This window comes from Runella sp. (assembly GCF_965279615.1).
Classification (GTDB): Bacteria; Bacteroidota; Bacteroidia; order Cytophagales; family Spirosomataceae; genus Runella.
Genome location: NZ_OZ257252.1, coordinates 1,960,699 through 2,018,369, shown reverse-complemented (window position 1 = coordinate 2,018,369; position 57,671 = coordinate 1,960,699). Strand labels below are relative to the sequence as shown.

51 protein-coding genes and 1 tRNA gene (2 of these 52 only partly in view) are annotated in these 57,671 nt (G+C 43.9%); 25 read left to right on the top strand and 27 right to left on the bottom strand.

The features are described from left to right. The 4 genes from ACQY73_RS08960 to ACQY73_RS08945 all read left to right on the top strand — a co-directional run. On the top strand, positions 1-507 hold the 3' portion of the coding sequence (locus ACQY73_RS08960) for an MBL fold metallo-hydrolase (RefSeq protein ID WP_428664407.1). The gene continues 255 nt to the left of window position 1, outside the view; 507 of the gene's 762 nt are visible here — the last part of the coding sequence; its start codon lies beyond the left edge, outside the window; it ends in the stop codon at positions 505-507. 156 nt (positions 508-663) lie between these two features. Then, positions 664-737 (top strand) — tRNA-Arg (locus tag ACQY73_RS08955). A 50-nt stretch (positions 738-787) separates the two neighbouring features. Next, a complete protein-coding gene (locus ACQY73_RS08950; protein ID WP_428664404.1) occupies positions 788-1,153 on the top strand; it encodes an Arm DNA-binding domain-containing protein in 366 nt (121 codons plus the stop codon). Next, the gene (locus tag ACQY73_RS08945; protein WP_428664402.1) at positions 1,150-1,884 is read left to right on the top strand and encodes a site-specific integrase; all 735 of its coding nucleotides are present in this window, start codon (positions 1,150-1,152) and stop codon (positions 1,882-1,884) included. The genes ACQY73_RS08950 and ACQY73_RS08945 overlap by 4 nt, the downstream gene beginning before the upstream one ends. On the opposite strand, the gene ACQY73_RS08940 is transcribed toward ACQY73_RS08945, so the two are convergent. Together ACQY73_RS08940 and ACQY73_RS08935 are read right to left on the bottom strand one after the other, a co-directional pair. Next, positions 1,856-2,152 carry a hypothetical protein gene (locus tag ACQY73_RS08940; RefSeq protein WP_428664399.1) on the bottom strand — a complete coding sequence of 99 codons (297 nt, stop codon included), beginning with the start codon at positions 2,150-2,152 and terminating at the stop codon, positions 1,856-1,858. The two genes, ACQY73_RS08945 and ACQY73_RS08940, sit on opposite strands and share 29 nt — an antisense overlap. A 72-nt stretch (positions 2,153-2,224) precedes the next feature. Then, positions 2,225-2,470, bottom strand: coding sequence for a hypothetical protein (locus tag ACQY73_RS08935; RefSeq protein WP_428664396.1), 246 nt, complete (start codon positions 2,468-2,470; stop codon positions 2,225-2,227). Positions 2,471-2,911: 441 nt separating this feature from the next. Here ACQY73_RS08935 and ACQY73_RS08930 point away from each other — a divergent pair, with 441 nt between their 5' ends. Together ACQY73_RS08930 and ACQY73_RS08925 are read left to right on the top strand one after the other, a co-directional pair. After that, positions 2,912-3,343, top strand: a complete 432-nt coding sequence (locus ACQY73_RS08930) for a hypothetical protein (protein ID WP_428664394.1) — start codon at positions 2,912-2,914, stop codon at positions 3,341-3,343. A 1-nt stretch (position 3,344) separates the two neighbouring features. Further along, positions 3,345-4,034, top strand: coding sequence for a caspase family protein (locus ACQY73_RS08925; protein WP_428664392.1), 690 nt, complete (start codon positions 3,345-3,347; stop codon positions 4,032-4,034). A gap of 166 nt (positions 4,035-4,200) precedes the next feature. On the opposite strand, the gene ACQY73_RS08920 is transcribed toward ACQY73_RS08925, so the two are convergent. Next, positions 4,201-4,794, bottom strand: a complete 594-nt coding sequence (locus ACQY73_RS08920) for a recombinase family protein (RefSeq protein WP_428664389.1) — start codon at positions 4,792-4,794, stop codon at positions 4,201-4,203. Between the two features lie 188 nt (positions 4,795-4,982). Here ACQY73_RS08920 and ACQY73_RS08915 point away from each other — a divergent pair, with 188 nt between their 5' ends. Both ACQY73_RS08915 and ACQY73_RS08910 read left to right on the top strand, forming a co-directional pair. Beyond that, the gene (locus tag ACQY73_RS08915) at positions 4,983-6,098 is read left to right on the top strand and encodes a DUF3800 domain-containing protein (protein ID WP_428664387.1); all 1,116 of its coding nucleotides are present in this window, start codon (positions 4,983-4,985) and stop codon (positions 6,096-6,098) included. 311 nt (positions 6,099-6,409) lie between these two features. Then, entirely contained in the window at positions 6,410-7,261 is an 852-nt protein-coding gene (locus ACQY73_RS08910; RefSeq protein ID WP_428664385.1) for a PQQ-binding-like beta-propeller repeat protein, read from the top strand. An 82-nt stretch (positions 7,262-7,343) separates the two neighbouring features. On the opposite strand, the gene ACQY73_RS08905 is transcribed toward ACQY73_RS08910, so the two are convergent. From ACQY73_RS08905 to ACQY73_RS08870, 8 genes are all read right to left on the bottom strand, one after another. Further along, the gene (locus ACQY73_RS08905; protein ID WP_428664383.1) at positions 7,344-8,558 is read right to left on the bottom strand and encodes a PQQ-dependent sugar dehydrogenase; all 1,215 of its coding nucleotides are present in this window, start codon (positions 8,556-8,558) and stop codon (positions 7,344-7,346) included. 226 nt (positions 8,559-8,784) lie between these two features. Further along, positions 8,785-9,792, bottom strand: a complete 1,008-nt coding sequence (locus ACQY73_RS08900) for a 3-coathanger stack domain-containing protein (RefSeq protein ID WP_428664380.1) — start codon at positions 9,790-9,792, stop codon at positions 8,785-8,787. A 233-nt stretch (positions 9,793-10,025) separates the two neighbouring features. Beyond that, positions 10,026-10,868, bottom strand: a complete 843-nt coding sequence (locus tag ACQY73_RS08895) for an alpha/beta fold hydrolase (protein WP_428664377.1) — start codon at positions 10,866-10,868, stop codon at positions 10,026-10,028. Between the two features lie 134 nt (positions 10,869-11,002). Further along, positions 11,003-11,590: an NAD(P)H-dependent oxidoreductase gene (locus ACQY73_RS08890; RefSeq protein WP_428664375.1), complete on the bottom strand. Its 588-nt coding sequence runs from the start codon at positions 11,588-11,590 to the stop codon at positions 11,003-11,005. A 75-nt stretch (positions 11,591-11,665) separates the two neighbouring features. Then, on the bottom strand, positions 11,666-12,256 hold the full coding sequence (locus ACQY73_RS08885) for a Crp/Fnr family transcriptional regulator (protein WP_428664372.1): 591 nt from the start codon (positions 12,254-12,256) through the stop codon (positions 11,666-11,668). A 53-nt stretch (positions 12,257-12,309) separates the two neighbouring features. Beyond that, positions 12,310-13,860 (bottom strand): FAD-dependent monooxygenase, encoded by a 1,551-nt coding sequence (locus tag ACQY73_RS08880; RefSeq protein ID WP_428664369.1) that lies wholly within the window; start codon positions 13,858-13,860, stop codon positions 12,310-12,312. 41 nt (positions 13,861-13,901) lie between these two features. Then, the gene (locus tag ACQY73_RS08875; RefSeq protein ID WP_428664366.1) at positions 13,902-14,828 is read right to left on the bottom strand and encodes a helix-turn-helix domain-containing protein; all 927 of its coding nucleotides are present in this window, start codon (positions 14,826-14,828) and stop codon (positions 13,902-13,904) included. A gap of 285 nt (positions 14,829-15,113) precedes the next feature. After that, positions 15,114-16,391 carry an MFS transporter gene (locus ACQY73_RS08870; RefSeq protein WP_428664363.1) on the bottom strand — a complete coding sequence of 426 codons (1,278 nt, stop codon included), beginning with the start codon at positions 16,389-16,391 and terminating at the stop codon, positions 15,114-15,116. 326 nt (positions 16,392-16,717) lie between these two features. Here ACQY73_RS08870 and ACQY73_RS08865 point away from each other — a divergent pair, with 326 nt between their 5' ends. From ACQY73_RS08865 to ACQY73_RS08835, 7 genes are all read left to right on the top strand, one after another. Further along, positions 16,718-17,095, top strand: a complete 378-nt coding sequence (locus tag ACQY73_RS08865; RefSeq protein ID WP_428664360.1) for a hypothetical protein — start codon at positions 16,718-16,720, stop codon at positions 17,093-17,095. A gap of 113 nt (positions 17,096-17,208) precedes the next feature. After that, on the top strand, positions 17,209-17,715 hold the full coding sequence (locus ACQY73_RS08860; protein ID WP_428664357.1) for a hypothetical protein: 507 nt from the start codon (positions 17,209-17,211) through the stop codon (positions 17,713-17,715). A 365-nt stretch (positions 17,716-18,080) separates the two neighbouring features. Next, entirely contained in the window at positions 18,081-19,055 is a 975-nt protein-coding gene (locus ACQY73_RS08855; RefSeq protein WP_428664354.1) for a YitT family protein, read from the top strand. 183 nt (positions 19,056-19,238) lie between these two features. Further along, positions 19,239-20,366 (top strand): flavin-containing monooxygenase, encoded by a 1,128-nt coding sequence (locus ACQY73_RS08850; protein ID WP_428664351.1) that lies wholly within the window; start codon positions 19,239-19,241, stop codon positions 20,364-20,366. Positions 20,367-20,390: 24 nt separating this feature from the next. Then, entirely contained in the window at positions 20,391-20,990 is a 600-nt protein-coding gene (locus tag ACQY73_RS08845) for a Crp/Fnr family transcriptional regulator (protein ID WP_428664348.1), read from the top strand. Between the two features lie 69 nt (positions 20,991-21,059). Next, a complete protein-coding gene (locus ACQY73_RS08840; RefSeq protein WP_428664345.1) occupies positions 21,060-21,905 on the top strand; it encodes an acyl-CoA thioester hydrolase/BAAT C-terminal domain-containing protein in 846 nt (281 codons plus the stop codon). Between the two features lie 237 nt (positions 21,906-22,142). Next, positions 22,143-22,532: a hypothetical protein gene (locus ACQY73_RS08835; protein WP_428664342.1), complete on the top strand. Its 390-nt coding sequence runs from the start codon at positions 22,143-22,145 to the stop codon at positions 22,530-22,532. Here the strand turns inward: ACQY73_RS08835 and ACQY73_RS08830 are convergent. Then, complete coding sequence (locus ACQY73_RS08830) at positions 22,488-22,748, bottom strand: hypothetical protein (protein ID WP_428664339.1); 261 nt, start codon at positions 22,746-22,748, stop codon at positions 22,488-22,490. The genes ACQY73_RS08835 and ACQY73_RS08830 overlap by 45 nt on opposite strands. Positions 22,749-23,510: 762 nt before the next feature. Further along, positions 23,511-23,783 (bottom strand): hypothetical protein, encoded by a 273-nt coding sequence (locus tag ACQY73_RS08825; RefSeq protein WP_428664337.1) that lies wholly within the window; start codon positions 23,781-23,783, stop codon positions 23,511-23,513. A 612-nt stretch (positions 23,784-24,395) separates the two neighbouring features. On the opposite strand from ACQY73_RS08825, the gene ACQY73_RS08820 reads away from it, so the two are divergent. Continuing rightward, positions 24,396-24,617, top strand: a complete 222-nt coding sequence (locus tag ACQY73_RS08820) for a hypothetical protein (RefSeq protein ID WP_428664334.1) — start codon at positions 24,396-24,398, stop codon at positions 24,615-24,617. Positions 24,618-24,623: 6 nt separating this feature from the next. On the opposite strand, the gene ACQY73_RS08815 is transcribed toward ACQY73_RS08820, so the two are convergent. The 11 genes from ACQY73_RS08815 to ACQY73_RS08765 all read right to left on the bottom strand — a co-directional run bounded on the left by ACQY73_RS08815 (position 24,624) and on the right by ACQY73_RS08765 (position 38,261). After that, positions 24,624-24,854, bottom strand: coding sequence for a hypothetical protein (locus ACQY73_RS08815; RefSeq protein ID WP_428664332.1), 231 nt, complete (start codon positions 24,852-24,854; stop codon positions 24,624-24,626). A 440-nt stretch (positions 24,855-25,294) separates the two neighbouring features. Then, positions 25,295-25,657, bottom strand: coding sequence for a DUF4180 domain-containing protein (locus ACQY73_RS08810; RefSeq protein WP_428664329.1), 363 nt, complete (start codon positions 25,655-25,657; stop codon positions 25,295-25,297). Positions 25,658-26,219: 562 nt separating this feature from the next. Then, positions 26,220-27,092 carry an AraC family transcriptional regulator gene (locus ACQY73_RS08805; RefSeq protein ID WP_428664326.1) on the bottom strand — a complete coding sequence of 291 codons (873 nt, stop codon included), beginning with the start codon at positions 27,090-27,092 and terminating at the stop codon, positions 26,220-26,222. Positions 27,093-27,201: 109 nt separating this feature from the next. Continuing rightward, entirely contained in the window at positions 27,202-28,857 is a 1,656-nt protein-coding gene (locus ACQY73_RS08800; RefSeq protein ID WP_428664323.1) for a RagB/SusD family nutrient uptake outer membrane protein, read from the bottom strand. 11 nt (positions 28,858-28,868) lie between these two features. Continuing rightward, positions 28,869-31,937 carry a SusC/RagA family TonB-linked outer membrane protein gene (locus tag ACQY73_RS08795; RefSeq protein ID WP_428664321.1) on the bottom strand — a complete coding sequence of 1,023 codons (3,069 nt, stop codon included), beginning with the start codon at positions 31,935-31,937 and terminating at the stop codon, positions 28,869-28,871. Positions 31,938-31,962: 25 nt separating this feature from the next. Beyond that, positions 31,963-33,504: an ADP-ribosylglycohydrolase family protein gene (locus tag ACQY73_RS08790; protein ID WP_428664318.1), complete on the bottom strand. Its 1,542-nt coding sequence runs from the start codon at positions 33,502-33,504 to the stop codon at positions 31,963-31,965. Between the two features lie 277 nt (positions 33,505-33,781). Further along, positions 33,782-34,264: a ribose 5-phosphate isomerase B gene (rpiB, locus tag ACQY73_RS08785; RefSeq protein WP_428664315.1), complete on the bottom strand. Its 483-nt coding sequence runs from the start codon at positions 34,262-34,264 to the stop codon at positions 33,782-33,784. A 34-nt stretch (positions 34,265-34,298) separates the two neighbouring features. Then, on the bottom strand, positions 34,299-35,147 hold the full coding sequence (locus ACQY73_RS08780; RefSeq protein WP_428664312.1) for a TIM barrel protein: 849 nt from the start codon (positions 35,145-35,147) through the stop codon (positions 34,299-34,301). A 12-nt stretch (positions 35,148-35,159) separates the two neighbouring features. Further along, positions 35,160-36,431, bottom strand: a complete 1,272-nt coding sequence (locus ACQY73_RS08775) for an MFS transporter (protein WP_428664309.1) — start codon at positions 36,429-36,431, stop codon at positions 35,160-35,162. A 124-nt stretch (positions 36,432-36,555) separates the two neighbouring features. Next, a complete protein-coding gene (locus ACQY73_RS08770) occupies positions 36,556-37,344 on the bottom strand; it encodes a gluconate 5-dehydrogenase (protein WP_428664306.1) in 789 nt (262 codons plus the stop codon). A 272-nt stretch (positions 37,345-37,616) separates the two neighbouring features. Next, positions 37,617-38,261 carry a MarR family winged helix-turn-helix transcriptional regulator gene (locus ACQY73_RS08765; protein ID WP_428664303.1) on the bottom strand — a complete coding sequence of 215 codons (645 nt, stop codon included), beginning with the start codon at positions 38,259-38,261 and terminating at the stop codon, positions 37,617-37,619. Positions 38,262-38,396: 135 nt separating this feature from the next. Here ACQY73_RS08765 and ACQY73_RS08760 point away from each other — a divergent pair, with 135 nt between their 5' ends. Then, positions 38,397-38,762 carry a DoxX family protein gene (locus ACQY73_RS08760; RefSeq protein WP_428664301.1) on the top strand — a complete coding sequence of 122 codons (366 nt, stop codon included), beginning with the start codon at positions 38,397-38,399 and terminating at the stop codon, positions 38,760-38,762. Continuing rightward, on the top strand, positions 38,759-39,394 hold the full coding sequence (locus tag ACQY73_RS08755; RefSeq protein WP_428664298.1) for an NAD(P)-dependent oxidoreductase: 636 nt from the start codon (positions 38,759-38,761) through the stop codon (positions 39,392-39,394). Before ACQY73_RS08760 ends, ACQY73_RS08755 begins: the two co-directional genes overlap by 4 nt. Before the next feature lie 129 nt (positions 39,395-39,523). Here ACQY73_RS08755 and ACQY73_RS08750 read toward each other — a convergent pair whose 3' ends face one another. Then, positions 39,524-40,567 carry a tail fiber domain-containing protein gene (locus ACQY73_RS08750; protein WP_428664295.1) on the bottom strand — a complete coding sequence of 348 codons (1,044 nt, stop codon included), beginning with the start codon at positions 40,565-40,567 and terminating at the stop codon, positions 39,524-39,526. 241 nt (positions 40,568-40,808) lie between these two features. On the opposite strand from ACQY73_RS08750, the gene ACQY73_RS08745 reads away from it, so the two are divergent. The 3 genes from ACQY73_RS08745 to ACQY73_RS08735 all read left to right on the top strand — a co-directional run bounded on the left by ACQY73_RS08745 (position 40,809) and on the right by ACQY73_RS08735 (position 45,976). Continuing rightward, a complete protein-coding gene (locus ACQY73_RS08745; protein WP_428664292.1) occupies positions 40,809-41,282 on the top strand; it encodes a MarR family winged helix-turn-helix transcriptional regulator in 474 nt (157 codons plus the stop codon). A gap of 2 nt (positions 41,283-41,284) precedes the next feature. Then, a complete protein-coding gene (locus tag ACQY73_RS08740) occupies positions 41,285-41,791 on the top strand; it encodes a transposase (protein WP_428664289.1) in 507 nt (168 codons plus the stop codon). A 363-nt stretch (positions 41,792-42,154) separates the two neighbouring features. Next, the gene (locus tag ACQY73_RS08735) at positions 42,155-45,976 is read left to right on the top strand and encodes an ATP-binding protein (RefSeq protein ID WP_428664286.1); all 3,822 of its coding nucleotides are present in this window, start codon (positions 42,155-42,157) and stop codon (positions 45,974-45,976) included. Positions 45,977-46,590: 614 nt separating this feature from the next. Here the strand turns inward: ACQY73_RS08735 and ACQY73_RS08730 are convergent. Next, on the bottom strand, positions 46,591-48,813 hold the full coding sequence (locus ACQY73_RS08730; RefSeq protein WP_428664283.1) for a hypothetical protein: 2,223 nt from the start codon (positions 48,811-48,813) through the stop codon (positions 46,591-46,593). A gap of 321 nt (positions 48,814-49,134) precedes the next feature. On the opposite strand from ACQY73_RS08730, the gene ACQY73_RS08725 reads away from it, so the two are divergent. Further along, positions 49,135-52,761: a PAS domain S-box protein gene (locus ACQY73_RS08725; protein ID WP_428664280.1), complete on the top strand. Its 3,627-nt coding sequence runs from the start codon at positions 49,135-49,137 to the stop codon at positions 52,759-52,761. A gap of 74 nt (positions 52,762-52,835) precedes the next feature. Here the strand turns inward: ACQY73_RS08725 and ACQY73_RS08720 are convergent, their stop codons facing one another. Beyond that, a complete protein-coding gene (locus ACQY73_RS08720) occupies positions 52,836-53,471 on the bottom strand; it encodes a pseudouridine synthase (protein ID WP_428664277.1) in 636 nt (211 codons plus the stop codon). 101 nt (positions 53,472-53,572) lie between these two features. On the opposite strand from ACQY73_RS08720, the gene murA reads away from it, so the two are divergent. From murA to ACQY73_RS08705, 3 genes are all read left to right on the top strand, one after another. Continuing rightward, entirely contained in the window at positions 53,573-54,880 is a 1,308-nt protein-coding gene (gene murA, locus ACQY73_RS08715; protein ID WP_428664274.1) for a UDP-N-acetylglucosamine 1-carboxyvinyltransferase, read from the top strand. 280 nt (positions 54,881-55,160) lie between these two features. Beyond that, positions 55,161-56,408 carry an MFS transporter gene (locus ACQY73_RS08710; RefSeq protein WP_428664272.1) on the top strand — a complete coding sequence of 416 codons (1,248 nt, stop codon included), beginning with the start codon at positions 55,161-55,163 and terminating at the stop codon, positions 56,406-56,408. Between the two features lie 95 nt (positions 56,409-56,503). Beyond that, positions 56,504-57,671 carry the 5' portion of an amidohydrolase family protein gene (locus ACQY73_RS08705; RefSeq protein ID WP_428664269.1) on the top strand. Its footprint extends 257 nt past the window's final position, so only the first 1,168 of its 1,425 coding nucleotides appear in the window; the start codon lies at positions 56,504-56,506; its stop codon lies beyond the right edge, outside the window.

Genomic DNA, 57,671 nt, shown 5'->3' with positions numbered 1-57,671 from the left:
GTTCGCGCGTTTAATTTTCTTCAACAGCGTGATATGCCCGTTTATGGCCGCGCCGAAGTGCTGGAACAACTGCATCGGGAATTTGAGTATGTTTTTGCCGAACATCGTTATCCCGGCATTCCCCGACTGCAACTTCACGAAATTACAAACATGCCTTTTGAGGTCAAAGGCGTCACCTTTGTCCCGATTGATGTATTGCACCACAAGCTTCCTGTATTTGGCTTTCGAGTGGAGAATTTTGCGTATCTCACCGACGTAAATCATATACCCGAATCTGAGCAGGCCAAACTGAAAGGATTGGATATACTGGTGCTGGGAGCACTCCAACGCGATCAGCATATTTCCCATTATTCTTTAGACCAAGCATTGAACATGGTCGAGCGACTGCAACCCAAAATGACCTATTTTACGCATCTCAGTCATAAAATGGGCAAACATTCGGAGGTAGAAAAAGAATTGCCCCCCACTATTCGATTGGGATACGACGGCCTTAGGCTTAAATTGTAGCAGACGTAAAATGTAAGCGCAATTTTTTTTGTATTTAAAGCAATTGATTATCAGTCAGGAAGCAAATTTTTTAGAAATTTTACGTATTCCGCGTTTGGATTTTATATAAAACCAGCTACCTTTGCAGTCCCAAAACAATGGGAACAATAACGAATCGGATGCGTAGCTCAATTGGATAGAGCACCTGACTACGGATCAGGAGGTTTGGGGTTCGAATCCCTACGCGTCCACAACTTAGTAAAGCTAAGTATAACAAACGTATTGAAAAACGCGCTTAAACATGGTTTTAAGCGCGTTTTTTGTTTCTTTGCCCTTTGGGTCACGATACTATTTCTTTACTTTTTCTGTCCGTGATTCTGTCCGTATGAAACTAAACTTTCGGCTGGATTCTTATTATGCTGACAAATCGGGTGAATGTCCCGTCTTTATTGATTGTACTTATGATGGTCAACGGCTGAAAATGTCGGCGGGTCTGAAATGTCTTCCTAAAGATTGGGATGCTAAAAAGATGCGACTTCGTCGGTCGGCTCCTGAGTTCTTGAGTGGTAATAATTTGCTTGATTCGTTAGAATCTCGGATTCGAGCGGTTTATCGTGAATCATTGGCAAACGGATTCCCCAGCCTCGCACATTGCGGGAGCTTATGAAGCCTAAGAAGCAGGAAAAACGGAAAGGATTAATAGAAATGTATTCGAGTTTCCTTAAAACTCGGCGCTCATCAGTCTCTTTAGGAACTCACAAAGCCTATAATATAATAGTGGGTCGTTTGCAAAAATTTGAAGCTGCTCACGGCAAATTATGGATTGATGCTTATGATCAGGTTCCGACCAATTTATTGGAGCGGGTTCGAGATGCGTTTCTTTTTTCTTGTTATACAGGGCTTCGTTATGGAGATTTACACGGATTGACGTCGAATGAAATCAAAAACGAAGCCAGTTATAGTTACATTGAATTAGTACCTAAAAAGTCGCGTTCACGGATGAAAGAGGCTAAGAGCGTGCAAGTTCCTATTCCTGCTTTTGCGCTTGAAATATTGAGGAAATACGATGGCTCTTTACGTTCACTGCCTGTTCTTTCTAATCAAAAGATGAATGAATATTTGAAGCAAGTGGCAGAATTGGCGGGAATAACGGTACAAACGCAAACTGTAGAGTATCAAAAGGGCTTTCCAATAATTAAGTATAAAAAGAAATTTGAACTGATTACGGTACACGTAGCGCGTCATACGTATGCGACTCTTTCATTGGTGATGGGTGTACCGATTGAAGTCATTCAAAAAGTATTAGGCCATTCAGACTTAAAAATGACCATGCGCTATGCCAAGATTGTAGATGCGTATAAGAACGCCGTTATTCTGGGCGTGTGGGATAAGGTGTAATGTTTTTCATTTCACAGTCCATTTCTTCCATGTCAATCAACTGAGCCATTACAGGAAACAGATAATGAGCAAACGTTTCCAGTTCGATGATCTTGCGGTCAATGTTGGTATATTCTTCTGCAAGTTGGTTTTCAGCCGTTGTTTGTGTTAGTTCCTGTTGCATCATTTCAAGCGGTGTTACTTTCAAGCTTTCGTAGCCTTCCTGATAGGTTTTCGTAATCTGGGTACGCTTTTCTATGACTTTTGCTTTTCGCTGCAAACTTGCCATTTCATTTGTCAGAATTTTGTACTTGGCTCGTAGCTGTAGCAACTCTTCTCTAAACTGAAACTCTGCTTGTGCCTATAATGCTTCCAATTTGGCTTTCTTAGTTTGCCTGTCGCGGTCAATTTGGGCCAATGTCCCTGTATTTGTGCTGATAGTTGGCATTCCAAGTGTAATCCCCACATTTGGGAGATAATACCACCATTTCTTTTTGGTTGTTTCAAGGAATTCTTTGCGATCTGCGGCAAACTTACGATTATGCCATTCCTTCAATGAAGCCTCGTACTTTTCCAACTTCTGGAGGTTTTCGTTTACCTGAGCCATTGTACAAAAGCCAGAAAGTAGGGTAATGGTCATTATTGTGGCAAAAACTAAGCGGGGGGGGCGGGGGGTGAACATAATTGTTATTTTGAGTTTACAAGTTTTGGGTAAAAGTGAACAGTTTTTTGTTGGACTTTTTGAAGAATAGTGCTTTTAAAATCAAAGTTAATTGATAAAAATAAATTTCACCTTTGGAATGACCGCTTGATAACTTTTTGCTCAGATACGGATTAGTTTTTATAATATTTACCTTTGACCAAATAGACGCGTTTTTTATCCTTTATGCATGTATTAATGTACTACTCTAGGTTTATAAAAATACAAAATACGCATTGCGGTTTGATATCGGAAGTACATCTATCAAACCTATATTTGTGAATAGACGCATAAAGCTTTCGTATATTCGAGAGTTATGGGCAAGCTTAAATCGACAATCTTCAATCTATGGAATTATCAATAACAACTGCTGCAATTGCTACCATTATTTCTGCTGCAACTTCTGCGACAGTAACCTTGTATATTAACAGAAGTAACAGAATGAAATATTTAGACGACCAGTTGGACTCATTACTCAAAATAGCTTTACAGTATCCATATTTAGAAAACCCCGACTTTATTAAAACATGGAATGAAAATAAGACTTCAGGGAAAGACGAATATTTGAGATATGACCTTTATTGTACTCTACTTTTTAATTTCTTAGCAAGGTTGTCGTCTCATTATAAGTATAACAGAAAAAAGATTGACAACTACGTTGCTGCAAAAGACTGGATACGGCTTCACAAGGAGTATTGGCTAAACCCAGTTAACACATTTGAAAATGTAGATTCTTATGACAAACAATTTAAACAGCTCATAACAGATTATCTAAGCTAATATGAAAAAGAAAATTTTACTTGTAGGCAATAATGACGGTCTTCCTGGAGTTAAAATTGACTTAGAAAATTATAAAAATTATTTCAAAAGTAAGACTGGGGGTGAATGGTATGACTCTGAAATGATCGAGAAATTAAATCCCAAAAAGGATGACTTAATAAATTTAATTGATTCTCTAAAAAATCAAAATCTTGATTATGCAATTGTAATTTTCAGCGGTCATGGTGGAATGAAACGAGAGACAATTTTAGAATTAAATCCAGATGGGGAATTATTCTCAGAATCAAGATTTGAAAATATCTCAAGAAAGCAAGTAACTATTTTAGACTGCTGTAGAGTGTACGCACAAAATTTGTCTGAAAGTATCAGAAGTATGAAGCTTGAGAAATCTTTTAGCGCATACGAAGGAACGAGAGCAAGGTTTGAAAAACGAATTACAGAAGCTTCACCTCAACAAATAAAAATGTACTCATGTGCAAAAGGGGAATGTTCTCATGACACACCGAAGGGCGGAGTTTATTCAAAATATTTATTGGAGACAGCCTTTGCTGATGAATCAGAGTTTATTTATTTTGGTAGAACACACAGTACGGCTTCCGACAAAACGGCGAGAGATTTTAGCGACCAGCACCCTGAAATCATTCAGCCTAAATCTCTGACAACTCAACAATTAATATTTGGAATTAACTAAAAGCCTGCCCACCATATTGCATTGGCAATATGGTGGGGCGACGAATATATCCTCAGTTTTATGTTCGCTAATTATCTTCTGTTTCGGCAGACGAACAACGCCGAGTAGCAGAAGAAACAATGAACTTTTGTAACTTTAATCAGCATTGGACGTTCAATGAATTCCGCTACATCGCCAATGCCTTAACGTTAACTTTTACCCCTTTCGATTCCAACAGTTTATAAAGAGTCGTTTTAGATATGTTAAGTTGCCGTGAGATGCCATTGACGGATAAGGATTTTGATTCGTAGAGGATTTTGGCGGTTTCGGCCTTTGCTTTGATTTCGTCGGATAGTCCTTTTGGTCTGCCACCTGTGCGGCCTACCCGTCGAGCGTTTGCCAGACCTGCGTTAGTACGTTTGCGGATCATGTCGCGTTCAAATTCGGCAAAGGATGCGAAGATGTTAAAAACGAGTTTGCCCGTTGCGCCTGATGTGTCGAAGGATTCTTTCAGGCTTTTGAACTCTGCGCCTTTTTCGGCAAAGAGATTGACGGTTTCAATTAAGTGTTTCAGGGAACGACCCAAGCGGTCAAGTTTCCAAACAATAACAGTATCACCTTCACGGATTTGTTCCAATAATTTGGCAAGTTCGGGGCGGTCGGCTTTCGCACCACTTTCTTTTTCTTTAAAAATTTTTTCGCAACCTGCCTCTTTAAGGGCTTGAAGTTGGAGCCCTAAATTTTGGTCTTGGGTCGAAACGCGTGCGTAGCCGATTTTCATGGTAGAAAGTTCATTAAAATGTTAAAACCCAAATTTAATGAACTAACATTTGTGGACGGGAATTGTGAACCATTTTCCCAAATGAATTTTCAGGAAACAATGTAAAGCCTAATAGTCCACGAAAACGACCGTTTTTTTGAACAAGAATTAATTCAATTTTATAAATAAACCTAAATCTCTATTACCTCATGGAACATTATGATTCTGATGGCGAAGAACTAAAGCCACGAAGAAAAAAACAACTTACAGAAGCAGAGCTTATAAAAATTGCGAAAGAAAAGCAGGATACTTTAAATAGGTTAAGTAGTAGGATTTTTGAAAGCGCACGGGATAAAGTGGCTTATATTCTAAATAACTCCTATGAATCAAGAAACTCTGATATTGATTTGGTTTGGGAGTATTGGAATACTTTTGAAGATGAATACTTTAACGAAGGGAATCTAACGAAAGAAAACTTAAGGAAGCTTACTAGGTATACTTCAATGACAAGAGAGCGGAGAAGGATTCAAAATGATTATAGACTTTTTGAAGCGAATGATGACGTAAAAAAATTGAGAGGAGTACTTGAAGATGAATATAGGCAAACAGCAATTGATGATAGACCAAGTGGTATAGGAAGTTATACTGTTTATATTGACGAAACTGGGAAAACACAGGATTATCTCTCAGTTGGTTCTCTTTGGGTTTTAGAAAAGGAATCGCTAGGCTCACATAGGAAGATTACTGAATGGAAAAGGAATAGTGAAATTGATTTCGAATTCCATTTTAGTAAGTTGACAAGAGAGCGCTTGCAAACTTACAAAGATTTCTTTTCTCTATTTTTAGGCCTTTATCCTGCCATTGGATTTAAAATTATAGTAATTAACAATAAAGGCTTAAAAGATAAAAATGGCGCTATTACTGATCTGACTTATCATTTATTGAGTAGAGGAATTCAGCACGAACATGACAGTAGAAGAGCGCCGTTGCCTAGAAATTTACAAGTTTGGATTGATCAAGATGAAGCAGGAAGTGACCATTTAAAACTTGCCAACATTAGGGAAAGGCTTAAAAATCAAAATACTAATGGTTTGCTTCTTGATAGTTTTGAGGTTGTTTCTTCACAAGACAACCTATTTATACAAATCATAGATTTATTTACAGGGGCAATAAACAGAAAATTACATAGCCCTGACGGTAATCAAATTAAAGATGAATTTGCGGATTTTGTCCTTCAATCTCTGAATTTCGATATGAATAATATACAGGATGATGATAAAAATAATGAGAATGCTGACAACTCAACAGTCTTTAATTTAAGGTAAATTGTAGTAAGTAATTATTGATTTTCTACATAAAAGCGTAATTCTAAGAATTGAATTGCGCTTTTATGTAGTATGATGATATTCATTTTAAACATTTACCCTTCGCGTCTTCTTAAAGAAAAACCTTGCAAAAAGCATCAGGACCATAATAGAGTGTAAGTATCCCTAAACTACAGACAGTTTAAAATCAGATAAATTTAATTAATTTTGAACAGGGTCACTTACACCTGTTATATTTCTAACGAAGCCGCCTTATTGATAGTAAACACGCTTTGGTACCGTCAATAAAAGTTCACTCTAACAATCCTCTAATGAAAAAGACCCCTTTGTTCGCTGCCTTGCTTGGCCTTTTTGGAAGTGTAGTGGTTCCAATTTATGCTCAAACTGTTAGTCTTCAACCGCTCTGGGAATCCGATACCACCCTCCGCACACCTGAATCGGTTTTGTATTATCCTGCACAAAAAGCCCTCTATGTGGCCTGTATCAATGGAAGACCAACCGCAGAAAACAAAGGCAGTTTTATTGCCAAGGTAGGCTTGGACGGAAAAGTGATCAAATTACGCTTTACTGAAAACCTCAATTCCACCAAAGGAATGGGTATTTTAGGTGATAAACTCTATGTGACGGAAATGGCACAGGTCGCGGAGATCTCACTCAGCACCGGAAAAGTGGTGAATCGGTATTCAATACCGGAGGCTAAATTTCTTAATGACATTGCCATAGATACTCGAAAGAATATCATCTATGTGACAGATATGGGAAGTAACAGGGTATGGTCGCTGACCAATGGAAAAGCGGAGTTGGTGGTGGAAGGAGCTCCCCTCCAAAATCCTAACGGTTTATTATTCGACAACAATCAAGTATTGATCGGCAATGGAGACGGTTCGCTGTTGGCGGTGGACCCGGCCACCAAAAATGTAAAAACCCTTGGCAAAGTGACGGGCGGCATTGATGGTATAACGGCATTGGGCCGCCAAGCCTACATGGTCTCGGAATGGGGCGGTAAAGTTTGGCATGTTCGGGCCGATGGGACAACGGAGTTAAAACTGGATACCACTGCCGAGAAAATTAATTCCGCCGATATCGACTATAATTCTGATGCTAAAGTGTTGTATGTGCCCACCTTCAATCACAATACGGTGAAAGCACTCTCATTGAAGTGATTATGTCTGCCTTTTGGATATAGTGTAAACACTATCAGTCCGGAGAGCGATAGTTCTCCGGACTGATAACAACAAAAAGGTATCATTTTTTAAAGATACGGTACAGCCTTCCGCTGTCGGTAATGGCATACAGGGCTCCGTCATTGCCTTGGGTGACGTCCCGAAAACGTTGAAATTCGGAGGATAGTAATCGCTCTTCGCCCACTACTTTGTTGTTTTCGATCACCAACCGAGCGATGTGCATTCCGCTCAAGGCTCCGACGAACAGATTGTTTTTCCATTCAGGAATGGCGTTACTGCTGTAAAAGGTCATGCCGCTGGGCGATACCGACGGGTCCCAATAATACACCGGCTGTTCCAATCCTTCTTTTTGCTGAATACCGTCTCCCACCTTTGACCCCTTGTATTCAATTCCGTAGGTAATGGTAGGCCAACCGTAGTTTTTGCCCGGCTGAATGCGGTTGATCTCATCGCCGCCTCTTGGGCCAAATTCCCCTTCCCACAAGTCACCGGTGACCGGATGGAGCGCCAAGCTTTGTACGTTTCGGTGACCGTAAGAATACAGTTCAGGTCGGGTATCGGCCTTTCCTGCGAAGGGATTCCCCGGAGCAGGTTGACCGTCTGTGGTGATCCGAATCACTTTGCCCAAGCCCGAATTGACCGATTGCGCCTGCGGGCGTGTGACCAGATCAGAACGTTCACCGGTGCTGATGATCAGATTACCGGCTTTGTCAAAAAGGATGCGTCCACCGTAGTGCAATGTTCCTTTATACGCCGGAGTTGCCTGATAAATGACCTTTGCATCTTCAATGGTCTTCTCATCGGCCGACAATTTCCCTTTGGCAACAGCCGTTAGGTTTCCTTCCGACAGTGGTTCGGAGAATACCCAGTAAACCATTCGATTCTTGGCAAATTGGGGGTCTACCCGAACGCCCAGCAGTCCGCCCTGACCCGCCGAGTTCACTTTTGGCAGACCGGTGATCGGGTCACTTACCTTACCGTCGGTGGTCACAATACGCATTGTTCCTTCTTTCTGGGTAATGAGCAGACGACCGTCAGGAAGACTTGTAATTCCCCACGGACTTTGGAGGCCTTCGGTCAGTACTTTTCCTTCATACGGCGTTTTTGTTTTGACTCCGGAGATGCGGGTTTGTCCCGAAAAAGCGGATTTATACTCTGAATTAGGGGCGTTGGTTTCGACCGGCGGAAGATTGCCGGCCTTTTGCGCAACGGCAGAAGAAAAGCCGGCCCCAAATACATACAGGACGGTAGCGGTAATTAATATTCTTTTCACCATGACATTATAATTTTTAAATCAAATATATAGCCTTTACCACATACAGACCAATTTATTTGACTAACAACCGCTGTAGTTCTCTCAATGCAGGTTTTATTAGCTAAAAAAAACGGTTTTCTCTTGGCCCGATTTGGTTTGAAAGCGGAGTAACTTGACCCCGCTTTCCATTGCAAATAACCCACCGCTCATCCTGCGATTATTTTGTGTTTATCGGTTATCTGTCAGATTATGGACATCCTCCGATGACAGCCTGAAAACTCTTGCCTTCATTTGCCGTTGCACTAAAACCCGGCAACAGGGTCACCCACTGACTTGCCTGATACACCACCGTGGCTCCCGATACCTGATTGGTTCCTGTAATTCGGCTACCTGTCTTCAGCACCGTACCTTCTGTAATGGGTTCATTTACCGTCAGTTGATCGGGACCTGTGCTGCCCGTGGTCTGACTTTCATATACACCCATGTCTGTAATACCGATGCCGCTTGAATAAGGGCGAGCATTCCCATCCAGATCTACCATCGGGGCATCCGTGTTAGTGCCCGCATTGATGGCCGTCGAACAGGGTTGTACATGATAATCTCCCAAACCGCCCATCGGTGCCAACCCACTCGAGCCCGCATTGACAAACAACGGATTTTGACTCGAATTGTCCGTGCCCGTATAGCCGCCTTCCACGATACTGTAGGTGATCATGCTTTCCTGTGTAGTCTGCGGCGAAGTATTGCCCCACAACAGGCTGTTTTTTACCGTAGTAACACTGTTAATATTAAAGATTCCTCCCGCGCTGCCGTTACCATTATTGGAAGCAATGGTACAGTTGACCAACATAGGTTGGCTTTGATTGACATACATTCCGCCGCCCAGGCCTTTGTTGGTGACGACCGGCACATTTTCCAACCGGGGCTTGCTGCCGCCGATCACATAAATACCACCGCCAAAATTGGCTTCGTTGCCCCCGATAATCGTTTTGGTAATCCTCAATTGACTGCTATCCATGACCATTATTGCCCCACCTGATGTCGCGCGGTTGTCTGTCAGGGTACAATTGGTAATGAGGCCTTTGCTTTTGTCAATGGCCAAAATGCCGCCCCCCGAACTCAACAGGTTGGGATCATTCAGGTCTGAATTTTGGTTGCCGGTATAAAATTCCGCATAACCGCGCTGAATGGTAAAACCGTCGAGTTGTGTAGCGGCGTTGGTGGCCATCTTGGAGTCTTTTTCCGGCTGATTCATTAGAATGACGCAATGCAACAAGCCACGTACAGACATCTGCCCAAAGCGCCGTCAGGGATAAATAGCTGTTGAAAAACGAGCGCAGCCACGCAGGCGAGAAGCCTCCAAAAGCCTGCTGAAACCGGAAGAAGTGGTAATAATTGTAGAGGAATGTTACGAATTAATCCCCACATACTCTTATGCCTACGCAAGTTGTTTGAAAAACGGCCAATTGGATCCTTAATTGGCCGTTCTTACCGGCTAACCTCGGTCGTAATGTTACTGCCTTGTCCTATCTTGAGCAACAGATTTGCTACTGCATGCGGTTGAGAAAGGAAGGGTGAATGGCCGGTATTGACCTCGTAGGTTGTTTTGATGCCGGCTTCGGCGATCATTCGATTCTGGAGGCCCGGGCTGATCACAATGTCCTGAAGGGTCTTGATATATACTTTTTCTACGGCCCCAAAATGATCATTGGTCAGCGTAACCTTATTGGTAAACGGAATGGCCGGCTCGGCGCGATAGTTGGCAAGTACGCGTTCTTTTTCGGCTTGTGAACCATCGTTTATAAAAAGATAGGTTAAGCTATCGTGCTTCACATCAAGTGCCAACTGATCGGCCGATGGAATCAGCAAAGGGCCAAGTTTGGAGTCCGGATATGAAAAGGCCAAGTCGGTAAGAGCCTGTCCCGAGGCAGGAAGAAAAGCCCCAATATACACCAGCTTACTGATCTTGAAAGGTGCTTTCTCGGCTACATGGGTTATAACCATCCCCCCCATGCTGTGTCCTACCAGAATAACTTTGCCATCTACTTTCGACAGCGCTTCAATCACTTTGTCCCGATAAACATCCAGACTCAGGGTGTGCGGAGGGGTCATGTCGGCACCGTGTCCCGGCAGTTCAACTACGACTACTTTGTTGCCTTGACCGATCAGGTCGGAACGGACGGCATCCCAAACATAAGGGGCTTGCCATGCTCCATGAACCAAAACATACGTTTGCGGATCATTACCGAAAACTTCATCCTCTTTAGAGCAGGATGTAAATGCGGAGAGGGCTACTGCTGCTGACAGCAGCAACGAAACTGTATTTTCCATTTTCTTTTTGAATTGTTAGTATAATGAATGGTATTGCCTACTTTGTATTCGTATTACGGTGTTCGGCTTGTCCGCTTATTTATTTTCATTGACTGAGAGATGTGATGAATAAAATAGTGTTGAAGACGCTTTCATCATTTAAATTGCTTACCCAGTTGCTCCACTTTTCGTAGCCACCCGGTCCGCTGACTGTCGGTTGATTTTCTCATGAATCCAAAAGTGGAAAATCGGATGGGGTCGAAGCCAACGTAACCAAACACGATGTCTTTCAGTATTTGATACTGAGATGCCCGATAAATAAGGTAGAACCACCATTTAGGCGTATCCATCGTTACCAAAAGCCGCATGCTTTTTCCTTTCAAAAGTTTTTCGGGAAATATTTTTCCGGAATGATGTTGGAAGGCAAAGCCGGGCAGAAATACCCTGTCTATAAAGCCTTTGGTGATGGCCGGCATAAAACCCCACCAGTTTGGATAAGCAATCACTACATGGTCGGCCCAGGTAAGGAGTTGTTGTGAAGCAATCAGGTCTTCTTCAAGGGGTATCGCTTCGCCGGTTTTATAACCGTCCGAAAGATTTGCGTTAAAATTCAGTTTTGATACATAGATAATTTTGCAGTTGCCACCTGTACTTTCCGCCCCTTTTTGGTAGGCATCAAGCAATGCGTTGCAGAAAGAATTTTCCGATGGGTGCCCCAGTATGAGTAATATGTTCTTTGCCATTGCAGTTTGTGTTAAATTGATACTGCAAAGGTGGGGCGTAAATGAAGGGCAGACCTGACACAAATGTGTCAAAAACTATGGGTGAGCTAATTTTTGGCGAATTCGGGTAAGTGATTGTCGTTCAATGCCAAGATAGCTGCAAAGGTGGGACAGTGATATTCTGTTGAATAAGGTGGGATGATGTTTGATAAAATCAAGGTAACGCTCTTCAGCGGTTTTAAAGATGAAACTCTCAATACGGGCCTGTTGCCTTTTCAAGATCTCTTCGGCAATTAACCGCCCATAGCGTTCAAAAACGGGAAACGTTTGATATAACCATTGTATGTCTTCATAGGAAAGACAAATCATGGTGGTAGGCTCTAAACATTGAATGGTATAACTGCCGGGTTTTTGGGTAATAAATGCGGGGTAATGGGTGGCATATTCTCCTTCTGAATAAAAACCAACTGTTATTTCATTCCCATCGCGATCAACATAAAAGGAACGAACCAACCCTTTTGCAATAAATCCTATTGCTTTTTGGACTGTACCTGCTTCAATAAAAAGCGCTTTCTTTTGTAGTTCTTTAAGGGTGAGTTTTGAGGCAAACTGAGAAAGTTCATGATCGGTCAGGGTAGGACAAATTGCCTTGAGTGACTCCAAATATAGTTCTGTTCCCGGTTCCATTTTCGGTTTATTTGTCTGATTCCATGAACAAATATATAATTTTCACCTGTCTATCAGCTTTTTTTAATGTTGGTTTCTGAATTACAAACAAACCAACGAGCGACAGCTTTTTGGAACTCGCCGCGATCCGGGTCGTTGTCGGAAGCCCGAGCGATAATCCCATCGGGGCGGATCAGTACGGCGGTTAAGCCTAATTGTTCCTTGGCCCGGCCCAAAACATAGTTGATTCGGTCGCTGTATTCACTCGCCAAAGCTTTAAGTGAAGCATTTTTGTCAAAATCAAGCAGTATACCTTGGCCATCGTGCATTAACTCGCCGATCATTGTACCGTCTTCCAACTCAAAGTTGGGGACGCTGTGGCCTGCCAAAGGGTGGTCGCCACCGAGATCATAGTGTGTAAAAATGCCCCATACTCTTCCGGCAAAGTAAGTGGCACCATCGCGTGTATCCATAAGATCACGGACAATGGCATTCAGTGCGCGGGCATGTGGGTCCGGTCGCATGAGGGCAACTTGAGCGCGTGACCAATCCAACACCTGCGCACCAATTGGGTATCGTTCGGTATAATAACTGTCCAACAAACCTTCCGGCGCTTTCTCTTGGACGATTGCGGCAAGTTTCCATCCAAGGTTCATGGCATCGCCCAGTCCAAGGTTAAGCCCTTGGCCTCCCAACGGCGAATGAATGTGCGCGGCATCGCCGGCCAAAAGGATTCGTCCGTTGCGGTAGCTTGTGGCCTGCCGTGCCCGGTCAGTCCACGTAGTTGCGATATGTAGCGCATTGATAGTCACGTTGGTGTTCGAGACGCGGCGCAGTACTTCCTGTAGGTGGTCGCGCGTGATTGGCTTTTCTGAAGTATGAAATGATCCACCATCAAAATCTTGGATGATTACGTAACCCGGTTGCGATTGGAGGTACATGCCTGTTGGTGTCACGTTTCGGCCCGGACGCAGCTTTTCCGGATCGGCAATGTCAACTTGAGCAGAGTAACCCGTAAATTCCGGGTCTGTACCGGTGAATTCAAAACTGCCTGCCTTGCGAACGACACTACGGCCTCCATCGCAACCCACGAGCCATTTACCTTTAAAAGATTGGTCACCTGACTGAACAGTTACTTCGTCCTCAGTTTGATAAAGGCCGGTAACGGCAAGCCCGCGCTTTATTTCCACACCCAATTCTTCTGCCCGGCGAGACAGCGCAGACTCAATCTCCTCTATTGAAGACAATAAATGGGTGTAGGGTGAACTTAGCAGGCGATACTTCCACTGCAAGGTGTCAATATCACCCTCATAGAATGGAATGCCGGCGAAGTGCCCTGCCTGACGACGTGCCCCCTGAACGGCGTTTGCGTGGGGGTTTTTAAGGCGTTTATGTAGCTCAAGCTCTTTCAGCAATCCACGGCGATAAAGCGCTTCAACAGTAGGCGTGGAGAGTCCCCGTATTCCGAAAGGAGGCTGCTTTAAGGGTGAATGCGGATTCTCTGCCTTTTCCAGAACCAGGACAGAACATTTGGCTAAGGCGAGTTCACAGGCTAACAATAGGCCTACAGGTCCTGCGCCGGAAATGATCACATCGTGAATACAATGATTTTGTGTCGTTTTCATAGAACAATGATTAAAGCACAAAATTCCGGAATATTTCGGCGTTAGGCTTGTACAAACGCGACAAAATCAATGTTTACAGCCTGTTTCTTTGCTTTTCGCGCGAATGCCGCCGGCGTAGTGCCGCTGTAGCGCTTGAATTCTCTGCTTAGGTGAGATTGATCCGTATAACCCAGCTCATGTGCTAAGCCGGCAATATTGGAATCCGGGTTAAGCCATAACCGGTTTCGTACCTGCTCAAAGCGCATCAGGCCTGACACGTCTTTAACCGTATGACCGGAAGATTGCCTGAACTTCCTTTCCAGTGTACGAACCGTCGCATGAGCCGCCGCCGCTACCTGATTGACCGGTAGGGTGCCGTTTGCTTCCCTCATAGCAACTCCCGCTTTGGACAGCATACTGTCAGTAGCGATCCGCGACCCTACATGCAGGAAATACCGGTTTAGCTGAGCCACCGCTTCATCTATCCTATCAGCATGAATGCACTCATCCAAAGTAGATTGAAGTTGAGCAATTGGATGTTCAAATATGCGCACTCTATCTTTACCGGACGGCAACCCGAGCAAATCAAACACGGTCCAGGGAAAGCACCTAATGCCAAGGATTTCCAAACGATTTTTCGTGTAAAAAAGAACAGGTTGATTGAGCAATCCCACCATAAATGGTGATGGCAGTGACTGCAAACCTCCATTGTAAGAGATGCTGCAGGCGCTGCCGAAATAAAAAATAATTTCAGCGTAGCCATCAGGCACCACCTCAAAACTCGATGGTAATTCTCCGAAGTCTCTTCGGGTATACCAAAAGCACTTTATGGAATCCCGCAGTTCTTCAGGGGGCTCAAATTCTTGGGGCTGTATTTTTAGCATAATGGGAATATATTGGATACGGGCAGGAAGAAAAGTAACGCTGCCGATTTGTTCAAAAAAGACAACCAATGGCTGAAAGAACAGTTGGAACCGACTAAGGCCCAATTATTGCCTTCGCCACACTCCCCATTACTGCGTCAGACCCCAAAGGCGAGTTTCTTTCTGCCATCGCAGCAGCGCCTGTCTATAAACTATTTAATGAAAAAGGCCCCGAAACCACCCAAATGCCGGCCGCCGGTGATACCTCTTTGTTGATGAATCATCTGGGTTATTTTATGCACTAAGGAGGGCACACGGTGTTACCGACCGACTGGACGCACATGATCGCCTATATGAAAAAATACCTTTAGCAGATGAAATTAGAGGTTGACTTAATTGCTTTTAGAACTTTTATTCCGGAACAGAAGCAAGGGCCGTCGCAACAGGTTGCGACGGCTTTGTTATGACCAATGTCAATAAAGCAGAAATCAGCACCGCTACTGCCATAAAAATATAAGAGACATTGAACGTACCGGTAAGGCCGTTGAGATAACCCACGAGATAAGACCCGACAAACGACCCCAAAGCTCCCATACTGTTGACCAATCCAATGGCTCCGCCGGCTACATTTTTGGGCAATAACTCGGTAACAAGCGCAAAAAACGGTCCATACGGCGCATACAAAGCCCCCCCCGCTATTACCAGTAAGAAATAGGATAACCCAAAGCTATAGTCTTCCAACAGAAAAGTGCCGAAGAGCGCGGCAGCGGCAATGAGCAGGAAAGGCCAGATAAAACGCTTCCGTTGGAGTGTCTTATCTGCGAAATAGGAAGCCCCGAGCATTCCAACGATGGCCACAATGTAAGGAACGGCCGATAGCCAACCCGTGGTCACAATATCCATGTTTGGTTGTTGTTTTATAATGGAAGGCAGCCACATCACAAACCCATACACCCCGAAACTCCACAAAAAATAATGCAGACACAACAGAATCACCACTTTAGATCGGAACGCCTGTGCGTAATTCTTGATGGGCTTCATGGCCAACTGTTCATGCTGTAAACGTTCTTCAATGGCCGTCTTTTCTTCACCGGTAAGCCAATTGGCTTCTTTGGGAGTTTCGTCGATCAATTTCCACCAGACAAATGCCCACAAAATTCCCGGAATTCCCTGAATGATGAACATCCAACGCCAACCCATGGAATTGATCAAATAGCCTGACAGGATCGACATCCACAGCACCGTAACGGGATTTCCTAAGATCAAAAACGTGTTGGCTCTGGAACGTTCTTCTTTGGTAAACCATTGGCTCAGAAGGATAAGCATAGAAGGCATTACGGCGCTCTCCACCACGCCAAGCATGAATCGGATAACGATCAGCGAACTCACATTGCTTACCATTCCCGTTGCGGCGGCCAGCCCTCCCCACAGAATCAGAGAAATAAAAATTAACTTTTTGGCACTTTTGTGCGATGCATAATGCGCGCCCGGTATCTGGAAAAAGAAATAACCAAGAAAAAAAAGTGATCCAAGCAGAGACGAAACGCCCTTTGTGATACCAAGATCTTCATTCATCCCTCCGGCCGCCGCAAATCCAAAATTGGCCCGGTCGAGGTAGGCCAAACTGTAGGTGATGAAAGCAATCGGAACAATACGATACCATCGCACTTTGGCAAGTTGTGTTTTCATTAGAAAGGGTCGATTTAGGAAAAACAATTAAAACAATAACCTGCCAAACAGGCAAATGCAACTTTACTGCTTCTTTTTTTCAATCTGCTACTATCAGGCGTTTTTACGGTGAAGTATGGATTAAAAAGCCATTGTATTTTTGGGATAAAAGACAGAACAGATACCCGAATACTCGGTATTTTATATTTTCCGAAATCATCTTCGCAACTGCCGAAAACGCAGCCTTTTTTGCTTTTAATCTTCACTTTTTGCCTCATTTTGAGTTGTAAACGTCGCTAAATTGTCATAACTTGCGGATATTCACTTTAAAAACGCTCCTTCGTGCCTTGAAAAAGACATTCAGAATCATAGCGCTGCTGACCATCTCTGCCCTGTATTGCTTCGCCGTAAGCTTATACAGCAGCAATGGGTTGGGGGCAGATTCTGCTTTTTCAAAACTTACCGGTGCCCAAAGCAAACACAGCAGTTCGTTACAACTGTCTAACCTGCTTTGCACTCCGGCACAGGCCACAATATCCATTACGGCGTTTCAAAATACGCCGCCACCACCGCATAAAAACCCGTTCAATGAATTTTCGGCATGGGTCAAAACGGCAGAGCACTTATTCTTCAGTACCTTTTCTCAATACAGTTTCTATTCAAAAAATGTGTTGGTGCGATTACAGCGGACCGACCTTATTTTCCCTTTCCATTACTTCTGGTAATTGCGTTTTTACCCGGGATTCTAATCGTAACACAACAGTTTTTGCACCTACGGCAGCTCATGTCGCATCTGCACTGCTATTGGATTCTATTGTAAAAATTTAAAAACTGAAAAATGGATTTAGGCGCATCGATCGTAGGGATAACGATCATACTCATCTGTATTATCCCCTTTGTATTAATCAGTAGAAACAGCCGTAAAAAAAAGCAACAATTGGTAGAGAAGCTTTCCAACTATGGCGAAAAGAATAAGTATAAAATCAGTCGGTACGATTTATGGCGCAACTCAGCCATAGGCATTGATGACACCGCACTTGGCGTTGTTTTTACAAGAAAAACAAAAGACCAAGAAACGTGGCAACAAATAGACCTGATCGAGATTCAAAAATGTCGACTCATTAATTCAGGCAGAACGGTAAGCCATACCAACGGAAACCATAAAGTTATTGAAAGACTTGAACTGGCATTTACCCATCGGGATAAAAGTAAACCCGAAACAATTTTAGAGTTTTATAACACTGCCTACGACAGCCTGACATTGTCGGGAGAATTGCAGTTGGCAGAAAAGTGGTGTGCCATTTTTAACGACAGGATTGCGGCCGTTGTCCCGCAAAAGCAGTAAACTTTCAAAAGCACTGCGGTTTGGCCGCAGTGTTTTTATAGTTAGTGTTGCTTCCGTGAAAGCACTTATATCGTTCTGTGCTCGGTCGGTCGGGTTGTGAGCAACCCTCTGCACGGTGGTGTGTGTCGGGTTGCTCACAACTCGACCGGCCAAGCAATACTTTTCTGTAAAATCTGCACGGTGGTGTGTGTCGGGTTGCTCACAACCCGACCGGCCAAGCAATACTTTTCTGTAAAATCTGCACGGTGGTGTGTGTCGGGTTGCTCACAACCCGACCGGCCAAGCAATACTTTTCTGTAAAAGCCGAAAACTTTTACTCGACTTCTTAAAATTACAAACTACCATTCGCTAACCACCCAAAAAATATGAATTCGCTTTTGACCAAAATAATTACCCGGACTATTCTTCGTGATAAAAAAAGTACTGACGGGGACCATGAGTATTCAGATTTCATCTTGGCCAAAGGCTTTCGTGAGCTCAAAATTAATGTTGTACGTCTTTTCAAAGACTTTATACTGGTATCGCTCGGCATTGCTTCCGCCGCTTTCGGACTGGAAAGCTTTCTTATTCCCAACAGTTTCATCGACGGTGGCGCTACCGGTATCTCCCTATTGATCACCAAGATAACCGGAGTTCCGTTGTATATTTTACTCGTTGTGATAAATGTGCCTTTTGTTTTTCTGGGCTATATAGTCATCGGCCGACAATTTGCCATCAAAACGGCACTCGCCATTGCAGGATTGGCCGTTTGCGTGGCTTTTGTCCACTTTCCCGAAGTGACTAATGACAACCTGCTGGTAGCGGTTTTCGGCGGGTTCTTTCTGGGAGCGGGTATCGGGCTGTCCGTTAGGGGAGGGGCCGTTATCGACGGTACGGAAGTATTGGCTATTTTTTTAAGCCGAAAATTCGGCACGACCATCGGCGACGTGATCATTATGATCAATATTGTCATTTTCCTTGCCGCCGCTTATTTCCTTTCTATTGAAACAGCCCTGTATTCGATGATCACGTATTTGGCCGCTTCAAAAACGTTGGATTTTGTTATTGAAGGTATTGATGAATACACGGGCGTGACCATCATCTCACTTCACAGCGAAGAGATACGGGAAATGATCATCAATGAAATGGGACGAGGGGTAACCGTCTACAAAGGCAAGCGCGGCTATGGCAAAAGCGGCGCGACCGGAGAGTTTGATATTATTTACACGGTTATTACCCGTTTGGAACTCAATAAATTAAACACAGAAATTCTGACGATTGATCCTAATTCTTTTGTGGTCATGAGCAGTGTAAAAGATACCAAGGGCGGAATGATCAAAAAGAGATCGCTGAAGCATTAAGACGCTTATTGGATCACGGTTTCTTAACAACTTCACATTGCACGGACTATGCGTTAGGGCACAATCAGACAAAAGCTTATCTTTAGTTTTTCAATCGCACCGACTGTTGAGCGTTTGCGTGCGATTGATTGACTGATTCCTGAAAATTTGTCTGTCAATTTCATAACGTATTCCTGTGCTTTAATGATGGAACAAACCGAAACATTGGTGGTGGGTGCAAGTATCTCCGGCTTGGCTTTAGCCGCCTGTTTGCAGAAACAAGGTCTCGAATATAAGATCATTGAAAAGCAACCTGAATTAGCTGCGCCTTGGCGTACTCATTATGAGCGCCTTCACCTTCACACCAACAAAAGAGTTTCAGGTTTGCCCTATAAAAAATGGGGAAGTGCCTTGCCGCGTTACCCAAGCCGCCGGCAGGTAATTGACTATTTGGAGGAATATCAAAAAACATTTAATATCAGCCCGATCTTTACTGCCGAAGCAATATCCATAAGGCGAGAACACGATCATTGGATCACTGAAACCACCAACGGCACCTTTAAATCAAAATACGTTATCATGGCGACCGGCCCGTTTGGTAAACCCAAACCGGTCGATTTTAAAGGAATGGAAACCTTTCCGGGCAGAATCATGCACAGCTATGGGTATAAAACCGGCAAAGATTTTAAAGGACAAAGCGTATTGGTGGTTGGCTTTGGAAATTCAGCCTGTGAAATTGCCATTGATCTGTATGAACAGGGAGCTTCTCCGGCGATGGCCGTTCGCTCTCCTGTAAACATCTTGCCTCGTGATCTCTTGGGTGTCCCGATATTGGAACTGAGTTTATTGATGCGTAGCCTTCCACCGCGTTTAGCTGATACCTTAAATGCCCCTTTAATACGATTCCTGGTTGGGGATATTACCAAATTAGGCCTTAAAAAGATGCCTTACGGGCCGCTTGAAGGGATTCAAAAAGACGGTAAAGCGCCTGTACTTGATATAGGCACTCTAAAACATATCCGACAGGGGCACATAACTGTTTATGGAGGCGTTGACCGCATGAAAGGTAAAACCGTTCATTTTTCAGACGGTAAACAGGCTGATTTTGATGCGGTTGTGGCCGCTATTGGATACTATAGAGATTATGCAGAAATCATTGATGTCGATAAAAGCCGTTTTGAAGACCTGAAAGTACGTGTCGATGAGCAAAAATACTTTGGTAAAGATGGCCTGTACTTTTGTGGATTTTGGATAAGCCCAACGGGACAAATTCGGGAGATAGCCTCAGATGCACAGAAAATTGCGAAAGATATTGCAAAAAAGAATCAATAAGATCGACCACATTTTCCAATACATATGACCCAACTTGCAGCCAATATTTCCTTCGAAAAACAGGAAGCCCTGTTTCAACATTTCCGGCAGTTTATTAAACTCTCTGATTCCTTAAAATATGCATTGGAGAAAAGAATGAACGTAAAAACTTTTAAAAAAGGAGAGTTAGTCTTAAATGCGGATACCGTTTGCACGAAGAGTTACTTTATTCATCACGGAATGCTGCGCACTTACTTTCTGAAAGACGGTAAAGAAATAAGCGAATATTTTTGCGCTGAAAACGAATGGGTTAATTCTCCGAAAAGCTTCATGCAAAGGCAAACGGATATTTATTACATCGACGCCATAGAAAATACGGAAGTGTTCTATCTCCACATAAACGATCTGGGTTATCTTTTTGACAACTTTCCTGAAATGGAACGCTACGCAAGACTGTCTATGGGCAGTATCTTTGGTCATTTGATGGAAAGGATCACTTCGATGCGTTTTACGACGGCAAAAGAGAAATATACCCATTTTTGTGCAACGTATCGGGATATTTACCATCGCATTCCTCTTGGGATGATCGCTTCTTATTTGGGCATTACGCAGGAAACCCTCAGCCGGATCAGGGCTGAAAAGTGATTTTTTGATGTAGATCAAAAATTAGAAATTTTTCATCGTTCATCTTTGCAAAAAGAAAAAATGATGAAAATGACTAAAATTTCGCAACTGTTTACCATTGCTCTGCTTAGCCTGCGACTGTTTTCAAGCCATGCGCAGGATACCTTAAAAACGACCGGTACACAGGCTGTTTTGTATGTAGGGAAAGGAGAAAATCAACCCCTGATTGTGGGACTTGGCGGCTCCGAAGGCGGCAATGCCTGGGCAAGCCCTCATTGGAAAAATACAAGAGATCAGTTTCCTGAAAAAGGATATGCATTTTTGGCCATCGGCTATTTTGGCGTAAAAGGCGCACCTAAGGTATTGGATAAAATTGCCATTGAAGCTATCCACGATGCCATTATTGAAGCTACGAAGCATCCAAGAATCAACAAAATGAAAATTGCAATAGTAGGAGGCTCCAGAGGCGCCGATCTGGCATTGTTGATAGGGAGTTATTACCAAGATATAAAATGTGTGGTGGGATTGATGCCGAGCCATGCCGTTTTCCCCGGACATACCGAGCATCTTTCTTCTTCCTGCTGGACATTCCAAAACAAGGAATTAGCGTTTGTCCCCGTCAATGAAGAAGCTGTGCCTTTTCTAATGAAGCGCGACCTCAGAGGCGCTTTTGAAACCATGCTCAAAGATACTTTAGCTGAGCATAAGGCCTTGATCAAAGTGGAAAACATCAATGGACCTATTCTCTTACTTTCAGCTACCGACGATGAAATTTGTCCTTCTGCTCCAATGTCCGAAAAGATCATAGCGAGGCTGAGAGAAAAACGATTTACATACTTCAATCAACATCTTGCAATCACTGGGAAACACACCGAGCCTTTAAATCATTTTGACCGTGTATTTACCTTCTTAAACACTTATTTTCCCGCGAAATAAAGGATTGCCGTCAGTAGGTTTATCGTAAAGTATGTGCAGAATTTTCTTTAAAAATCACTTGGTTTGAGTAAACAATGGCTTTGGAAGTTATCCTAAAAGTTTTTTTTACACTCCTAATAGGATAAATAAATGTCGTAACACTAACGGATTCTTTTATGGGCAATTTAATGCGTAAATTTACCCTGATAATTTACCCTACTTTAAAAAGGCAATCTTAGATTGCCATACCCTACGATAATGACTCGAACAAGTCTTAATGTTCTCCTGATTGAAGGCAATCAGGATGAAGTATCCATTATGGATAAAATGCTGTCGACCATCGGCAACAGCCTAACGCGAATCAACGCGCACACTCCCGGAGACCTGCTGGCAAATTTGTTTTCGCATCCTTCCGATGTAATTATGTGCCATGCTGCTCAATCCGGCAGCGTGATGAGTGCTTTGCATCAATTGGAGCACCCGCTGCCTGTTATCATTTTAGGAACTTCCGGAGTGCCGCCCCTGCTGGAAAGCTCATCTGAATTCCAAATTGTTCACTTAGCAGCACCTTTTTCGCAAAACGTCATCAAAGCCGTTTTGAAACTATTGGTTTGCTTTAATCCAAAATGCTACCACGTCAACGGTTGAATTTTCATCCTCTGAGTCAGGGGACATTTCCAAGAGACAATGAACATTTTGAAAAGGGGGTGTGTCCGGTTCAAAGATTTGATGAGCAACTGCCTGCTGACGGTTGTTTTCCAATATCCATGTCTTTTTCTTATTTACACGACCGACACGGATGGAGAAACCATAGCGGCCTTCCATTAATTCTGAAACCTGCACCCATATCTCCTTTTTTGTCATAACGTGTTGTAAATTAGAGTTTTTTGAAGAAAAGACATGGTCAGGAATGATATAGTTTCAAGTTGTGAATTTATTTTTGTTTCTGCTAACTTTTAAATGATCCGGTAAAACATGCTGAAAGGGTTGTTACTATTCAACTTTCAGCATGTTTTTAGGGTGTAAAAAAACATACTTTCCTTCACATCTCGGCTTTTAAAGCGCTGAAATGGGACAACTGCACCATTCGTGTTTTTCCTTACACTAATATAGTATACAATTTCCGTGCCTTTTTTACGTCGTTCAAATGATTTTTAGAAAGAAAAAAGATTTAAATCAGGAAGTTACCGGTAGAAGACCCTTTCGATATTAAACATAAAGTGATCATTGATCAGGCAAGAAACTCAAATTCAGGCTGAGACTCAGAATATTTCATTTGATTAACCGGATAGTCATGCCTCTGTAATGTGTCCATATTTCATGAGACATAAAATAAAACTTCATTTAAAAGTACGAAATAAAAAAAAGCAAAGATTTTTTGGCATGAAATTGTAGTGACTGCCATTATAACCGATATATGCCTTGTCAGTTAAACAGTATCGGAGAGAATAGGCCTACCATAGGCAGTATAAACGAAGATTAAAAGACATATTAAATATACGTGGAGTCTGAAGGATATTTTGTTATTGCCGCTCTTATAAAACAAAGAACCTGCACAGCATTGCCATACAGGTTACAGACTATACTCAAAGTTATAATTTTTTTGCTAAAGGCAAACAGGAAAGACTATTTCATAAACAGCCACCAATTGCCTGAAGAAACAACAGTCTCTTGTCTTAGTTTTGAGACCATTTCAAGATTTTTAACAAATTTTTCGCGATGCTCGATCAGCGTATTGCGAAGTTCGCTGTTCTGAAGTACGTTGTCGGCCATGAAAATCAGCAATTGTTCGCTGATACTGGGAATGACGTAGCAGATGCCTTTAAAATCCTCCTGAGATTTCTCATAGAGAACCGTGTCCAACCCGGAAATCGGGCAATGTAAGGTTAGGTGATTCATTTATGTATTTTTTAAGTAGGGTAAGTGATTCAAAGTTAATACGTTAAACTTTCTCTTTGAAATTATTATGAATAAATTTTACATAATATTTGAAACTTTTCATTTAAACCTGCAATAAGACAATTTGGCCTTTGAAAATTATCAGATAAATGCCCTAAAGGTCCGCTTTCAAAGCTTTGGGCCGATTTTCCCGATTGTATTTTCTTAACCGGGAACCTCTGATTTCAAGTAGTTTCTTTATTCTCAAGATGGCTTCAAATGTGTTTCCTGATTTTGACTTGTGATTTTCTTGAAAGTCACATATTGGGATATTTTATTTCAAAACCGGGCGTTACATATAACCATTTACTTTCCAATTTATCGTCAGGAACTTACTTTGTTTTACACTTGCTGACCGAATATTTTTGTTAATATTATTTCTAACGTTGAAAGATGTTTGGTTTTGAAAATACCGGCTTGATTTTTGCTCAATACAAATAAACGGAATGAAAAAGCGACTTCTTTCACCAATGCATGAGGTGCGGGTTTTCAGGGTAAAAAAATATCGGCAAATATCATTGACAGGATGCCGTTTTTAACTGAATTGGCAATAATGATCTATCAGCATGAGCGATGGGGAATCAAATTCAAGGCACATTACTATCCATTAAAGACATCGAAAAAGCGATTGAGGCACTCGAAGAGAAAGGGTTTTATGCCACTGTTTCGGGAGTATTTGTCAGAGGCAATCGAAGGGTGACGTTTGTTCGAAACGGCTTTATATACAAAGACGGCTTATCCAAAGAACACAGTTTTACGCTGGAAAAATTGATGGAAAAGCTTAAAAAATTGTAATAAAGATTACACCAAGTGTTTGCGATGGGGGGGGCGAGGGTGATTCAGCAGGTAACATCCGAAAGGTATATTTTTGGTGTTTCCTTTTGCATGGCGGGTATGATAATAAGTGGTTTGAACTTTGGGCTGATGGTGGCCAACTTTTCGACTGTTTTTCCAAGCAACAAAAAGCATGGCGCACAACGAAAACAAGGCCGAGATAATAAGTAGCTTAACGATGAGTTTGTAAATATTCATTTCAGCAGAAATAAATGAGCAAAAGCTAAACCGTTGTCATTAGATTGTAGCGCACTGATGATGTTACATCCAAAAACGTGCCGGCTTTCTTTTCAAAAGAAAAAAACTGCCCGGCAATGCCGGACAGTTTCTACTCACTTTACCCTACTTAAATAAATATTTTACAAATTTAACAACTATTTATAAGATATTTATTTAAAAAGAGAAATATTTTTAATATATTTAAACTTATTTTTACTTTATATGGTTTTACGCCGGTTGGAAATAACGATCTTGATACAGATAATATTTTGCAAACGTTAATAATCCACTCCTGCCCTCGGATTTTTGAACTTCAACGCTGTTTCTTCGAATTCTTTAGTGAAAGTTATTGTGATATCCGTAAGCCGGATTCATCGTTGCAGTAAATTTTTTTTTATGGCGATCAGTCAACGTATCCATTATTTTTTTAGAAGTGATTCCTTAGCTTCAGGAATAGAGTGGACAAAATTGATTCGACCTGCTTTGTTGCTTTCATAAATAAAATCTTTCAAACTTTTACTTGTATAAGCGGAGAAATCCCCCACAATGGCCAGTTTTACTTGGTAGGTGGAAAACTTTTGAAGGACCTCACCGGCTATGCCTGTTTTTAGATCAAAAAAATCGGGAGTAATGTTTTTTTGGTGAATGATAATGTTTTCGGCTCCTTGGTAGCCGGCATTAGCCAATAATTCAAGGGCATCCTGAGCGTTGGCGATTTCGATGTTTTCCGAGATCAACTCCGCAATGCCTGTTCCGTTAATGTCAATAATAGTAATTGTCATGGTTATTATTCAGTAAATAGTATAATATGACAGTAGCGTTTGAAGGTGAGGTAGGCTGACAACTTTCGTAAATATAGTTGTCAAGCATCTGTTGCGTATGTATTTTGCTCGAAAATACCTTCAGCAGATACAGCCTTTGGTATCTTTGGAATGAGTAAAACAGAAGATAATCAGATACTTAAAGTGCAGAATTGCAAGAGGTGTATTAGTATTGTCCCTATTTTACCAAACAAAAATCCGCCCGGAAATACCGGGCGGATTCAGACACAAGATACTCTTTTCATTATGAATGCTTACACTTAGGGGCAAGATAAGGGTTTACCGACATTGCATTCATGAGTCCCATCATAAAGTTATCAAGCGGTCAATCGCTGATGGTGATTTATGTCTTTTAACGCTTCCAAAGCCGTACAATTTCTTTAAATAGTTGAGCAAAAGTTTTCGGGTTTTTACAAGATAGATATTACTCCGGTGAGCGGGCGGGTCGGGTTGTGAGCAACGGCAACGCCCGCTCGGAGAATGGCCTACTACATCAAATACTCTAAAATTTATACTCAAGTATTTACTTATTCAGGTGAGAAGACTGATATTGCTTGGGTGTAATGCCCGTGATTTTTTTGAATTGGTCGTTGAAGTGGGTAAAGTTATTGAAACCCGTTTCGAAGCAAATTTGCGAAATACTCAATCGGTTATCAATGAGCAATCGGCAGGCATTGTCTACCTTGATATCGTTCAGAAACTGTGTGTAGGTCTTGTTAGTGTGTGATTTGAAATACCGACAAAAAGCCGTTGCGCTCATATTTGCCACTTCCGATACACGTTCGAGGGTTGGGTTCTCGGTATAATTGTCGATGATGAATTGATACACTTTATTGATGCGTTCGCATTCATCTTCGCTCACGTATTTGGTAAACGCATTGTTGAGCAGCAATTCATATTCTTTGGTCTCGGCCATGATTTTGAGAATGGAAAGCAGGTCAATGATTCGACCAATGCTGTTTTTTTGGTCGTCCAACTGTTGTACCTGACGTTGCAGTTCTTCTTTAGCTTCACCTTTGAATTTAATGCCGCGTTTTGAGAGAGCCAGCAACTTTTTGATGGGAGAAATAGGAGGTAATTGCCAAAAACTTTCTCCCAAAAAATTCTCTTTGAAATAGACAACAGTAGCCCGTGAGACCAGCGGAGTGTCTTTTTGGTAATATTCCTTATCGCTGCGGTAAAGGTGCGGAATATTGCTTCCATACAACACCAGGTCTCCCGCCTGAAATCGCTCCATACTGTTGCCCACAAACCGTATTCCTGACCCTTCCTGCACAAGCATGATCTCCAATTCAGGATGAAAATGCCAGGTTGGAAAAAAATAAGGATCATTCACTTTCATGATCTGAAAAGCTTCACTCTGCTGCGTATTGACGATTTTTAGGATGGGTTTCATGGCGAAAATGTCATTAAATGGTCAGAAAACAGGTATGATTTGGCTTTTAAAAACTTTCCAAGTCTTGATTTCGAACGAACAAGACTTGGAAAGTTTAATGACGTATGAACTAATACCCGGGATTTTGTTTAAACTCTCCCTCTGTCCGGTCAATTTGCTGCTGCGGAATGGGCCGCAAAACGTGAAAATCCTTGATATTGGGTGCGGCCACGGGATTGTATTTTTTTACTCTTTCTACCAATTTTCCCGTCCGTACCAAATCGATCCAACGGGTGCCTTCTCCCAAAAGTTCTCTTGCACGTTCGTCTAATATAAAGTCAATGTTTAATTGATTGGGAGAGATTTCCATTGCAGTGCGGTTGGCTTCCGTGGCGGCGGCAGTAGCGCCCGTTTTGGCCGCGCGCCGACGAACAACGTTAATGTAGGTAGCGGCCTCGGCGTTATTTCCACTCATCATCAGGGCTTCGGCGGCGGTCAGGTACGTTTCGGCAAGCCGAAAGAATAGAAGGTCTCTGGAGCCGGGAATGTCATTGACGCCCGCTCGTTGCGGGTCAAGAAATTTGGTAAGCGTAGGAAAAACTCTTTCAGTTTGCTTGCTTGGGGTATAAACGCTGTATTTTGCCCGACTGATCTCATCGGCGGTCCATTCTCGGTCGGGTAAAAAAACGGCGGTATCGCCGGTGGCGAGGGTTACAGATTTGCCGTTAATGGTATAAGTGCCCGGTTTGTTGCAGTAAAATACGCGTTTAAAACTTTTGTCGTAACGACTGTCTAATTGTCTGTTAAACAATGTGTTTAATGTAAAATCGGTAGGTTTGTAACGGGCATATGGCCGGCCGTTGGGAATATCGCGCTGCACTCCGATCAGGTCATCGTATTTCATGATAAAATACAGGTGCATCGAATTTCCGGGTCCGTTCGAGATCACATCCTTACTGTTTTGAATGGCCCAGATCACTTCAGAGTTTTTCTCGCCGGAACCCTGTTCGAACGCTTTGCCAAAATCGTCCAACAACTTGAAACTGTATTTGCTGATAACTCCTTTGGCCAATTCGGCGGCTTTGGCATAATCGCCGGCCTGTTTTGCTTCCGAAGTGGCGCGGGCTAAATACACATTTGCCAATAAATTCTCCGCGGCGGGTTTGGTCACACGGCCATAATTGGCGGCGGTAACGGGCAGCGTTTGTACCGCAAACTCCAGGTCTTTGATGATGGCATCGTAAATGTCTTTTATGGGCGCACGCGTTGCAGTGGTTTCAATACCGACCGTTTCGGTGAGGGTTAAATGCACAGGGCCAAAGAGTTGTACCAATAGAAAGTAATATTCTGCCCGTATGAACCTGACCTCCGCGACGCGTACATTTTTCACATCTTCCGCCAAACCCGTAACTTGTGGAGCACGACTGACAACCGCGTTGCAGGTGTTGATGGATGTGTAAAGATTATTCCAGTTGAACGTCACGGCGTTGGTGCGCGGATTCAGGTCGCTGTTGTAAAAATTCATCATTTTGAAGCCTCCGTCAAAACCGTTGGTGAACGTATCGGTTCCGAAAACGGTGATAATGGGAATGATGCCGTTGTCTTCGATGGCGCAAAAAACGGTTTTCAGCGAAGCGTAGGCAGCGTTGACGGCTTCCTGAAAACCCGCTGCGGTTGTTAGATAAGGGTCGGTTGCCTGAGTGCGTACATCTTCTTCGAGTTGATTTAAACAGGAAGAAAGAAAAAGGCTGATACCCAACAGTGAGAGGACTATTTTCTTTTTCATGATTTCGTCGGTTAGAATTTGATGTTTAGACCGGCCAAAAATGTTCTGACGGGTGGGGTACTGGTGGTAGGAAATTCGGGGTCAATGCCATTATACTCAGAGGTGTACGGAGAAAATACAAACGGATTTTGTGCGCTGACGTACACCCGTAAGGTTTGCATTTTGAGCCGTTGAGCAACTTTGGCGGAGAAATTATAGCCCAGATTGATGTTGCGAACTTTGGTAAATGAACCGTCCATGTACGAAAGAGTAGAGCCGTAAATAGGTGATTCCTGATTTACATTCGGTTGCGGATAGGCGTTGGTCGGGTTGGTTTTGGTCCAATAATCTACATTATATTGATTAACCCTACCCGACAGGTACCGAAAAGAACCATGAAACGGACTCTGGATTATGCTGCCAAAGCGCGAGAACACCAAGATGGAAAGATCAAAGCCTTTGTATTCAAAGCGATGCGTCATGCCGCCCACTAATTTTGGTACATCAGAGCCCAATATCTGACGGTCGGCGGGGTCGATCACGCCGTTGTTGTTTACATCTTTGACTTTGATACCGCCCACAATGGAGCCGAATTGTTTGGCCTGACTTTCTTCGCCGAGTTGCCAAATCCCCGTTTTTACAAAATCATAGTATACCACGGCAGGTTGGCCGATGAACCGCAAATTGCCAATGTCATCCACTTTTCCCTGCGAAAGCTCCAGAATTTCTTCTTTATTAGTGAATAAATTCAGATCGGTACTCCATTCCAGGTCGCCTGCGTTTTTGGCCGCAATGTTGAGGGTGGAGACAGAAAATTCAAGTCCTCGGTTGCGTTTTGAACCAATGTTGGAAATGATGGAAGCAAAACCACTCGTAATAGGTAACAACTTGGGCAATAACAGATCCGTTGTTTTGGATTGGTATACTTCTATGGCGCCGGTAATGCGGTTGTTCCAAAGCCCAAAATCAATACCGACGTTCAGAGTGGTAGTGGTTTCCCAACGCAGGTCACTGTTTCGAATACTGGAAGGTTTGTAACCGAAGGCGGCTGTTCCGTCAAAATCGTATTGGGTTCTGGCCAACAATCCGTTGGTTTGGTAGGGGAGAATACCTTCGTTGCCCGTTGCTCCGTAACTTGTTCGGAGTTTTAAATTGGAAAAAAGCTGATTCCCATTCATGAAAGGCTCATTGCTGATATTCCACGCAAGGGCTGCGGAAGGGAAATAGCCCCATTTTTTTCCTTCGGCAAATTTAGAAGAACCGTCGGCGCGACCCGTCAACGTCAGCAAAAAGCGATTATCGTAGGCGTAATTGATACGCGCCATATACGATAAAATGGACCATTTTTCGTATTGACTGCTTACGCTGTTGATGATGGAAGCGGCACCCAAGTTGTAATATTCAAAATACTCAATGGGAAGGCCCGCGACGCTGATGGCGGAACTTTCAAACTGACGGGTTTGCAGACTGTACAATCCTGTGAAATCAATGCTGTGTTTTTCACCCAATCGCTTCTTATAAGTAAGAATATTTTCCCACGTGTACGCCAGTGTAAAGTCTTCAGAGGAAGAGGCGGCCGGATCGCCCAAGCGACGCACATTGGTGTATCGGCCTCGGAAATCACCTTTTTTGTTTTTGGTAAGATCAGGGGCAAAATTCATTCTGAACCGCAGTCCGTCAATGATTTCTGCTTCGGCAAAAATATTGCTCAATAATCGGAAACGTTTGGTTCGGTTAATGACCGCACCCGGAACCAATTCCGACAATGGATTGCTGCGAAGCCCATCGCCCGTTGGGAGAAAGATCAGTTCACCTTTGTCGTCGTATGCTTTTCCTAACGGATTTTCGGTCAATGCGCCGAAATCCGCACCCTGACCATACGGGTTTACATCTTCGCCGTTGCGCTCGCTGTACGAACCCAACGTAGACATTCCCAACTTGAAACGTTGCCCCAAATTCTGGTCAATATTAATGCGTGACGTATAGCGGATAAAGTCCTGCCCTGAGATGATACCTATGTCTCGGTAATAGCCGAGAGCCACGTTGAATTTGGTATTTTCGGTACCGCCCGATACCCCCAATTCGTGGTTTTGTATATTGCCGTTTTTAACCATTAATCGCTGCCAATCCGTTGAGCGCCCCTGCGCAATGGACTCTAATTCAACGGCTTCGAATATTTTCGAGTCGGCTTGCGGGTCGGCATCGTCGTATAAAGGCCGTCCTGTGGCGGTATTGATTACGGCTCTTCTGGATTCGCGCTTGTATTCGGCAAACTGCTGTCCATCCATCAGATCGGCGTAGCGCAAAATCCGTGAAGCCCCGAAATAGGTATTGTACGTAACGGTGGGCTTGCCCTGTTTTCCTCTTTTGGTCGAAATGATGATGACCCCATTGGCACCGCGAGAACCGTAAATGGCGGTAGCAGAGGCATCTTTCAATATCTCCATGGCTTCAATATCGCCCGGATTGATATCATTAAAGCCGCCGCTGATGGGGATTCCATCCACCACGTAAAGAGGATCATTGCCTGCACTGAACGAGCGCCGGCCCCGTATCTGTACCGAAACACCCGATCCGGGCTTGTTGCCGGTGTTTAATACGTATACGCCCGCCGCTCTTCCCTGAAGCATTTGAGGAGCATTGGTGACGGGAACTTCTTTCAGGGCTTTGGGAGCAATGGAAGAAATGGCACCGGTAATGTCACTCTTTTTTTGACTTCCGTAACCGACCACCACTACTTCGTCCAACTTGCGAAGATCAGCTTCCATTTTAATGTCAATGACGGATTTCCCCGCCACGGCCACCTTTTGGAATACATAACCCACGTACGAAAACACAAGAAATGATTCCGCGCCGGGCACTTCGATGGAGTATTTTCCTTCGGCATTGGTGGCTGTGCCAATGGTCGTCCCTTCCACCAGAATATTGACTCCCGGCAAAGCTTCGCCGTTACTTCCATCGGTTACTTTCCCCGTAATTACAATCTTTGCTGCGGGAATTTCTCTTGCAAAAACGGGATTCCACAAGGCCAGGCAGAGCGAAAAAATCGTCCATTTTTTCAACATTCTCCCGGCCAACGCTAAAGTAGAGTTGGAATTCATAAAAATTAGGATTTTGAAGTAAGTTTTAGTTGGCGTACAGTTCCTGCGGATTTCTCCACACTACTACGTTGTTGCCATAGAGCTCCTGATCGGTGTATCGTTTAGCAGGTGTTTTGAATCCGGCAGCGACAAATTTTTCTTTCAACTTGCTTAAACTCAAAAAGTCACCGAAGAAAATGTTGTTCATGACGCGCCAGTAACCGCTCAGCTCGTAGCGAGCCTGTTCCCACTCTTTGGGGTATTTTTTGCTTAACCCTTTGTCGAGATCCAAACAAACGGCCATGTAAGCGGCCTGCGCTTTTTGCTCTTTGGTGCCTTTGAGAATATGGTCGGTAATGTCTTTTTCGTAGTCTTTCTGCAATGTGACTTTTTGGTTTTCCAGTGAGGCCAATGGAAGCACAGACGCGGGGCTTTCACTTGGTATTTCGTAAACAACTACTTGATTGACAACGGTTTTCTTACCGCCGTTGGATTCGTTGACCATTTCAAAAAGGTCGATCAGACGGTCGGCAAAACTGGTAATGGTTTCATCCATCGGCATTTTGTCGCGGGTGGTGTTTTTGTATCGGTCAACGATCATCCAACCTTCACTCATCATTTTGCGGTAGCCGTCTTTAGCACCGAGGATGGTTCCCAACGTGGCGGCGTTGCAATCGGCATCCCAACCGATATTAAAAGACAATTTCAAGGTTTCGGCAAAATCGCCATTGCCGTACAGCAGAGCCATGATGATAGCGCCTGTGTTAAGTTCCGTTCCGTTTCTGTCGCGGGTGCGGCTGTTTTCCTGCGTATATTTTTCTTTCAACAACCGGCGCGACTCCACCCAGTTGTTCGGATTTTGGCGGTGCCATTGTTTTACTTCATTAATGATCTTGAGCGTGTTGCTTTTTGGGTCAATCGAAGCAATACCCGCGTCCAGAATTTTGTTGATGTCTTTTTCCAGAAAAGCAGTAGCGATCATGGAAGTAAAGAGTTGCGTGGTTTGGGCCGGTTCGTTGTCAATGGCCACTTTTGTGTAGTGCAGGCCGATCTTGGAAGCTGTTTGGGGCATGGCAGGTGCGAGTAAGCCAAAAGTTTCACACAAAAATTGCCCCGAAACGTTGAATTCCGCCCAGGGGTTCAGTGCAATGTAGCCCGTAAAAGGAGGTTTTACTTCAATGTCCATTAGATAACGGGCGTAGCGATTGGAGCACCAGATGTTGCGATTGATGCGTTCCTTCCAAAGGGCATACACATCATCATACGGCAGAAAAACGCTGCGTTTTTTCTGCATGGTATGGATATAGACCCATTCAAAATCGGTGTCGTCGTCGGTCATTGCACCGGCGGGCAGCGAAGGGATGTAGTTTTTGAGATCACCGGGCGTTTCGATGTATTTAAACTCATAGGGAAGTCCGTTGAGGTTGCCCAGGATTTGGCCCAGCATTCCTCCCCGGATTTTATCCGCTATCGTTTCAGCAGGTACCTGTATTGTTTTTCGCCCTTGTGCAACCGTAGTGGGTAGCCCGGCCATCAACGTAAAACAAGCGACAAAAATGATCGTAACAAAAAGGTGCAGGGATTTCATATCACTTTTATTTTGTATTAAAATGAGATTATTTTGTTCAAAAGCTTGATACAAAGGTATAGTACTAAAATCGCAGAGAGATAAAGTGGATTAGCCAATACTTAAACTATTTTAGCAACTACTTGGATAATCGGAAGGAAAAACTGTTAATATGAATCACAAAAAAGGCCAAATCACGAGCCGTTTTTTAAAAATTGACCGGTATGACCCGTGATTCAAAGAAGACATTCGTACATTGGCAATACTGTTAAAAGATCAAAGAACGATCAACGCCTTTTCATTCTTTTTGCGGCCATTGCACATCGGAAAAATTTACTTCTTCGGCGTCTTTGATCAGACCCAAAGAGATGTCATGCCGACCGCCTTCGTAAGGTGTTTCGAGCCAATTGTTCAACATATCATAGGCTTCAAAAACCCCGATGCATCGTCCGCCCAAACAAAGAATGTTTGAATTGTTGTGGGCCGAGGTCATTTTTGCCTGATAACTGCTGTAACACAACGCCGCTCGGATGCCTTTGTATTTGTTGGCAATGATGCTCATGCCAATGCCCGTCGAACAAAGCAAAATGCCTCTGGCGCCGGCGTCGGCTAATACCGCTTTAGCCACTTTGGCGGCGTAGTAAGGATACCTGACAATGTCTTCCGAATGACAACCCACGTCTTCTACTTCGTATCCTTTTTCGGTCAGGTAATTGACCAACGCCACTTTGAGGGTGTAGCCGCCGTGGTCATTTCCAATATAGATATTCGGCTTTTTCATGGTTAGTTTGGGTATGACGCTAAACTCCTGATTTTTATTTGATTAATACGTTTACTTCCTCTCTTTTTTCATTGTATTCTTTTACCAAGGGCAATAAAAATTCGGCCGATTGTTGGGCTGCCGTATCGGCATCAGGCTTGGGAAGAATTTCTATGGAAACCCAACCGTCGTAATTTGCTTTGAATAACTCATTGAGGATTTTCTGAAAATCCAGATGCCCCTGTCCGGGTGCTAATCGGTTTGAATCGGCAAAATGAATGTATTTGATAAAATGAATGTGTTTGGCTAATTCCGGCCCAATGGTTCGGTCTTCAATGTTCATATGAAAGAGATCGGGCATGAGCTTCATGTTGGGCCGATTCACCTTTTTCATCAATTCCACGCCCTCCTCCACGCTGTTGATAAAGTCGATCTCGTAGCGGTTTACGGGTTCAAGAATTAAGGTAACTCCTTTAGGATGAGCATAGTCACACAATTCCTGCGCGACGGCGATAAATAACTTTTCCGCTTCATCTTTCGAACGGTTCCCGATCTGCCCCCGTACCCGGCCAATGTTGACAAGCTGGCCGAAGTTCTCTGCCAAATCGATCAATTCCCTGAAAATGACCTTTACCTGCTCTCTTTTTCCGGCATCTGCATCGGTGAACATCAGCCCCTCGTCAGCGTAAACCTGCCCGGTTGAGATACATGAAACCTCCAATTGGTTTTCATCGAGTAAAGTTTGTAATTGTTGAATATTGATTTCATCCGCGCGTTTCAGCGCCAGTTCAACCCCGTTAAAGCCCAATCGGGCGGCTTTGGGAATGCACTCATTGAACCCTCGGAACACCACAAATGCGCTGGGTAAAGCGTGTGTATCGGCAATGGCAATGGACAATTTCATTGTACGGTATGATTAGGTGGTGGGGAGAGTTATTTGAATGAATTTATTCCTTTTGATCAAAGCCAACGCCAGTAAAAAGCCTAACGGATGCAGCAAGCCTGATATAATAAAAGCAGGGCCATACCCGTGTTTTTCAATAACAAAACCAATGATCACGCTGAACAACATGGCTCCGTAGGTCACCAAACAGCCCATCAGTCCGGTCACAGACCCAACGACTTTGGAAGGGAAAAGATCGGTGACAAGCGTTTGAGCAATGGTAGAATACAGTTGATGTCCAAACATAGCCATGCTGAAAAATACGATGGCCATATTCAGGGATGCACTCGTGATCAACAGTGAAGCAGGTAATAAGGCCGCCGCGATTCCCAACGGAATTTTTCGCGCCAAGTCAATCGGGAAATTGCGTTTCAACAGATAACTGCTTAACCAACCTCCCAGCAAACTTCCCATGCCCGCAAAAGCGTAAGGAATCCAAGCGTAAGCGCCAATGCCTTTAATGTCAAGTCCGCGCACATCATTGAGGTATTTGGGAAGCCAGAAAATGAAAAAGTACCAAGCCGAATCAGGAAAGAATTTGACGATGATCACTGTCCATACATCCCTGTCTTTGAACAGACTGAGCCAAGGCACTTGCGCTTCCGACACAGTGCTGCGTTCTGCTTTTAAGGAAGAAGCGATGTATTCTTTTTCCCGTAGATCGGCAAATTTACTTTGTTGGGGTAATGAATAAATTTGCAGCCAAAATAATACCCAACCCAAGCCCAATAAACCCGAAATGATGAAGGTCCAGCGCCAATTGGCTACGGCAATAATAGCCGCGATCAGGGGCGGAGCCACGACCGCACCAACGCTCGAACCTGCGTTGAAAATGCCGAATGCCAGCGATCTTTCTTTACCCGGAAACCATTCCGAAACTACTTTGGCCGAACCCGGAAATCCGCCTCCTTCGCCAAGGCCCAATAAAAAACGGGCAAGCCCCAACCCGGTTACGCTCGAAACCATGCCGTGCATGATATTAGCCAACGACCACCACACGATCATGACGGCGTAGCCCATTCTTGACCCCAAAATGTCTAAAATGCGACCGCCAATGGCGTACATAGTGCCGTAAGAAAACAGAAAAATGCTGTTGATCAGCCCATAGTCAACATCGCTGATCGCAATTGTTTTTCGGATCTCACTCAACGCAATGGGCAGGTTTTGTCGATCCAGGTAGTTAATTGCCGTTGCCAAGCCGATCAGCGCCGCAATCCACCAACGAAAGTTCTTTATCTTTTTCAAAATGAGTTAAAATAACAGAGAACGCAAAAAGTATGGAAAATGGAGAACGGTTTTTTTACTTTTAACTTTCAGAAACTTCAAATAAATAAAGTACTTATTCTGAGTACTCACTACTCAAATCTCGCTACTGTTTAAATGGTTTGCCAAAAGAAGTCAACAGCCCCCCGTCTACGTAAATGATCTGTCCATTCACAAAATCGGAGGCTTCGGAAGCCAGAAAAACGGCGGCCCCAACCAAATCTTCGGGCGATCCCCAACGTCCCGCCGGCGTTCGACTGATGATGTAATCATTGAGCGGATTGCCTTCTTCCCGGTAAGATGTATTGATAGGGGTGGCGATGTAACCCGGCCCGATGCCGTTGATCTGAATGTTATGATGTGCCCATTCGGTAGCCAGATTTCGGGTCAACATTTTAATACCTCCTTTGGCGGCGGCATAAGCCGAAACGGTGTCTCTACCCAGCTCACTCATGAGCGAGCAGATGTTGATTATTTTCCCACTTTTTCGCTTGATCATGTGCTGCCCTACGTATTTAGAAACCATGAAAGGAGCCGTTAAGTTGGTCAAAATCACCTCATTCCAGTCTGCTTCCGGCAATTCTTCAGCAGGAGCGCGTCGAATGATACCCGCATTATTGACCAGAATATCAATGGGTCCAATGGTCGTTTCAATGTGCGTAATTGCCTCCTTTACGCTCTCGGCATTTGTTACATCAAATAAGGCACCGCCGGCGTCAATACCCTCGCTGCGTAATGCCGTAATGCATTGATTGAGTTTTTCCTGATTTCGGGCATTGACCAACACCGTTGCCCCTGCCTTGCCAAGTCCGTTGGCAATGGCATAGCCGATTCCCTGGGTTCCTCCCGTCACCAATACTCTTTTACCTGACAGACTAAATAAAGATAAAGACATACTTTTTAATAAAATAATACAACCTATTTGTTGAATGCAAAGGTAGCAGCCCCACAGATCGAGAAACCAAGGGAATTAGCGAAGACTTAAACTATTTTAGCCGGTTTTTAAAAGAAGGAAGATGATACCGGTCAAAAAGAACTATTAATTGCGATTTTCAGTAGCTGAAAACCGCTCGGCAATGGCAATAAGAAAATAACTGACGTGTAGTAACCCGGAGAATCATAAGGAAAAAGTATCGGTAAAATTCAGAGTACTATACAACCGGAGAGTTACTTCGTTTCGGTTGTTTCCACCACTTCGTTGTAGATTTCCTCAAAGTCTTTTTCCTTATGCTTTTGCCACATGGATGAAAATTTTATCTCAATGGTTTTCAATAATTGAATACAAAGTTCTTTATCGTCATCAGTTAGGTCATGCACCATCATAGCGGCATTTTTTAAAATTTTGACCTTACAGGTTTCTACGGCTATTTCTCCTTTTTCAGTCAGTTCAATTCTTTTGGACCGCTTGTCTTCCATGTCATTGTATTCTACAATCAACCCTCTTGTTTTCAGTCGGTTGAGCATATCTGTGCCGCTCGAAAGCTCGAATAGATTAGCGTAAATTATTTCTGTTTTCCTGGGGTTCTTCTCCTGCTTTATCGTGTATAACATCCCAAACTCTTCGATTTGATTTAGGCAGGTCCCTTTAAGAGCAATATTGGCGTAATTCATATTCAGCTTACTGATCCTGCCGATTATTTTCAGCAATAACCCATCATTGACCGGAGGAACGGTGCCGCCTACCAAAGTGCCTTGTGTGTTTTGTTGGCTTTGTTTGGCAAGGTGGTGTCGGCAAAAATCTTCAATACTTCCGGTAGGATGCTGTTCTTCAAAAGCGCCCCATAAGTTTACCAGTTCAATCGTCTTGTTCATTGTTTTAATACGTTTTCGTAGTAAAGATAAAAAAAGTACTTCGAAAATAGATTATTAATTCGAAAACGTATTATATTTGCCAAGTAAACAACGTAAACGTAATAAATTTATCATTTACGAAATCGTCAAAGGATCATGAAAAAGGACAAACTTATTTATTGGATCACCACAGGCATAGTTGCCTTGGTGATGCTGTTTAGTATCTACAAAATGTATACAACAGACTATGAGCACTTTGCGCTTCCCGGATATTTAAGGGATGAGCTTTCGGTATTCAAAGTAGTGGGAATCATCGTTTTGCTGCTACCGCAATTTCCGGTCAGGGTAAAAGACTGGGCGTATGCCGGTTTTGGTATTACACTTATTTCGGCTTCAGTGGCTCATTATAGCAGCGGCGCCGGGCTGTTGAGGTCATTGGACCCGATGATCTTTTTTGTATTGCTGGCGATTTCCAATTTCTATTTTCATAAACTTCAAAAAAGAGTAACTGTCTCAAAATGAAAAAGATAATTGTGTTTGGTGCCACAGGCGGTACCGGTAAATCGGTGGTTGAGCAAGCATTGGAGGCGGGATACGAAGTGACGGTTGTGGTTCGAAATCCTGAGGCATTTACGCTGAAACATCCGCAATTGAAAATACTCAAAGGAGATGTGTTTAAAACGATCACTTTTGAAATCGCCATTGCGGGGCAAGATGCTGTTGTTTCGTGTTTGGGGATTCAAAAACGCGAAACAACAACGGTTTATTCCGAAGGGGTGGGCAATATTATTAAAGTAATGCAAAGAGAAAAAGTGAAGCGTATCATCTGTCTTTCCGCCGGAGCGGTCGTTGTGCCGTCAAAAGCCTCCTTTATAATGAAGTTCATGACAAAAAATTTCCTGCAACGATTATTCGGTCATCTTTATAGTGACATGCTTGAAATGGAGAAAATACTGAGCAAAACCGATTTAAATTGGACTGTTATTCGCCCGCCTTGGTTAAGAGACAGTAAGCATACCGGTAACTACAGAATTTCCATTAATGAGCCTTTGGATAATCCTTCAAAGCTTTCCCGCGCCGATCTTGCCGATTATATCATAAAGCACCTGACCGATGAAAAAACGTTTAAAAGCATGGTAGAGATTTCTTATTGAAGAAACTGCCAAAATATATGTATTTTGAACATAAAAATGCCCAAGCAAATACAAGTAAGTACCTGTTCAAAATTAGTTTAAATTATTATGGCTTACTTATATTCGCTTGGGCAATAATATAAATAATACCTACTTTTTGTCGGAGTTACGAAGGGTAGTTTCCGTTTTCAGGTCTTCCAATGCTGCCAATCTTTTCACGATAATTTCATTTTGCTTTTTCAGATCTTCCAAAGATGCAACGGTTTGTGTCAGGGATTCATTTTGTTTTTTCAGTTCATTGATTTGCTGCTGTTGCTCTTTAACGGCATTGACCAGCGGCATCACGAAATCAGAATAAGCCAACGAATATGTGCCGTCATCTGATTTTTTCAAGCCACTAAAAGGTACATTGAGATCTTTCATCACCGCTTCAATGTCCTGTGCAATGAATCCATCGTGACGAACGTGGGTCTTGTCGGAAATATAACTGTAAGACACCGTTTGGAGTTTATTGATAAAGCTTAAGCCTAACCTGTTGGTATACAGAATGTTTTCTTTCAAACGTCGATCAGAAGGAAAACTATACGCTACCTGTCCCTCAATGACAGTTACAGCGTTATTGCCAATGCGAATTTTATTACTCGCGTTGACCGTGGCATTCGCTCCGATGGCAGTGGCATTGGTATAATTGGTATCGGCTGCATCGGCTTCAAATCCAAGAAATGTATTATTGGAACCTGCTGTATTCTTTTGACCGGCGCTTTGTCCGATGGCGGTATTTTTGTAACCGATTCGGTTGTTGAAAAGCGCTTCGTGTCCGGTAGCGGTGTTTAAGTAGCCCGTCTTATTCCAATAAAGTGCGCCACTTCCGGCGGCGGTGTTTCGAGTACCTTCGGTGTTCGAGAAAAGTGCTTCAAAACCCGTGGCGGTATTATAATATCCCGTGGTATTGGAAAAAAGCGTCCGGCCTCCAATGGCGGCATTTCCATCTCCTGTGGTGTTTAAGGAGAGCGCTGAAGCTCCTAAAGCGGCATTGGAAATCAATGTCGAATTGTAAGGCGCTCCCTGCATACCTTTAGGGGTAATAAGGAGGGAGCCATTGACGGGAGATTGCGTAAAGATTTGGCCATTGGCCATCAACGTACTGAAGGCGAGTGCTGTAAGGGCATAGATTTTCAAGCGATTTCTTTTCATTACCTCGATCGTTTATTAGTTGAATACCTGAAAATAGAGATAAAACCACTTAAATGCAATTTGCCTCTTTTTCTCACTTGGCGTTTGATGATCTCATCTCCTGAATTATGCGCTATGTACAACTTCCTGCCCGCTTTTGACTTTTTGTATTTCTCAGCCATTGAATGAATTTGATAATTGATTTTTATTTATCTTTGCTGCTAAGATATTTATTTGCTAAAATATATTTACCTAAAACACCATGAGCAATGAATTAGATACTGACATGATTCAGACGATCAGCGATTTGGGAAGGCGGTTTTCGGATGCAACCATTATGATGCACGAGGCCATTGCCGGTAAAGCCGGCTTGTCGGGAACAGACCATAAGTATTTGGGAATTCTGATCCGGAACGGTGCCATGACCGCAGGTGAATTGTCAAAATTGACGGGGCTGACAACGGGGGCCATCACGGGAGTAATAGATCGGCTGGAAAAGAAAAATTTAGCCAAAAGAGAGTTTGACGAAGACGATAGGCGGAAAATAATCATCGTTCCAAACACTGAAAATGCGACGCTGCTGCTGGGACCTGCCTTTGCCGATTTGCAGCACAAAATGGTCGGGCTGATCTCAACGTTATCAGCGCACGAAAGAGAAATTGTTGAGAAATATTTGCTTTCAACCATTGCTGTTATGAACGAAGTAACTGCTGAATTAAACAACAAGCCACTATAAAAATGAACAACCTCACCGCAAATTACGTGCTGAGAGCCGAAATATGGGTTTTCATCACCACCCTTATTTACTTCTTAATGAACGGTGCTCAAATTTTTGAAACAGCCGTTATTGTTCCGAAATGGACCGCCGCGCCGCCGGAATCTTTCGAACTGTTCAAGGGAAAATACGGGCTTGATTTCAAGCCTTTTTGGATTGTGCTACACTCTGTGCACGAGATCACCTTTCTGTTGGCCATTGTTTTTTGTTGGAAATTGGAAGGTATTCGGAATGGACTGTTGATCTTATTTGTGATTCATTTTGCGGTGCGGGTTTGGACACTTATATATTTTGCTCCAAACATTATTGAATTTCAAAAAATGGCAAACACATCAATCTATGGCACAGACTTAGTGAGCAGAGCCGCACTTTGGCGAACATTGAATTACGTAAGAGTTGGCATTTTTATAGCAGTCTCCGTCGGGCTTGTACCATTGTGTATCAAAATTATGAATTATAAACTTCAATAAATTGAGTTCCTTAAAACGGTAAATGTCTTCATAAACTCAACCTCGGTAATTTATCCGAACACAGAATTTTGGGACAGAGTCGGTATTTTTCAGGTAGATGCAAGAGAGTTCGATATTCTTTAATGCAGGAAATGCATAAAACAATTTGGAAAGAGTTTTGTTATTTAAAAATTGAAAAGTTAAGCTGCAATAACTAACCCCAATGCTGGAATCATCCATAGGGTGTTTAGTGTGAGAACAGTAACAGGATGCCCTTTTACTCAGTTACTGTTTGCAGTATCGGACAAAATAATATTTTTGTAATTTTCAATAGCTTTTATGTTGCCATACCCGTTCTTTTTGTACCAAATCTACCTTTGACTTATGGAAGTCAATCCCAAAAAAATCCCTGAATTTCTTTCCGGCGGCGGCGAAATGGGCGAGCGCATCCGCAATTTCGATTGGACAAAAACACCGCTCGGTGAACCTGAACAATGGGAGCAAAGCCTGAAAACCTGCGTTCGGATCATGCTTACATCGAGTCAGCCTATCTGGATTGGCTGGGGGAGTGAACTCATAAAACTCTATAACGATCCCTATAAAGCCATTGTGGGAGGCAAGCACCCTGAGGCTTTGGGCCAACCTGCCGCAGTGGTATGGCGTGAAATATGGAAAGACATTGAGCCGATGCTCAGGCGGGTAATGGATAAAAATGAAGGGACGTACGTGGAGCGTCAATTGCTCATTATGGAGCGCAATGGCTACCCTGAAGAAACCTATTATACCTTTTCATACACGCCCGTGCCGGGAGATAAAGGAGGAACGGCGGGAATGTTTTGCGCCAATACTGATGATACTTCACAAGTACTTTCCGAGCGTCAGCTTGCTACCCTTACTGACCTCGGTAAAAATCTTTTGAATGCGACAAACGATTCGGAAGTGTATCAAAAAGCCATTGAAGTAGTTGAGCAACAACCAAAGGACTTTCCCTTTGCGGTGTTATATCAAGTCAGTGAAGAGGGAAATGTATTGCTTCGCAAACAAAAAACGCCTGTTGAATTACCCGAAACATTTGCATTTGAGCAAATGAACAGGAGAATACGGCCGGAAGTGTTTCCCGAATTGGATGAAGTACTTCAAACGGGTAAGTCGGCCATTATTGAAAATCTTCGGACTAAAATAGCTGATCTGCCTTCCGGCCCTTGGCAGGACTCTCCCGATAAGGCGCTCGTTTTGCCTATCCTTCAAAGCCACCACAAAACACCTTTTGGGGTACTGTTCGTCGGCATTAACCCATATCGTCAGATCGATGATAAATACCGGAGTTTTTTCGGACTCGTTGCCGATCAGATCGCTACGGCCATTGCCAATATGCATGCTTTGGAGGAAGAACGCAAACGTGCGGCCGCGTTGGAAGAACTGGACAAATCAAAAACGATCTTTTTTTCAAACATAAGCCACGAATTTCGAACACCGCTCACGCTGATGTTGGGGCCGCTGGAAGAATTGATGACTGCATCGGAAAGCAGTTTGAACAACGGTGAAAGACAAAAGCTGGAAACTACCCATCGCAATGCCATGCGATTGCTCAAATTGGTCAATACGCTGTTGGATTTCAGCCGCCTTGAAAGCGGAAGACAAAAAGCGTCATTTTCCCTTGTTGATCTTTCGGCCTATACAAAAAATTTAGCTTCTAACTTTCAGTCGATCATTGAAAAGGCAGGACTGGCATTTATTGTAAAAGCGGATACGATCCCGGAACCCGTGTACGTAGACCGTCAAATGTGGGAAAAAATTGTATTTAATCTATTGTCTAATGCCTTTAAGTATACCCTTGAAGGTCGCATTACGGTCTCGCTTTATTTCAAAGATCACCGGGCAATACTGGAAGTGGAAGATACCGGCAGCGGTATTCCCGTCAATGAATTGCCGCATATGTTTGAACGTTTTCATCGGGTTCAGAATACGACCGGCAGAACTTTTGAAGGTACGGGCATTGGCCTCTCGTTGGTAAAAGAGCTTGTTGGTCTGCACAGCGGTACCATTGGAGTGCAAAGTACAGAAGGAAAAGGCAGTGTATTTACGGTCAGTATTCCCTGCGGGAAAGAACATATTTCGGAACCACTGATAGTTGATAATGAGGGCTATATTGATGACGCATCGTCAGATGTTTACCTGCAGGAATCTGCCGGCCTGCTCGAAACAATTTCTGCAAAAGGTCAAAATGGAGCACTTTTGCCCGACGGAAATAAAAATAACAGGCAGCCAACGATTTTAGTCGTAGATGATAATGCCGATATGCGGGGGCATATCCAAACGCTGCTTCAGAAAACCTATCGAGTTGTTACGGCCAATAATGGCAAAGAAGCCCTGACGTTGCTGCCTTCGGTGAACCCTGCTTTAATTCTTTCCGATATTATGATGCCGGTGATGGATGGCATTCAGCTGTTGAAAGAAGTAAAGGACAATCAGCAAACGGCTCAAATTCCCGTTGTTTTGCTTACGGCCCGGGCCGGTGAGGAGTCAAAAATTGAAGGATATGAAACCGGTGCGGACGATTATCTGGTAAAGCCTTTTTCGGCCAAAGAATTGTTGGCGCGTGTTCGTTCACAGATAAAGATTGCCGGTACCCGCAAACACATTGAACAACAATTAAAGAAGATATTTTCGCAGGCGCCGACCGGTATTTGTGTGTTGCGCGGGCCAAACTATACCGTAGAAGTTGCCAATGCAAAGATCCTTGAAATATGGGGAAAAACAGAAAGCCAACTACTTAATAAACCGCTGTTTGAGGCTGTTCCGGATGTTGCCGGACAGGGTTTTGAGCAATTGTTTCACCAAGTTTACACGACAGGTACCCCCTCTTTGATCAATGAGATGCCCCTTGTTTTGCTGCGCCGGGGGAAAATGGAAACAGTGTATTTAAAGTTTTTATACGAACCGCTTCGGGAAGAAGACGGCACTGTTTCGGGCATTATTGCCATCGCGGATGAAATTACAAATTTGGTCAAAGCACGTAAAAAAATTGAAGAGAGTGAACAGCGTTTCCGTAATCTGGCCGAAACCCTTCCGCAATTGGTGTGGGTAACGGATGAAAGAGGTGACCAGACCTATGTATCGTCGCGCTGGAAAGAATACACCGGCATCGAACCTGACGGTCAGGAGACTTGGAGGGCTATTGTTCATCCCGATGATTTTGACGGCACCAATGAGGCATGGGTCAACAGCCTGAAAACAGGCAACCCCTACAAGTACGAAGTACGCATTAAAAGCAAAGCCGGAGAGTACCGTTGGCATTCCGTAAACAGTGAACCTGTTTATGAAACGGGCAATCGAATCGTAAAATGGGTAGGTGCATTTACGGATATTCATACTGAAAAGAGCTTTGCACAGGAGTTGGAACGTCAGGTAGAAAGCAGAACCGCAGAACTGGAGAAAGCCAACGAAGCCCTCGAAGAAAAAAATGGAGAACTTGAGCAAATGAATACCGAATTGGAATCCTTTGCCTATGTGTCAAGCCACGATCTACAGGAGCCGCTGCGTAAAATACAAACCTTTGCCTCGCGCATTCTTGAAAAGGACAGTCATAATTTATCCGAAGTAGGCAAAGATTATTTCGGCAGGATACAGGGCTCAGCCAAACGAATGCAGGTTCTTATTGAGGATCTTTTGGCTTTTTCGCGCGTCAACAGTAGTGAACGTACCTTTGAATTCATGCACCTGGGCCTCATTGTGGACGAAGTGAAAGCCGAATTCAAAGAAATTATTCACGAAAAACAGGCCGTTATTGAGTCCAATGAAATGTGTGAAGCCACTGTTATTCCTTTTCAATTTCGGCAATTAATGCAAAATCTTATCGGCAATGCCCTCAAATTTACCACGCCCGAACGGCTCCCTCATATTGTCATAAAAAGCGCTATCGTGGATGGGAGCAATTATCAATATGAAAAGCTCTCACCACAAAAAAAGTATTGCTGCATTTCCGTGAGTGACAATGGTATCGGGTTTGATCCAAGGTTCAATAAGAGGATATTTGAAGTATTTCAACGATTGCACACCAAAGAAAAATACGAAGGAACCGGCATTGGCCTGGCCATTGTAAAAAAAATTATTGAGAACCATAACGGCGTTATTACCGCAACCGGCGTACTGAATGAAGGAGCAACTTTTACGATCTTTATCCCCCATATCCCCCTCAAAGCGTAGAATTTGTACCCTGATAATGATTTAGTGATGCAAAGCGCCGTGGAAAGATGCCTAAAATAAAGTGCCAAAAAGAACGTTCATTAGAAATATAAGATGCCTGATTTGGTCCGTTAAATAAAATTTAATTACGGTAAGTTAGCCAATCGTTAGTTAATTCATTATTTACGAGCTAACTTTAACCAAATCATTGAATGAACGCCCGGCTTTTTATTCTGAAGGAAACAAAAAGTAGTGAAGCTCAACGCCAATTCTTGACCAGTTTTTATCACGAATTTAACAGTAACTAAAATAAGAATGATACTCACACTAGAAAATTCAGCCGTGCTTGCCATCGGGTTACTCATTATGATCTTTGATATTTGCAATCCGTACGCACGGTTAAGCAACTCACTCGCGCTCATTCCGATACGCCGTAATTAAACTCAGCTGTTAAGAAGAGTTTTTGAAAAGTTGTCGAAGGTGGTTTTCAATTACTTTCCGCACTTTGTCAGCCTTAGCAGCAGTAATCAGTAAAAACAGGCGTTTCAAAGGCTTTTTGCAAAAAGCTTTGAAACGATAAAAACCCGCAAAACGTCGCTTTTGCGGGTTTTTATCGTTTTATATGCTTGTGTACTTTAGCGGATAACCGTAAGATGGAAATTCATGGATGCGGGGTTGATGGCACTGCCTGTAATGTTGGTAAATTTCACGGTAACCGTACCGGCCGCTGAAACCCGTGCGTTGGCGATTATGATGCCGTCGTTTAAATTATCTTCGGGAGATATATGTACTGTGGAGCCCAAAGCAGCATTGGTAACGGTAAATGTCTGGGCAAAAGTGCCGGCTGCATTAATGCTTGGCAGGTCGGCAGAAAGGGTCGTTTTTATGATTTCATTAATAAGGGTTCCATTTGTGCCCAGTTTTATATCTCCACTTACGTCTAATTTTGCGTTGGGAGAGGTGCCGATCCCCACATTTCCGTTAGAGAGGATCGACATTTTTGTGTTGTTGCCGCCGGTTCTGAACTGGAGCCCTTTGCTTCCGGCTGAATTGTAGTAAATACCGCCGCTGACCGAGTTGGAAGGCACGCCGAAGGAAATGCCGTTTTCGCTTGCTTCCGGCGTCAAAATGGAAAGGTAACCGATGCCGTTTTTTTCGAAAGTCGCGATGGCATTGGAACTTGGGGTAGCTCCCGACTCACTTTCAAACACATGAAGATACGATTCCGGTGTGGTATTGCCAATGGCAGTTCTCCCATTTTTCAGCATAAGCATTGCATTGCTTCTTGCTGCGCTGCTTTGACCGTTTCCGATGGTAAAAAGCGGGTCGGTGGCTACCCATGTCGTGGCATTTGCTATCGGAGGAAGGATGTTATAATAACCCATTGCCATAGAATAATACGCATTAGCACCCGTGCCGGTACCGATGGCGATTCCATTGTTTCCGAACGCATTGCAGTTTTCACCAATGGCAATGGTATTGACAGAGCCATCGGCAAAGGAAAAATTTCCGATGGCAACGCCAAAATGTGAATTTGATCGGGCTCCATACCCAATGGCGACGCCGTTTTCGCCGGTGGCATGGGTATTTTCTCCAAAGGCAAGGGTATTGGAGGTGCCGTCGGAGATGGCGTTGGTGCCAAAAGCAACATTTCCCACGCCCGTTGCTACTGAATTATACCCTGAAGCAAACGAATGAAGTCCAATATTGGCGGCATCCCAAGCATCACCGTTTGTTGTGCCACACCGAAATGCACTTCTTGAAGGTATCCACATCATGCGCGTACCGGCTCCGTCTACGGGCGCTGTTGGTGGATTGGTGATGTCGGTAGCGGCATAAGGCACAATGCCCGGATTGTTGGACCAAAAACCTCCGGCGTTGGTATTTTGAATTTCATTGCCTGCCGCTCCGGCGGTTTGCCATAAAGAAGGCAGTGCTGCCCAAGACGCGTTTCCGTTGGCATCTGATCTTAGGACTTTTCCATCGGCCTCTCCCAAATTGGTTAGTTTTAAACCATTGGTAATAAGAGCGTTGCCGCCAATCTGAAAGGTAAAGGCTTCGGTAGTTATATCGCTGATCAAGCGATTGATGCCCACTCGGTCGGTGGCGAAATTGCCACCGATGAGTGGGGTAGAACTGTTGGTATTTTCGATGTATAATTTATCGTCGCCGGTTTCGGTTTTTCCGGCATTGAGCCCGATCATGATATTTCGGCTGCCAATTTTGGAGGAAGTTGTGGTACCTCCTCCCGCTCCGCTTCCGATCAGGGTATTGCCGGCACCGCCGCCATAATTCATCGTAAAACTTCCAATAGCTACCGTGCCGCCGCCACTTGGGGCAAAAGCTCCGGCATTGTCTCCGATAAAAACGCCGGAGTCTGTATCGGTACTTCCGTTGCTTAATGTTCGATGGCCAATGGCTACGGTGTTGCCGCCTCGGTTGTTTTCCATCGAAAAGTGCCCGATGGCTATGCTGCCACCGTCTTGCGTAATGTTGCCCATCGCTCTTGTGCCGATAGCGATGTTAAGCGCTTGGCCGGTAGTGGTATAATTCCGTAATGCCTCAAAACCGATGGCCAATTGCGAAGCGTTTAACAGGTCGCCGGAATTGAAGGCTTTTGAATAGGTCATCAGGGCGTCTTTGCCGATAGCGATATTCCGTTTTGAATTCACATTGCTTTTCAACGCATTTTCGCCCATCGAAATATTCGTTGAATCTTCCGAGCTGCTGACGGGCAAACTCCCTCTGATACCGTTAGGGCTAATGGTAATTCCACTGTTATTTTTTTGAATGACATTGATTTGGGCATAGATCGCCGAACTGAGCAGCACACACGCACAGAAAATGATCGTTTTCATAGTTTTAGAATGGGATTTTATTCAAAACTATGAAATAGTTGGATAGCATGTAACTACTAAATATAGTAGGGGAGGACTGCTTGAGTGTAAAGCAAATACATAGCTTTTTTAAGATAGGACAGGAGATAAACCGAGTTGAGATGGCGGCATTTCAGATAAGCAACCATCAGCCTTCAATTGATTTTCAATGTTTGGATAAACAAAATCAATGAATAGGTGTTTTGAATAAAAATTGCCCAATGGCCTGATATTTTATTTGTGGTAGTAAGTCGTTTGTCATTCCCAAAATTTATATTTGGGTTTAAAACAGTAAATCCCTCAATGAGCATTAAAACGTCAGGCGAACACCTTCAATTCCTAAAAGGAGGAGGCGAAATGGGGGAGTATACCCGCAATTATAATTGGGCACAGACCTCCATTGGCAGCCCTGACCTGTGGCCCCAAAGCCTCCGTACTACACTAAGCATCATTCTGAATTCAAAATTTCCCATGTTTTTGTGGTGGGGCCCCGAATTGATCTGTTTTTATAATGATGCTTATCGCCCCAGTTTGGGAAATAACGGTAAGCATCCGTACGCCCTCGGCAAGCCCGGAGAAGAAATATGGCCGGAAATTTGGACTGTCATTAAACCCTTGATCGATCAGGTACTGTCCAAAGGAGAGTCTACTTGGAGTGAAGACCAGTTGATTCCGATCTATCGAAACGGCAAATTGGAAGATGTGTACTGGACATTTGGCTACAGTCCCGTAAACGATGAATCCGGTCAGCCTGCGGGGGTATTAGTGACATGCACTGAAACAACGGAAAAAGTAATTAATCTGAAAAACCTTAAAGAAAGTAATCACCAGTTGGAGTTTGCCATTGAAGCCGCAGAATTGGGGATGTGGGATTATAATCCTGTTACGGATAAGTTTACGGCCAACAATCGCTTAAAAGAATGGTTTGGTTTACCCCCGGAAACGGAGATCGGGTTGCCGGTGGCGTTGGCGGCCATTGCAGATAAGGACCGGGAAAGAGTATCGAAGATAATTCAGGTAGCACTGGAGTATTCGTCGGGAGGGAATTATAGCACGGAATATACCATTATTAATCCGATATCCGGAAAAGAGATCATCGTACTGGCAAAGGGGAAGGCATCATTTGATGAAAATAAAAATGCCTATCGCTTAAACGGAACTCTTCAGGATATAACGGAGCAGGTAATGGCTCGCAGGAAAGTGGAAGAAAGCGAAGAGCGGTTTCGAACCATGTCGGAAGGAACCGCTATTTTGATTGCTGTAGGCGATGAGTACGGCAATGCTACGTATTTCAACCGGGCCTGGATGAGCCTGACCGGCAAAATGATGAATGAATTGACCGGACTCGGATGGATGGAACTTTTATACCCTGGAGATCGAAAACGGTACATTGCCTTTTTTGTAAAAGCTTTCGAGCACAAAGACCCTTTCAGCATTGAATTTCGACTGCAATGCAAAGACAGTAACTATAAATGGTTGCTGGCGGCGGTCACGCCCCGTTTCCAACCCGATGGTTCTTTTGCAGGCTATATCAGTTCAGCCATCGACATTACAGAACGCAAGCAAGCCGAAGAAGCTTTAAGAGAAAGTGCAATTAAGGAAATATCAGCGCGTGAAAGAGCCGAAATCAGTGAGCAAAGAGTACGAACGATCATTGAAAATGCCCCTTTCCCGATTGGTGTATACGTAGGTAGGGAGATGCGGATAGAAATGGCCAACCAAGCTATTCTGGATGCTTGGGGCAAAGGAAATGATGTTGTTGGTAAGTTGTTTTCAGAGATACTGCCGGAGCTGGATAATCAGGAAGTATTTCAGCAACTGGATAGTGTATTTACGACGGGTACGCCCTTTTATGCTCAAAATCAACGAATTGATTTGGTTATAGACGGAGAATTGCAACCTTATTATTTTAACTACAGTTTTACACCCCTTTATGATCTATCGGGTCATGTGTACGGAGTAATGAATTCTGCCGCCGATGTAACGGATCTGAATCTTGCCAAGACAAAAGTAGAGGAGAGTGAAAAGCGTTTTCGCTACGTGGCAGACAGTGCTCCTGTGTTGATCTGGATGGCCGGAACGGATATGCTTTGTAATTTCTTTAACAAGGCTTGGCTGAGTTTTACGGGCCGAACCATGGAACAGGAAATGGGAAATGGTTGGATGGAAAGCGTGCATCCCGATGACCTCGAAAAATGCCGCGCTGTTTACCTGCAATCCTTTGAAAAACGGCAGGAGTTTTACCTGGAATATCGCCTCAAACGGCACGACGGAGAATATCGGTGGATATCGGATCATGGTACACCGCGCCTTACCGCAGAAGAAATTTTTGAAGGATACATCGGGGCATGTATGGATATTCACGAACGGGTGATTGCCCGGAACAGACTAAAGGAAAACGAAGAACGACTCAATATTGTCATTGAAGCCAGTGAACTGGGAATGTGGGAGTTGAATGTAAAAACCGGACAGGCAAATTATTCGGATCGTTATCTTGAGATATTGGGTTTTAAAAAAGGGGCTGTTTTAGCACATCATCAACTCCTTCAACGGTTACATCCTGACGATAAAAAGATACGGAACGAAGCGTTTGAGCAAGCGTATCTGACCGGTAGCCTGCATTATGAGTCAAGACTGATCTGGGAAGATGGCTCTATTCATTGGATAGCTGCAAAAGGGAAGGTATTTTACAACGAAAAGAAAGAACCCGTTAAATTATTGGGAACCGTTCAGGATATTACCGAAGAAAAATATTCTCAACAGGAATTGGAAGAAAGAGAACAGAAATTTCGTTTGCTCGCCGACTCCATGCCCCAATTTATTTGGACCGGCGATGCCGAAGGCAATCTCAACTATTTCAACCAATCCGTTTATAACTTTTCAGGGCTAACCCCCGACCGGTTCCAAAAAGAAGGTTGGCTTCAAATAGTGCATCCGGACGAGCGGGAAGAAAATATCCGCGTGTGGTTGGAGGCTATTCACAAAGGAGAAGATTTCATTTTTGAACATCGTTTTCGGCGGCATGACGGCGAATACCGCTGGCAGTTGAGCCGCGCTATTCCGCAAAAGGACTCTTCCGGAGTCATTCAAATGTGGGTGGGTACAAGTACCGATATTCAGGATCAGAAAATATTTACCAATGAATTGGAGCGGCAGGTGCAGGAGCGAACACGCGAACTTGGGCAAAAAAACCTGGAGCTTGAGCAAATGAATACGGAGCTGAAATCTTTTGCGTACGTGTCCAGTCATGATCTACAGGAGCCGCTGCGTAAAATACAGACCTTTGCTTCGCGTATTCTTGAAAAGGACAGCCATAATTTATCCGAAGTCGGCAGGGACTATTTCGGCAGAATACAGGGCGCGGCCAAACGCATGCAGGCGCTCATTGAAGATCTGTTGGCTTTCTCGCGCGTAAACAGTAGTGAACGTACCTTTGAATTCATGCACCTGGGCCTCATTGTGGAGGAAGTAAAAGCCGAATTCAAAGAAACGATTCAGGAAAAAGGCGCTGTTGTTGACTCCGGTGAAATGTGTGAAGCCAATATTATTCCTTTTCAATTTCGACAACTCATGCAGAACCTCATCGGCAATGCCCTTAAATTTTCGGTGCCGGAACGTGCTCCGCACATTATCATAAAGAGTGAAATTGCCAATGGCCGCCAATGGCCGGAAGAAAAACTCTCTCCCAATAAGATGTATTGCCATATTTCGGTAAGTGATAATGGCATTGGCTTTGAAGCGCGTTTCAATAAGCAGATCTTTGAAATATTTCAGCGACTGCACGGCAAAGAAAAATACCAAGGAACCGGCATTGGACTGGCCATTGTGAAAAAGATCGTTGAAAATCACAATGGGGTCATTACTGCAAAAGGGGTGTTGAACGTGGGCGCAACGTTTGATATTTATCTCCCTCACGATGAATTTAACTAAGAGATTCATGCGGATGAGCACCGAAAATGGAGCTGCCTGCGCAATATAAAACCGAGAAACTGCATAAAAGGTTTTTAGCTGTCTGAATCACTTATCCCTTTTTCATTCATCTGATTCTCAAAAATCCTCTCAAAGAATTCACCTTCCGGTATTTCTCTGACTTCACCGGGTTGGAGGTTTTCAAGACTTAGGTTTTCGATGGATAGCCGAATCAGTCGCAAACAACGGTGTTTCACGACCGTCATCATTTTGCGGATCTGTCGAAATTTGCCTTCGGTAAGCGTCATCAGCAGCCATGTTTGCGGAATGTTGTCAGGATATTCCCAGCCGCTTTGAAACAAATTCGCAGGTTTTTCTACGATGGTCACTTGGCAGGGAGCGGTTTTATAGATTCCGTTGTCTTTGACGCGAATCACTACGCCTTCTTCCAATTGTTTCAGCGTTTCAGCTTTCAGTTCGCGGTAAACCTGCAATAAGTACCTACGTCGGTGCGGTTTTTCGCTTTTGAAAAGAAGCCGGGTGATTTTTTTATTGGTGGTCAAAATCAACAAGCCCTCAGAATTGTGGTCAAGGCGGCCAATACAATGGGTGCCTTCCGGAAACGGATACCCCAGATCACCCAACATGGGACGGCCTTCAACGCCCGTAAATTGAGAGTGCATGTCGTAGGGTTTGTTGACAATAAAGTAGCGGTGCGAAGCAGGAGTCATGGAACGTGTTTTTTTGCTATCTTTTTTTAAAAATTGATAGCTTTGCACAAAACAAACAATTATTAACGAATCTATTTAATTCCTAACGAAAGTCCTCCCATATGGCTTCATTCAAAATAGCAGGTGGTCGTCAGATGAAAGGTGAAATTACTCCTCAAGGCGCCAAAAACGAAGCACTTCAGATACTTTGTGCGGTGTTGTTGACGAAAGAACCTGTTACGATACATAATATTCCCAACATTCGCGATGTAAACCAACTCATTGATTTATTGGGCGATCTGGGCGTAAAACGCACACGATTAAGCAACAGCTCCATTCGATTCGAAGCCTCTGATGTGCACCTCGAATTTATGGAAACCGAAATGTACCGTCAAAAGGCTGCGGCTTTGCGAGGTTCGGTCATGTTGTTGGGGCCGATGTTGGCGCGTTTCAAAAAAGGCCGTATTCCGCGCCCCGGTGGAGATAAGATCGGGCGTCGTCGTTTGGATACGCACTTTTTAGGATTCGAACGCTTAGGCGCAAAATTTGACTATGATCCCAACGACGGCGGTTTTTACCAAGTAGATGCCAGTGGGTTGCAGGGCACGTACATGCTCCTCGACGAAGCATCCGTGACCGGAACAGCCAATATTCTGATGGCCGCGGTAATGGCCGAAGGCATCACGACTATTTATAACGCAGCCTGTGAGCCATATCTTCAGCAGCTTTGTAAAATGCTCAACCGCATGGGCGCTAAGATCAGCGGCGTAGCCTCAAATTTGTTGACAATTGAAGGGGTAGAAACGCTGAACGGAACCGAGCATACCATGCTGCCTGATATGATTGAGATCGGATCGTTTATCGGCATGGCTGCCATGACACAGAGCGAGTTGACCATCAAAAATTGTTCAATTCCGGATCTGGGCGTTATCCCCGGCGTTTTTCAAAAACTCGGCATTCAAATGGAATTTCGCGGCGACGATATTTATATTCCTTCGCAGGACCGTTACGAAGTGGAAACCTTTATCGACGGCTCGATGCTGGTCGTGGCAGATGCGCCTTGGCCCGGATTTACCCCTGACTTGTTGAGTATTGTCCTCGTAACGGCCATTCAGGCCAAAGGAACGGTGCTTATTCACCAAAAAATGTTTGAAAGCCGCCTGTTTTTTGTCGATAAACTCATCGAAATGGGCGCTCAAATTATCCTTTGCGACCCACACCGCGCTACAGTAGTAGGCCTTAATAAAGCAACACAGCTACGCGGTATTCGCATGACTTCGCCGGATATTCGCGCAGGAGTATCGTTGCTGATCGCGGCCATGTCGGGGCAGGGAGTGAGTATTATTGATAATATTGAGCAAATAGACCGTGGTTATCAAAACATTGATACGCGTCTGAATGCCATTGGTGCAGAGATCGTACGATTGTAGCAACGTGTAACGTGAAAGATATAAACAGGAATTGTCACGAAAATTGCGTAAAATCAGATTTGTAGGGGCAGGCTTTACGTCTGCCCGTTTTACGTCTGCCTGCTTGTAGTAAATGAAGTCTAAGCGATGACAATGTTCAACGATAATACGTATGCCGTTGACAAAAATGAGTATAGTTAAGTTGACGGCACTGCGACGCGAAATAATAGCGGAAACAGGAACTAGTGAGTGGACCGGAAACTGAAAAACAATTATTCCTGACGTAGTAACCACTTAACGAATGAAATACCGCTACCGCGCCTTAGCCTTTCTATTTGCCCTTTCCATTATTACCTTCCTTGACCGCGTTTGTATGAACGTGGTCAGTAAATACGTAAAAGCCGATCTTGGTCTAAACAACGAAGAATTTGGCTGGATCTTGGGCGCATTTTCATTGGCCTATGCCTTGTTTGAAATCCCGACGGGGGCCATGGGTGATTCCATCGGCCCCCGTCGCGTGTTGACTCGGGTGGTCTTGTGGTGGTCAGGTTTTACAGCGCTGACGGGTACCGCATTCAGTTTCTTTTATTTGCTCGTTGTGCGCTTTTTGTTTGGCGTGGGCGAAGCGGGCGCTTATCCCAATGCCACGATTGCCATTTCGCGTTGGTTTCCGGCGGTGGAAGTGGGAAGGGCGCAGTCGGTGATTTGGGCGGCGGGCCGTATTGGTGGCGCGCTTACGCCCCTACTCGTCATTCCACTCGTTCATGCAGTCGGTTGGCGTTGGTCCTTTGCCGTGTTGGGGTTGGCCGGTGCAGTATGGGCAATGGCATGGTATCTCTGGTTTCGTGACGAACCTGCTGAAAAAGAAGGGGTTTCTCCTGAAGAAGTGGCAGAAATTGAATCCGGTCGTAACATCAAACGCGCCGACCACGCCATCCCGTGGAAAACCATTATTCGCAATCCCGACATTTGGGCATTGATGCTGATGTGTCATTTATTCTTTTACGGCGCTTATTTCTTCACCAACTGGTCGTCTACCTATTTTCAGGAAGGTCGCGGCATGACGGAAGAACAATCTAAGAATTTCATCTCACTATCGTACTTTTTGGGGGCCATCGGCTGCGTGGTGGGCGGATTGATGAGCGATTTTTTAACCAAAAAATACGGCCTTAAAATTGGTCGCCGCGCCGTGGCTATCACAGGTTTGGGTTTATCGAGTATCTTTTTTCTGGCCGCAGGACTTACGCCTGATAATCAACTTTCGGGTTATTTGCTCGCCATCTGCGTATTGACCAAAGACTTGGCATTACCTGTTTCGTTTGCTGTATGTGTGGATATTGGCAAACGTAACGCCGGAACGGTGGCCGGTTCAATGAATTTTGCGGGACAGATGGGTGGCTTTTTCATTACCATCATTTTCGGTTCGGTGGTGGAAAGTACCAAGAACTTCAATATTCCACTGTATTTGATCGCGGGTTGCTTGTTTGTTGCAGCATTGCTTTGGTTCAAAATTGACCCAACCAAAACGGTAGATCTAAAAAAAGCCTGATGCTCTTTCGGATTTACAATCCGAAAGCACTCTGCCGCCGATTTGTAATCGGCCGTTAGCTATGATTTAAACAAGTTCAATTACACTTCTCATTTATGAAAAAAATACTCCTGCTGGCTTACGCATTAACCGGCTGCTTACAATCAGGCTTCGCCCAAAAAAGACAGGTGGATGTATTGATCAGATCGGGAAATCTGATTGATATTCAGACAGGTAAGATTCTTACCAAGAAAATTGTCATTACCAAAGGCAAAGAGATCGTGGGCATTTTTGACGAAACGGAAGCCAAGAATTTTCAGGCCAAAAAAACAGTAGATGCTACCGGCAAATACATCATTCCCGGCCTTTGGGACATGCACGTACACTTTGGCGGCGGCGACACGCTCATTCAGGAAAATAAGAATTTACTGCCTTTGTACGTAGCTCACGGCATCACGGCGGTGCGCGATGCTGCCGCCGATCTGAGTCCGAGCGTTTTGCAATGGCGGAAAGAAATAGCGGAAGACAAACTCTTTGGCCCTACATTATTCACGTCCGGCCCGAAATTGGAAGGGTATAAATCAACGTGGATCGGTGATATCGAAGTGAGCACCAAAGAAGAAGTAAATAAGAGCTTGGACTCGCTCCAAAAGCTGAAAGTGAATTTTATTAAGATTACCGACAATGCCATCAAGCCCGAGATCTACCTGTACATTTTGGCGGAAGCCAAAAAAAGAGGTATCAAAACCTCGGGCCACGTACCGTTTGCATTGACAATGGACGAAGTGTCGGCCGCAGGGCTTGGCTCAGTAGAGCACATGAGTTATGTGCTGAAAGCCGGCTCCACGCGCGACAAAGAGATATCGGAAAAAGTAATGGCCGGGAAATTGGCGTATCGCGTGGCGCTCCCAATGGCGTTGCAAAGCTTTGACGAAAATACGGCAATGGAAGTTTATAAGCGTATGGCTAAAAACGGAACCGCCGTGGTGCCAACGCTCAGTATCAGTCAAAGCACGGCATTTTTAGATAAAGACAATCACCAAAACGATGCGTATCTGCAATACATCGGAAAGGGGCTTAAAAAAACCTACGAATGGCGCGTCACGCGCGCGGCGCAGGACAGTCCCGATGCCATTGCCGAGCGCCACGAAATTTACTTCAAAACAACTACATTGCTGCCTTTGCTCCTGAAAGCCGGCGTAACCATCATTGCGGGAACGGATGCGGGCTTTTTGAATTCGTACGTTTATCCGGGATTGGGATTGCACAAAGAATTGGAAGAAT

Bases quoted from the DNA above. Each gene is read 5' to 3' on its own strand.
- ACQY73_RS08730 (WP_428664283.1), bottom strand. From the start codon at position 48,813: ATGAAAACGATCATTTTCTGTGCGTGTGTGCTGCTCAGTTCGGCGATC.
- ACQY73_RS08755 (WP_428664298.1), top strand. From the start codon at position 38,759: ATGAAAAAGATAATTGTGTTTGGTGCCACAGGCGGTACCGGTAAATCG.
- ACQY73_RS08790 (WP_428664318.1), bottom strand. From the start codon at position 33,504: ATGAAATCCCTGCACCTTTTTGTTACGATCATTTTTGTCGCTTGTTTT.
- ACQY73_RS08855 (WP_428664354.1), top strand. From the start codon at position 18,081: ATGAATTCGCTTTTGACCAAAATAATTACCCGGACTATTCTTCGTGAT.
- ACQY73_RS08895 (WP_428664377.1), bottom strand. From the start codon at position 10,868: ATGGAAAATACAGTTTCGTTGCTGCTGTCAGCAGCAGTAGCCCTCTCC.
- ACQY73_RS08940 (WP_428664399.1), bottom strand. From the start codon at position 2,152: ATGGCAAGTTTGCAGCGAAAAGCAAAAGTCATAGAAAAGCGTACCCAG.
- rpiB (WP_428664315.1), bottom strand. From the start codon at position 34,264: ATGAAAAAGCCGAATATCTATATTGGAAATGACCACGGCGGCTACACC.
- ACQY73_RS08770 (WP_428664306.1), bottom strand. From the start codon at position 37,344: ATGTCTTTATCTTTATTTAGTCTGTCAGGTAAAAGAGTATTGGTGACG.
- ACQY73_RS08725 (WP_428664280.1), top strand. From the start codon at position 49,135: ATGAGCATTAAAACGTCAGGCGAACACCTTCAATTCCTAAAAGGAGGA.
- ACQY73_RS08880 (WP_428664369.1), bottom strand. From the start codon at position 13,860: ATGAAAACGACACAAAATCATTGTATTCACGATGTGATCATTTCCGGC.
- ACQY73_RS08845 (WP_428664348.1), top strand. From the start codon at position 20,391: ATGACCCAACTTGCAGCCAATATTTCCTTCGAAAAACAGGAAGCCCTG.
- ACQY73_RS08815 (WP_428664332.1), bottom strand. From the start codon at position 24,854: ATGAATATTTACAAACTCATCGTTAAGCTACTTATTATCTCGGCCTTG.
- ACQY73_RS08765 (WP_428664303.1), bottom strand. From the start codon at position 38,261: ATGAACAAGACGATTGAACTGGTAAACTTATGGGGCGCTTTTGAAGAA.
- ACQY73_RS08750 (WP_428664295.1), bottom strand. From the start codon at position 40,567: ATGAAAAGAAATCGCTTGAAAATCTATGCCCTTACAGCACTCGCCTTC.
- ACQY73_RS08860 (WP_428664357.1), top strand. From the start codon at position 17,209: ATGGATTTAGGCGCATCGATCGTAGGGATAACGATCATACTCATCTGT.
- ACQY73_RS08810 (WP_428664329.1), bottom strand. From the start codon at position 25,657: ATGACAATTACTATTATTGACATTAACGGAACAGGCATTGCGGAGTTG.
- ACQY73_RS08900 (WP_428664380.1), bottom strand. From the start codon at position 9,792: ATGAATCAGCCGGAAAAAGACTCCAAGATGGCCACCAACGCCGCTACA.
- ACQY73_RS08935 (WP_428664396.1), bottom strand. From the start codon at position 2,470: ATGGCTCAGGTAAACGAAAACCTCCAGAAGTTGGAAAAGTACGAGGCT.
- ACQY73_RS08820 (WP_428664334.1), top strand. From the start codon at position 24,396: ATGGGGAATCAAATTCAAGGCACATTACTATCCATTAAAGACATCGAA.
- ACQY73_RS08890 (WP_428664375.1), bottom strand. From the start codon at position 11,590: ATGGCAAAGAACATATTACTCATACTGGGGCACCCATCGGAAAATTCT.
- ACQY73_RS08830 (WP_428664339.1), bottom strand. From the start codon at position 22,748: ATGACAAAAAAGGAGATATGGGTGCAGGTTTCAGAATTAATGGAAGGC.
- ACQY73_RS08930 (WP_428664394.1), top strand. From the start codon at position 2,912: ATGGAATTATCAATAACAACTGCTGCAATTGCTACCATTATTTCTGCT.
- ACQY73_RS08780 (WP_428664312.1), bottom strand. From the start codon at position 35,147: ATGAAATTGTCCATTGCCATTGCCGATACACACGCTTTACCCAGCGCA.
- ACQY73_RS08710 (WP_428664272.1), top strand. From the start codon at position 55,161: ATGAAATACCGCTACCGCGCCTTAGCCTTTCTATTTGCCCTTTCCATT.
- ACQY73_RS08800 (WP_428664323.1), bottom strand. From the start codon at position 28,857: ATGAAAAAGAAAATAGTCCTCTCACTGTTGGGTATCAGCCTTTTTCTT.
- ACQY73_RS08925 (WP_428664392.1), top strand. From the start codon at position 3,345: ATGAAAAAGAAAATTTTACTTGTAGGCAATAATGACGGTCTTCCTGGA.
- ACQY73_RS08945 (WP_428664402.1), top strand. From the start codon at position 1,150: ATGAAGCCTAAGAAGCAGGAAAAACGGAAAGGATTAATAGAAATGTAT.
- ACQY73_RS08885 (WP_428664372.1), bottom strand. From the start codon at position 12,256: ATGGAACCGGGAACAGAACTATATTTGGAGTCACTCAAGGCAATTTGT.
- ACQY73_RS08805 (WP_428664326.1), bottom strand. From the start codon at position 27,092: ATGAAACCCATCCTAAAAATCGTCAATACGCAGCAGAGTGAAGCTTTT.
- ACQY73_RS08915 (WP_428664387.1), top strand. From the start codon at position 4,983: ATGGAACATTATGATTCTGATGGCGAAGAACTAAAGCCACGAAGAAAA.
- ACQY73_RS08905 (WP_428664383.1), bottom strand. From the start codon at position 8,558: ATGGTGAAAAGAATATTAATTACCGCTACCGTCCTGTATGTATTTGGG.
- ACQY73_RS08840 (WP_428664345.1), top strand. From the start codon at position 21,060: ATGACTAAAATTTCGCAACTGTTTACCATTGCTCTGCTTAGCCTGCGA.
- ACQY73_RS08735 (WP_428664286.1), top strand. From the start codon at position 42,155: ATGGAAGTCAATCCCAAAAAAATCCCTGAATTTCTTTCCGGCGGCGGC.
- ACQY73_RS08760 (WP_428664301.1), top strand. From the start codon at position 38,397: ATGAAAAAGGACAAACTTATTTATTGGATCACCACAGGCATAGTTGCC.
- ACQY73_RS08910 (WP_428664385.1), top strand. From the start codon at position 6,410: ATGAAAAAGACCCCTTTGTTCGCTGCCTTGCTTGGCCTTTTTGGAAGT.
- ACQY73_RS08950 (WP_428664404.1), top strand. From the start codon at position 788: ATGGTTTTAAGCGCGTTTTTTGTTTCTTTGCCCTTTGGGTCACGATAC.
- murA (WP_428664274.1), top strand. From the start codon at position 53,573: ATGGCTTCATTCAAAATAGCAGGTGGTCGTCAGATGAAAGGTGAAATT.
- ACQY73_RS08745 (WP_428664292.1), top strand. From the start codon at position 40,809: ATGAGCAATGAATTAGATACTGACATGATTCAGACGATCAGCGATTTG.
- ACQY73_RS08720 (WP_428664277.1), bottom strand. From the start codon at position 53,471: ATGACTCCTGCTTCGCACCGCTACTTTATTGTCAACAAACCCTACGAC.
- ACQY73_RS08870 (WP_428664363.1), bottom strand. From the start codon at position 16,391: ATGAAAACACAACTTGCCAAAGTGCGATGGTATCGTATTGTTCCGATT.
- ACQY73_RS08850 (WP_428664351.1), top strand. From the start codon at position 19,239: ATGATGGAACAAACCGAAACATTGGTGGTGGGTGCAAGTATCTCCGGC.
- ACQY73_RS08795 (WP_428664321.1), bottom strand. From the start codon at position 31,937: ATGAATTCCAACTCTACTTTAGCGTTGGCCGGGAGAATGTTGAAAAAA.
- ACQY73_RS08825 (WP_428664337.1), bottom strand. From the start codon at position 23,783: ATGAATCACCTAACCTTACATTGCCCGATTTCCGGGTTGGACACGGTT.
- ACQY73_RS08920 (WP_428664389.1), bottom strand. From the start codon at position 4,794: ATGAAAATCGGCTACGCACGCGTTTCGACCCAAGACCAAAATTTAGGG.
- ACQY73_RS08740 (WP_428664289.1), top strand. From the start codon at position 41,285: ATGAACAACCTCACCGCAAATTACGTGCTGAGAGCCGAAATATGGGTT.
- ACQY73_RS08835 (WP_428664342.1), top strand. From the start codon at position 22,143: ATGACTCGAACAAGTCTTAATGTTCTCCTGATTGAAGGCAATCAGGAT.